General features: G+C 35.9%; 60 protein-coding genes, 1 tRNA gene, 1 other RNA gene and 1 pseudogene (1 of these 63 running past the window's edge). 29 read left to right on the top strand and 34 right to left on the bottom strand.

The window, feature by feature from the left end; genetic code table 11:
* From ACW9JY_RS03815 to rplT, 7 genes are all read left to right on the top strand, one after another.
* Positions 1-352, top strand: the final stretch of a protein-coding gene (locus ACW9JY_RS03815) for a hypothetical protein (protein ID WP_103076194.1). 356 nt of this gene lie to the left of the window's left edge; 352 of the gene's 708 nt are visible here — the last part of the coding sequence; its start codon lies off the left edge, out of view; the stop codon is at positions 350-352.
* A 20-nt stretch (positions 353-372) separates the two neighbouring features.
* Positions 373-1,029, top strand: a complete 657-nt coding sequence (locus ACW9JY_RS03810; protein ID WP_103076195.1) for an N-glycosylase/DNA lyase — start codon at positions 373-375, stop codon at positions 1,027-1,029.
* Between the two features lie 110 nt (positions 1,030-1,139).
* Positions 1,140-1,376, top strand: coding sequence for an FmdB family zinc ribbon protein (locus ACW9JY_RS03805; protein WP_457283446.1), 237 nt, complete (start codon positions 1,140-1,142; stop codon positions 1,374-1,376).
* A 39-nt stretch (positions 1,377-1,415) separates the two neighbouring features.
* A tRNA-Lys gene (locus ACW9JY_RS03800) sits at positions 1,416-1,491 on the top strand.
* A gap of 198 nt (positions 1,492-1,689) precedes the next feature.
* Positions 1,690-2,217, top strand: a complete 528-nt coding sequence (infC, locus tag ACW9JY_RS03795) for a translation initiation factor IF-3 (protein ID WP_103077001.1) — start codon at positions 1,690-1,692, stop codon at positions 2,215-2,217.
* A 40-nt stretch (positions 2,218-2,257) separates the two neighbouring features.
* A complete protein-coding gene (locus tag ACW9JY_RS03790; protein ID WP_211287819.1) occupies positions 2,258-2,455 on the top strand; it encodes a large ribosomal subunit protein bL35 in 198 nt (65 codons plus the stop codon).
* A gap of 39 nt (positions 2,456-2,494) precedes the next feature.
* Positions 2,495-2,860 (top strand): 50S ribosomal protein L20, encoded by a 366-nt coding sequence (gene rplT, locus ACW9JY_RS03785; RefSeq protein WP_103077003.1) that lies wholly within the window; start codon positions 2,495-2,497, stop codon positions 2,858-2,860.
* Between the two features lie 180 nt (positions 2,861-3,040).
* Here rplT and ACW9JY_RS03780 read toward each other — a convergent pair.
* Both ACW9JY_RS03780 and ACW9JY_RS03775 read right to left on the bottom strand, forming a co-directional pair.
* Positions 3,041-3,382, bottom strand: a pseudogene (locus ACW9JY_RS03780) (methyl-accepting chemotaxis protein); the annotation flags it as partial.
* A 567-nt stretch (positions 3,383-3,949) separates the two neighbouring features.
* A complete protein-coding gene (locus tag ACW9JY_RS03775) occupies positions 3,950-4,765 on the bottom strand; it encodes a methyl-accepting chemotaxis protein (protein WP_457283445.1) in 816 nt (271 codons plus the stop codon).
* A gap of 335 nt (positions 4,766-5,100) precedes the next feature.
* Between ACW9JY_RS03775 and cysC the strand changes: the two genes are divergently transcribed.
* The 6 genes from cysC (at position 5,101) to ACW9JY_RS03745 (ending at position 11,865) form a co-directional block, all read left to right on the top strand.
* A complete protein-coding gene (gene cysC / locus ACW9JY_RS03770; RefSeq protein WP_457283444.1) occupies positions 5,101-5,706 on the top strand; it encodes an adenylyl-sulfate kinase in 606 nt (201 codons plus the stop codon).
* A gap of 116 nt (positions 5,707-5,822) precedes the next feature.
* Positions 5,823-6,977: a sulfate adenylyltransferase gene (sat, locus tag ACW9JY_RS03765; RefSeq protein ID WP_457283443.1), complete on the top strand. Its 1,155-nt coding sequence runs from the start codon at positions 5,823-5,825 to the stop codon at positions 6,975-6,977.
* A gap of 69 nt (positions 6,978-7,046) precedes the next feature.
* Positions 7,047-8,777, top strand: a complete 1,731-nt coding sequence (locus ACW9JY_RS03760) for an ABC-ATPase domain-containing protein (RefSeq protein ID WP_457283442.1) — start codon at positions 7,047-7,049, stop codon at positions 8,775-8,777.
* A 360-nt stretch (positions 8,778-9,137) separates the two neighbouring features.
* Positions 9,138-9,407 carry a metal-sensing transcriptional repressor gene (locus tag ACW9JY_RS03755; protein ID WP_457283441.1) on the top strand — a complete coding sequence of 90 codons (270 nt, stop codon included), beginning with the start codon at positions 9,138-9,140 and terminating at the stop codon, positions 9,405-9,407.
* 17 nt (positions 9,408-9,424) lie between these two features.
* Positions 9,425-11,644 carry a heavy metal translocating P-type ATPase gene (locus ACW9JY_RS03750; RefSeq protein ID WP_457283440.1) on the top strand — a complete coding sequence of 740 codons (2,220 nt, stop codon included), beginning with the start codon at positions 9,425-9,427 and terminating at the stop codon, positions 11,642-11,644.
* Between the two features lie 11 nt (positions 11,645-11,655).
* Entirely contained in the window at positions 11,656-11,865 is a 210-nt protein-coding gene (locus ACW9JY_RS03745; RefSeq protein WP_103077009.1) for a heavy-metal-associated domain-containing protein, read from the top strand.
* Between the two features lie 84 nt (positions 11,866-11,949).
* Here ACW9JY_RS03745 and ACW9JY_RS03740 read toward each other — a convergent pair whose 3' ends face one another.
* The 3 genes from ACW9JY_RS03740 to ACW9JY_RS03730 form a co-directional block, all read right to left on the bottom strand.
* Positions 11,950-12,789 carry a carbohydrate ABC transporter permease gene (locus ACW9JY_RS03740; protein ID WP_103077010.1) on the bottom strand — a complete coding sequence of 280 codons (840 nt, stop codon included), beginning with the start codon at positions 12,787-12,789 and terminating at the stop codon, positions 11,950-11,952.
* A 16-nt stretch (positions 12,790-12,805) separates the two neighbouring features.
* Positions 12,806-13,678: a carbohydrate ABC transporter permease gene (locus tag ACW9JY_RS03735; RefSeq protein ID WP_103898380.1), complete on the bottom strand. Its 873-nt coding sequence runs from the start codon at positions 13,676-13,678 to the stop codon at positions 12,806-12,808.
* A gap of 96 nt (positions 13,679-13,774) precedes the next feature.
* On the bottom strand, positions 13,775-15,088 hold the full coding sequence (locus ACW9JY_RS03730) for an ABC transporter substrate-binding protein (RefSeq protein WP_457283439.1): 1,314 nt from the start codon (positions 15,086-15,088) through the stop codon (positions 13,775-13,777).
* Positions 15,089-15,307: 219 nt separating this feature from the next.
* Here ACW9JY_RS03730 and ACW9JY_RS03725 point away from each other — a divergent pair, with 219 nt between their 5' ends.
* Positions 15,308-18,376 carry an alpha-mannosidase gene (locus ACW9JY_RS03725; protein WP_457283438.1) on the top strand — a complete coding sequence of 1,023 codons (3,069 nt, stop codon included), beginning with the start codon at positions 15,308-15,310 and terminating at the stop codon, positions 18,374-18,376.
* Positions 18,377-18,414: 38 nt separating this feature from the next.
* Here the strand turns inward: ACW9JY_RS03725 and ACW9JY_RS03720 are convergent, their stop codons facing one another.
* From ACW9JY_RS03720 to ACW9JY_RS03695, 6 genes are all read right to left on the bottom strand, one after another.
* Positions 18,415-20,151: an NADH-dependent [FeFe] hydrogenase, group A6 gene (locus ACW9JY_RS03720; RefSeq protein ID WP_457283437.1), complete on the bottom strand. Its 1,737-nt coding sequence runs from the start codon at positions 20,149-20,151 to the stop codon at positions 18,415-18,417.
* Between the two features lie 110 nt (positions 20,152-20,261).
* Complete coding sequence (locus ACW9JY_RS03715) at positions 20,262-21,719, bottom strand: NADH-ubiquinone oxidoreductase-F iron-sulfur binding region domain-containing protein (protein ID WP_457283436.1); 1,458 nt, start codon at positions 21,717-21,719, stop codon at positions 20,262-20,264.
* A 13-nt stretch (positions 21,720-21,732) separates the two neighbouring features.
* On the bottom strand, positions 21,733-22,107 hold the full coding sequence (locus tag ACW9JY_RS03710; protein WP_457283435.1) for a (2Fe-2S) ferredoxin domain-containing protein: 375 nt from the start codon (positions 22,105-22,107) through the stop codon (positions 21,733-21,735).
* A gap of 14 nt (positions 22,108-22,121) precedes the next feature.
* On the bottom strand, positions 22,122-22,631 hold the full coding sequence (locus ACW9JY_RS03705) for an NADH-quinone oxidoreductase subunit NuoE family protein (RefSeq protein WP_457283434.1): 510 nt from the start codon (positions 22,629-22,631) through the stop codon (positions 22,122-22,124).
* Positions 22,632-22,947: 316 nt separating this feature from the next.
* Positions 22,948-24,093: a Gfo/Idh/MocA family protein gene (locus ACW9JY_RS03700; RefSeq protein WP_457283433.1), complete on the bottom strand. Its 1,146-nt coding sequence runs from the start codon at positions 24,091-24,093 to the stop codon at positions 22,948-22,950.
* Positions 24,094-24,233: 140 nt separating this feature from the next.
* Complete coding sequence (locus ACW9JY_RS03695) at positions 24,234-25,328, bottom strand: Gfo/Idh/MocA family protein (protein ID WP_457283432.1); 1,095 nt, start codon at positions 25,326-25,328, stop codon at positions 24,234-24,236.
* Between the two features lie 153 nt (positions 25,329-25,481).
* On the opposite strand from ACW9JY_RS03695, the gene ACW9JY_RS03690 reads away from it, so the two are divergent.
* On the top strand, positions 25,482-26,237 hold the full coding sequence (locus ACW9JY_RS03690; protein ID WP_103076347.1) for an SDR family NAD(P)-dependent oxidoreductase: 756 nt from the start codon (positions 25,482-25,484) through the stop codon (positions 26,235-26,237).
* A gap of 266 nt (positions 26,238-26,503) precedes the next feature.
* On the opposite strand, the gene ACW9JY_RS03685 is transcribed toward ACW9JY_RS03690, so the two are convergent.
* Positions 26,504-26,848 carry a thioredoxin family protein gene (locus tag ACW9JY_RS03685; protein ID WP_457283431.1) on the bottom strand — a complete coding sequence of 115 codons (345 nt, stop codon included), beginning with the start codon at positions 26,846-26,848 and terminating at the stop codon, positions 26,504-26,506.
* 197 nt (positions 26,849-27,045) lie between these two features.
* A complete protein-coding gene (locus ACW9JY_RS03680) occupies positions 27,046-28,059 on the bottom strand; it encodes a permease (RefSeq protein WP_457283430.1) in 1,014 nt (337 codons plus the stop codon).
* 296 nt (positions 28,060-28,355) lie between these two features.
* On the opposite strand from ACW9JY_RS03680, the gene ackA reads away from it, so the two are divergent.
* Entirely contained in the window at positions 28,356-29,561 is a 1,206-nt protein-coding gene (gene ackA / locus ACW9JY_RS03675; protein WP_457283429.1) for an acetate kinase, read from the top strand.
* Positions 29,562-29,634: 73 nt separating this feature from the next.
* On the opposite strand, the gene metA is transcribed toward ackA, so the two are convergent.
* Positions 29,635-30,564 carry a homoserine O-acetyltransferase MetA gene (gene metA, locus ACW9JY_RS03670; protein ID WP_103076351.1) on the bottom strand — a complete coding sequence of 310 codons (930 nt, stop codon included), beginning with the start codon at positions 30,562-30,564 and terminating at the stop codon, positions 29,635-29,637.
* Between the two features lie 48 nt (positions 30,565-30,612).
* Positions 30,613-31,902, bottom strand: a complete 1,290-nt coding sequence (locus tag ACW9JY_RS03665; protein WP_457283428.1) for an O-acetylhomoserine aminocarboxypropyltransferase/cysteine synthase family protein — start codon at positions 31,900-31,902, stop codon at positions 30,613-30,615.
* Positions 31,903-32,263: 361 nt separating this feature from the next.
* Between ACW9JY_RS03665 and lspA the strand changes: the two genes are divergently transcribed.
* Genes lspA through ACW9JY_RS03640 form a run of 5 tightly spaced genes read left to right on the top strand, consistent with a single transcriptional unit; the run spans position 32,264 to position 38,192 of the window.
* Positions 32,264-32,707: a signal peptidase II gene (gene lspA / locus ACW9JY_RS03660; protein ID WP_103076353.1), complete on the top strand. Its 444-nt coding sequence runs from the start codon at positions 32,264-32,266 to the stop codon at positions 32,705-32,707.
* On the top strand, positions 32,682-33,641 hold the full coding sequence (locus ACW9JY_RS03655) for an RluA family pseudouridine synthase (RefSeq protein WP_457283427.1): 960 nt from the start codon (positions 32,682-32,684) through the stop codon (positions 33,639-33,641). The genes lspA and ACW9JY_RS03655 overlap by 26 nt, the downstream gene beginning before the upstream one ends.
* A gap of 14 nt (positions 33,642-33,655) precedes the next feature.
* Positions 33,656-36,064 carry a DNA polymerase III subunit alpha gene (gene dnaE / locus ACW9JY_RS03650; RefSeq protein ID WP_457283426.1) on the top strand — a complete coding sequence of 803 codons (2,409 nt, stop codon included), beginning with the start codon at positions 33,656-33,658 and terminating at the stop codon, positions 36,062-36,064.
* A gap of 24 nt (positions 36,065-36,088) precedes the next feature.
* On the top strand, positions 36,089-37,150 hold the full coding sequence (locus ACW9JY_RS03645; protein ID WP_457283425.1) for a glycosyltransferase family 4 protein: 1,062 nt from the start codon (positions 36,089-36,091) through the stop codon (positions 37,148-37,150).
* Positions 37,137-38,192, top strand: a complete 1,056-nt coding sequence (locus ACW9JY_RS03640; RefSeq protein WP_457283424.1) for a lysylphosphatidylglycerol synthase transmembrane domain-containing protein — start codon at positions 37,137-37,139, stop codon at positions 38,190-38,192. Before ACW9JY_RS03645 ends, ACW9JY_RS03640 begins: the two co-directional genes overlap by 14 nt.
* Here ACW9JY_RS03640 and glpX read toward each other — a convergent pair.
* A complete protein-coding gene (gene glpX / locus ACW9JY_RS03635) occupies positions 38,189-39,217 on the bottom strand; it encodes a class II fructose-bisphosphatase (RefSeq protein ID WP_457283423.1) in 1,029 nt (342 codons plus the stop codon). The two genes, ACW9JY_RS03640 and glpX, sit on opposite strands and share 4 nt — an antisense overlap.
* A 389-nt stretch (positions 39,218-39,606) precedes the next feature.
* On the opposite strand from glpX, the gene ACW9JY_RS03630 reads away from it, so the two are divergent.
* From ACW9JY_RS03630 to ACW9JY_RS03620, 3 genes are read left to right on the top strand one after another with little or no spacing between them, the layout of a single operon-like run.
* Positions 39,607-41,025: an aminopeptidase gene (locus ACW9JY_RS03630; RefSeq protein WP_457283422.1), complete on the top strand. Its 1,419-nt coding sequence runs from the start codon at positions 39,607-39,609 to the stop codon at positions 41,023-41,025.
* The gene (locus ACW9JY_RS03625; RefSeq protein ID WP_457283421.1) at positions 41,022-41,585 is read left to right on the top strand and encodes a hypothetical protein; all 564 of its coding nucleotides are present in this window, start codon (positions 41,022-41,024) and stop codon (positions 41,583-41,585) included. The genes ACW9JY_RS03630 and ACW9JY_RS03625 overlap by 4 nt, the downstream gene beginning before the upstream one ends.
* A gap of 22 nt (positions 41,586-41,607) precedes the next feature.
* Positions 41,608-42,294, top strand: a complete 687-nt coding sequence (locus ACW9JY_RS03620) for a hypothetical protein (protein ID WP_457283420.1) — start codon at positions 41,608-41,610, stop codon at positions 42,292-42,294.
* Positions 42,295-42,307: 13 nt separating this feature from the next.
* Here the strand turns inward: ACW9JY_RS03620 and atpC are convergent, their stop codons facing one another.
* From atpC to ACW9JY_RS03570, 10 genes are read right to left on the bottom strand one after another with little or no spacing between them, the layout of a single operon-like run.
* Positions 42,308-42,706 (bottom strand): ATP synthase F1 subunit epsilon, encoded by a 399-nt coding sequence (atpC, locus tag ACW9JY_RS03615; RefSeq protein WP_457283470.1) that lies wholly within the window; start codon positions 42,704-42,706, stop codon positions 42,308-42,310.
* A gap of 25 nt (positions 42,707-42,731) precedes the next feature.
* Positions 42,732-44,135, bottom strand: a complete 1,404-nt coding sequence (atpD, locus tag ACW9JY_RS03610; protein ID WP_457283419.1) for a F0F1 ATP synthase subunit beta — start codon at positions 44,133-44,135, stop codon at positions 42,732-42,734.
* An 11-nt stretch (positions 44,136-44,146) separates the two neighbouring features.
* A complete protein-coding gene (atpG, locus tag ACW9JY_RS03605) occupies positions 44,147-44,974 on the bottom strand; it encodes an ATP synthase F1 subunit gamma (RefSeq protein ID WP_457283418.1) in 828 nt (275 codons plus the stop codon).
* Positions 44,975-44,989: 15 nt separating this feature from the next.
* On the bottom strand, positions 44,990-46,504 hold the full coding sequence (atpA, locus tag ACW9JY_RS03600; RefSeq protein WP_457283417.1) for a F0F1 ATP synthase subunit alpha: 1,515 nt from the start codon (positions 46,502-46,504) through the stop codon (positions 44,990-44,992).
* Positions 46,494-47,066 (bottom strand): ATP synthase F1 subunit delta, encoded by a 573-nt coding sequence (gene atpH, locus ACW9JY_RS03595; RefSeq protein WP_103076366.1) that lies wholly within the window; start codon positions 47,064-47,066, stop codon positions 46,494-46,496. The genes atpA and atpH overlap by 11 nt, the downstream gene beginning before the upstream one ends.
* Positions 47,066-47,557, bottom strand: a complete 492-nt coding sequence (gene atpF, locus ACW9JY_RS03590) for a F0F1 ATP synthase subunit B (protein ID WP_457283416.1) — start codon at positions 47,555-47,557, stop codon at positions 47,066-47,068. Before atpF ends, atpH begins: the two co-directional genes overlap by 1 nt.
* 50 nt (positions 47,558-47,607) lie before the next feature.
* A complete protein-coding gene (locus ACW9JY_RS03585; RefSeq protein ID WP_211286452.1) occupies positions 47,608-47,898 on the bottom strand; it encodes a F0F1 ATP synthase subunit C in 291 nt (96 codons plus the stop codon).
* A 49-nt stretch (positions 47,899-47,947) separates the two neighbouring features.
* Positions 47,948-48,766: a F0F1 ATP synthase subunit A gene (gene atpB, locus ACW9JY_RS03580; RefSeq protein WP_103898443.1), complete on the bottom strand. Its 819-nt coding sequence runs from the start codon at positions 48,764-48,766 to the stop codon at positions 47,948-47,950.
* 30 nt (positions 48,767-48,796) lie between these two features.
* Positions 48,797-49,135: a hypothetical protein gene (locus ACW9JY_RS03575; protein WP_457283415.1), complete on the bottom strand. Its 339-nt coding sequence runs from the start codon at positions 49,133-49,135 to the stop codon at positions 48,797-48,799.
* On the bottom strand, positions 49,071-49,349 hold the full coding sequence (locus ACW9JY_RS03570; RefSeq protein WP_103076370.1) for an AtpZ/AtpI family protein: 279 nt from the start codon (positions 49,347-49,349) through the stop codon (positions 49,071-49,073). Before ACW9JY_RS03570 ends, ACW9JY_RS03575 begins: the two co-directional genes overlap by 65 nt.
* A gap of 202 nt (positions 49,350-49,551) precedes the next feature.
* On the opposite strand from ACW9JY_RS03570, the gene ACW9JY_RS03565 reads away from it, so the two are divergent.
* From ACW9JY_RS03565 to rnpB, 4 genes are all read left to right on the top strand, one after another.
* Positions 49,552-50,880 (top strand): amidohydrolase, encoded by a 1,329-nt coding sequence (locus tag ACW9JY_RS03565; RefSeq protein ID WP_457283414.1) that lies wholly within the window; start codon positions 49,552-49,554, stop codon positions 50,878-50,880.
* Positions 50,789-51,280, top strand: a complete 492-nt coding sequence (locus tag ACW9JY_RS03560; protein ID WP_457283413.1) for a hypothetical protein — start codon at positions 50,789-50,791, stop codon at positions 51,278-51,280. Before ACW9JY_RS03565 ends, ACW9JY_RS03560 begins: the two co-directional genes overlap by 92 nt.
* Positions 51,274-52,200 carry a TIGR01212 family radical SAM protein gene (locus tag ACW9JY_RS03555; RefSeq protein ID WP_457283412.1) on the top strand — a complete coding sequence of 309 codons (927 nt, stop codon included), beginning with the start codon at positions 51,274-51,276 and terminating at the stop codon, positions 52,198-52,200. The genes ACW9JY_RS03560 and ACW9JY_RS03555 overlap by 7 nt, the downstream gene beginning before the upstream one ends.
* An RNA gene (rnpB, locus tag ACW9JY_RS03550) (RNase P RNA component class A) lies at positions 52,199-52,528 on the top strand. The genes ACW9JY_RS03555 and rnpB overlap by 2 nt, the downstream gene beginning before the upstream one ends.
* 38 nt (positions 52,529-52,566) lie before the next feature.
* On the opposite strand, the gene rplQ is transcribed toward rnpB, so the two are convergent.
* From rplQ to map, 8 genes are all read right to left on the bottom strand, one after another.
* Positions 52,567-52,953: a 50S ribosomal protein L17 gene (rplQ, locus tag ACW9JY_RS03545; RefSeq protein ID WP_012208588.1), complete on the bottom strand. Its 387-nt coding sequence runs from the start codon at positions 52,951-52,953 to the stop codon at positions 52,567-52,569.
* A complete protein-coding gene (locus ACW9JY_RS03540; RefSeq protein ID WP_457283469.1) occupies positions 52,943-54,007 on the bottom strand; it encodes a DNA-directed RNA polymerase subunit alpha in 1,065 nt (354 codons plus the stop codon). Before ACW9JY_RS03540 ends, rplQ begins: the two co-directional genes overlap by 11 nt.
* Before the next feature lie 95 nt (positions 54,008-54,102).
* Complete coding sequence (rpsD, locus tag ACW9JY_RS03535; RefSeq protein WP_103076375.1) at positions 54,103-54,738, bottom strand: 30S ribosomal protein S4; 636 nt, start codon at positions 54,736-54,738, stop codon at positions 54,103-54,105.
* A gap of 19 nt (positions 54,739-54,757) precedes the next feature.
* Positions 54,758-55,147 carry a 30S ribosomal protein S11 gene (rpsK, locus tag ACW9JY_RS03530; protein ID WP_103076376.1) on the bottom strand — a complete coding sequence of 130 codons (390 nt, stop codon included), beginning with the start codon at positions 55,145-55,147 and terminating at the stop codon, positions 54,758-54,760.
* Between the two features lie 139 nt (positions 55,148-55,286).
* Positions 55,287-55,652, bottom strand: a complete 366-nt coding sequence (gene rpsM, locus ACW9JY_RS03525) for a 30S ribosomal protein S13 (protein ID WP_103076377.1) — start codon at positions 55,650-55,652, stop codon at positions 55,287-55,289.
* 54 nt (positions 55,653-55,706) lie between these two features.
* Entirely contained in the window at positions 55,707-55,823 is a 117-nt protein-coding gene (rpmJ, locus tag ACW9JY_RS03520; RefSeq protein WP_012208593.1) for a 50S ribosomal protein L36, read from the bottom strand.
* 47 nt (positions 55,824-55,870) lie between these two features.
* Positions 55,871-56,101 (bottom strand): translation initiation factor IF-1, encoded by a 231-nt coding sequence (gene infA / locus ACW9JY_RS03515; RefSeq protein ID WP_103076378.1) that lies wholly within the window; start codon positions 56,099-56,101, stop codon positions 55,871-55,873.
* 380 nt (positions 56,102-56,481) lie between these two features.
* Positions 56,482-57,234 carry a type I methionyl aminopeptidase gene (gene map / locus ACW9JY_RS03510; RefSeq protein ID WP_457283411.1) on the bottom strand — a complete coding sequence of 251 codons (753 nt, stop codon included), beginning with the start codon at positions 57,232-57,234 and terminating at the stop codon, positions 56,482-56,484.
* 162 nt (positions 57,235-57,396) lie between these two features.
* Here map and ACW9JY_RS03505 point away from each other — a divergent pair.
* A partial coding sequence (locus ACW9JY_RS03505; protein ID WP_457283410.1) for a transposase occupies positions 57,397-57,671 on the top strand: 275 nt, incomplete at its 3' end.

The following is a 57,671-nucleotide window of genomic DNA, read 5'->3' as shown; positions in this document are numbered from 1 at the left end:
TATCATTTCTTCAAACGGTGAATGGTTGAATAATCTACCTTTTCCCATTTCTTATATTCCTTGGATAATTTTTGCTATCTTAGGTGTGATCGTTGCGATAATCTTTTCAAAGAATTATCAGTCAATTATCTCAATCATCTCCGTTATATTTGGTAGTTTTATACTCTCTTTTTATACCATCTATTTATTAGAAAAACACACATCTATAATCATAGGTGACAATTCTTTATTAAATGGATGGGAACAGCTAAGCCAGCCGGAGTTTTTTGGAATCTTTATTTCTCTTATCGTTTATATGATCATAGGTTTCTTCTTACTTGTAAGATCTAACAGAAAAAAAGCCAACAATTAAAACTTTCTTGGAGGTAATAGATGAACCATTCTAAAATAACGAATCCTTCAGATCTTTTGGTCAGTAAAATAGAAGATCTAAAGCTCACCATCAAGGATGAAGTTGAAAGGAGATTTGAAGAGTTTAAAGATATTGGGAAAAATGGGGATGAATTGGACTTATTCAGTGAACTATCTTTTTGTGTATTAACGGCAAATTGGAGGGCAAAGGGTGGTATAAAAGCACAGAAATTAATCACAAAAGAAGGTTTCGCCAATTACAACGAAAAGCAATTAATATCAAAATTAAAAGAAGTTGGACATAGATTCCCAAACACCAGATCACGATATATAGTTGAAAATAGATGGATAATTGGAAATTTGAAGAACTTACTTCAAAAAGATATTTCAGAGAGTAGAAGGTTTCTGGTTGAAAATATTAAAGGCATAGGTTGGAAAGAAGCTAGCCATTTTTTAAGAAATGTTGGAAGAGAAGACATCGCTATATTAGATAAGCATATCTTGAGAATTATAAAGGATTATAAGCTTGTGAAAGAAGTTCCTAAACCTTCTTGGACGGAGAAAAAGTATACAAAGCTTGAAAAAGAACTCAGAGTTTTTTCAAAGATGGTTGGAGAACCATTGGGGAAATTAGATCTATATTTATGGTACATGGAAACAGGACAAATAGACAAATAAAAAAACTATTAACATCCATAACATATAAAATTTCACATAAATTTGATATGGTATATAATGATTATTTGTGATTTTTCTTCAATAAAAATAAAAAAGGGGGAAGGATAAAATTGCCTCTATATAGGTATAAATGCAAAAATTGTGGTTATGAGTTCACTGTCTTGCATTCTATGAATGAAACACCCGAAGTTAAATGTGAACTATGCGGTTCGGAAACTGAAAAGGTGATTGGTAACGTGGGAATTTCTTTTAAGGGAGAAGGTTTCTACATTACGGATTCAAGAAAATCCAAATCAAAGTCTTCTTCATCTTCTTCAAGTAAAGAATCAGACCAGATCGCTTCTTGACAAACAAATAGAGTTAAGGTATAATTAAGAAGTGGTATAGGGCCATTAGCTCAGCTGGTAGAGCGACTGACTCTTAATCAGTAGGTCGTGGGTTCGATCCCCGCATGGCCCACCAGAATTTAATATTAGACAATAAATAAAGAGGAAGTCACCCACAGTTAACTTCCCACCCCGGGGAGTAATTAAAAACCGTCAGGGGTACGAATTTTGAAAAAAATAGCTCTTGTTTGAAAAAAGAGAATTTTTTTCTATTTAGGAAATAATGGGTGACAAATGTGTCACCCATTTTTTATCAATTAAATAAGGAAGGTGATTGTATATAAGCGATAAAGTCGCTAAGAATAACGAAATCAGAGCCAGAAAAGTACTGTTAATAGATCAAGATGGAAACAAACTCGGAGAGATGTCAACAAAGGAAGCGTTAAAATTAGCTCAACAATCGGGAGTAGATCTAGTCTTAGTAGCCCCTCAAGCCAAACCTCCCGTTGCTAGAATGATGGATTATGGTAAATATATCTACGAGAAAGAGAAGAAGGAAAAATTAGCGAAGAAAAAACAAAAAAAACAAGTTGTTAAAGAGATGAAATTCAGACTCAGAATCGATGAACATGATTTCAACACCAAATTGAAAAAGATAAGGGAATTTTTAGAAGACGGTCATAAAGTAAGAGTAGTAATTATGTTTTTAGGTAGAGATATACTTTTCAAAGAGAAAGGTAAGGAAATACTTGACAAAGTGGTATCTAAGACATCCGATATAGCAAAGGTTTCCCGAGGGGCGAAATTATTGGGTAAAGATATGGATATTATCTTAGAACCAATCAATGAGGACAAAAAATAAATAATAGTAATCTATATCCTAAAAATCAGGAGGAATCAAGATGCCTAAATTAAAAACAAAAGGTTCAGCAAAAAAAAGGTTTAAAGTCACTAAAACTGGAAAAATTCTCCGACATAGAAACAACGTGGGGCATAATACAGGCTTCAAGAAAAGCAGTCATATGAGAAGACTTAAAAGAGAGGTTGAAGTACCTAAGGAAATTGTGGATAAAGTTAAGAAATCACTTGGATTAAAATGATGATTTGAATTTAACTTAAGATAAAGGAGTGTATAAAATATGAGAATTAAACGATCCGTTGCTTCTCGCAAAAAAAGAAAAAAATATTTGAAAGCAGCCAAAGGATACACAGGAGCGTTGAGTAGACGTTATTCATTGGCAAAACAACAGTATTATAAATCCGGGAAATATTCTTATACAGGTAGAAAAAACAAAAAAAGAGATTACAGAAAACTCTGGATAACACGAATCAATGCTGCTGCAAGATCACAAGGATTGAAGTATAATGAGTTAATTCATGGTTTGAAATTGGCCAACGTCGACATAAATAGAAAAATGCTTTCCGAACTTGCTGTAAACGATCCAGATGGATTCAATGAATACGTGAATATTGCTAAACAATCTTTAGCTGAAAGCGTACAATAACTACAAAAAGGGCGAAGCCACTCGCCCTTATTTTTTATCCACAACCAGTTTTACTTTCCTTTTTAGCCTATCTTCAATTAGTTCAAGAAAATCAAGACTTACCTTCTTGCTACCTATGATTCCTTATAATCGCGCCATTAAAAATATAACAAAGGTCAACTTAGAGCTAGATATCCACCATTACTTTGAACGGACTTCACCCAAGCTGGCCAACCTATTGGCCAGTTGAGAGAGATCTGCTGCCACTCGGCTGAGCCGCTTCGTATCGGCAGCTACCTCCTGTGTGGTAGCGGACTGCTGCTCAATTACTCCGTCGGTTTTTCTTATTCCTTCCACAATTTCCTCCACGGAAACCTCAATATTATGCAAAATTTGCCCAATTTGATCCGCAGATAGACTGGAATTCTCCGCTAGTTTTCTCACCTCTTGAGCGACCACAGTGAATCCTCGTCCATGTTCACCAGCCCGGGCCGCCTCAATCGCGGCGTTCAGCCCCAACAATTTAGTTTGATCTGCCACCATCCGGATAAATCGGAGAATCTTATCCGTTTCTTCTAGGTGTTCCCGTGCCCGACTAGTTGCTACATCTAACATTTTACTTTGCTTAGTAATATCTTCTGCTCCGGACGCCATAACTTGGGTAGCTGCAGACAATTGTTCCACGGTGGTGGCTACTTCCCGGGCAGTAACTGCCAATTCCTTAGCTCCGCTCTGTAACTTCTCTAGCATGGTTTCACGTGCTTTTACCAGTTCCATCATCAATCTGGCTACACGCGCATCGACAATAATTGTTTGCGATTGCTTATGCTCATTAAGAGCTTGCTCCACCCTGGTTTTTCCAGTGACCTCAAATATCAAATCCAGTTGAGGTACGTTCAAAAGGTCTCGGAAATCATTAAATATTGGGACACCATAAGCTTTTGCCAGGGCAATGCCCGGAGCCTCGGGATTAACTTCAGCCAACCCTACCAACCGTACATCCGGAAGACTGTATAGGGCTCGCATAATAGAAGTGCCGCCAAGGCCACCTCCAACAATTCCTATAAAAACTTCAGACATTCTTTTGCCTCCCTTTAACTGTTATAATTTTCACATTATCTCAACCTTCGTATCGGCAGCTACCTCCTGTGTGGTAGCGGACTGCTGCTCAATTACTCCGTCGGTTTTTCTTATTCCTTCCACAATTTCCTCCACGGAAACCTCAATATTATGCAAAATTTGCCCAATTTGATCCGCAGATAGACTGGAATTCTCCGCTAGTTTTCTCACCTCTTGAGCGACCACAGTGAATCCTCGTCCATGTTCACCAGCCCGGGCCGCCTCAATCGCGGCGTTCAGCCCCAACAATTTAGTTTGATCTGCCACCATCCGGATAAATCGGAGAATCTTATCCGTTTCTTCTAGGTGTTCCCGTGCCCGACTAGTTGCTACATCTAACATTTTACTTTGCTTAGTAATATCTTCTGCTCCGGACGCCATAACTTGGGTAGCTGCAGACAATTGTTCCACGGTGGTGGCTACTTCCCGGGCAGTAACTGCCAATTCCTTAGCTCCGCTCTGTAACTTCTCTAGCATGGTTTCACGTGCTTTTACCAGTTCCATCATCAATCTGGCTACACGCGCATCGACAATAATTGTTTGCGATTGCTTATGCTCATTAAGAGCTTGCTCCACCCTGGTTTTTCCAGTGACCTCAAATATCAAATCCAGTTGAGGTACGTTCAAAAGGTCTCGGAAATCATTAAATATTGGGACACCATAAGCTTTTGCCAGGGCAATGCCCGGAGCCTCGGGATTAACTTCAGCCAACCCTACCAACCGTACATCCGGAAGACTGTATAGGGCTCGCATAATAGAAGTGCCGCCAAGGCCACCTCCAACAATTCCTATAAAAACTTCAGACATTCTTTTGCCTCCCTTTAACTGTTATAATTTTCACATTATCTCAACCTTCGTAACTAAAAAGCCCCTGTTAGTTTTATTGTACTATATATTTGCTTAATTATACTATATTTTTTTGAAAGACAGCATATTCGTGCATTTGATCATATTAGGCGTCGTGAAAGAAAACGGTTAGATTATAAAAATAAATACATTCCTGCCAAAACATCATTTTAATGACAATTAATATTGATCCAATGCGTTAACTTGACTGTACCCTCTGATTGGAGTATAATCGTCTTGATAGAGTCCTTTTATTAAGATTTGTATTATAAATAAAGCTTTTGGGAGGTATAAAAGTGGAAAGAAAAAAGAGCGAAAATGTAGTATGGCATGCTGGAAAGGTAAAAAAAGAAGACAGAGAAAGATTTTTAGGGCAAAAGGGAGTAATCCTTTGGTTTACTGGATTATCTGGATCTGGAAAATCAACTATAGCACATGAATTAGAAGAAAGATTGTTGAAAATAGGAAAGTTGTCGTATGTTTTGGATGGAGACAACATTAGACACGGTTTAAATGGTGATTTAGGATTTTCCCCAGAAGATAGGGAAGAAAATATTAGAAGGATAGGAGAGGTTGCAAAGTTATTCTCTGATCTTGGGATAATTACAATGACGGCCTTCATTTCCCCATACAAAAAAGATAGGCAGAGGGTAAGAGAGTTAGTAAAAGATGGAGAATTCATAGAGATATACGTAAAATGTCCACTTGATGAATTGAAAAACAGAGACCCAAAGGGCATGTACGAAAAGGCGATGAAAGGCAAAATAAAAAATTTCACAGGGATTTCAGCTCCATACGAAGAACCAGAGAATCCCGAACTAATCTTGAACACCGATGTAGAAAGCATAGAAGAATCGGTTGAAAAGGTTATTGAATATTTGAGAAACAAAAATATTATCTGAACAAATCGGGTGGGGAGCGGGGCAAAAAGCCAAGACCCTTTTATCCTTATGGGTGGGGAACGGGGTGAAGGGGCGCTAAAACAGTTTTATGAATAAAAACTATGGAGGTCTAAAAAATGATTGAGCCACACGGTGGAAAATTAGTCAACAAAATAGCTACTGAAGAAGAAAAAAAAGAATGGTTAAAAAGATCGAAAGAGTTGAAAAGTATAAGTGTAACTTATTTTGATCTATCTGAGTTAGAAAACATTGCAACTGGGCTATTCAGCCCCTTAGAAGGGTTTATGACAAAAGAAGATTACGATTCTGTTTTAAACAACATGAGGTTATCTAACGGAACGGTATGGTCTATCCCAATAATTCTATCGGTAAAAAAAGAAATTGCAGACGAACTAAAAGTGGGAGAAGATGTATTGATAAAGAATCAAGAAGATTCAAAAGAGTACGCGATACTACATCTTCAAGAAAAGTACGAAAGAAGGAAAGAAGAAGAGGCACTGAAAGTTTACAAAACTCAAGATAAAGCCCACCCTGGGGTTAAGTTTTTATTCGAACAAGGAGAGATAGCATTAGGCGGGGAGATTACCTTACTCAACAGGATAGAGCACGAAAACTTTCAAGAGTTCAGGCTCGATCCAAAAGATACAAGAAAGATATTCTCTGAAAAAGGATGGAAAACAATAGTAGCCTTTCAAACGAGAAATCCCATACACAGGGCACACGAGTATTTGCAGAAAACAGCGCTTGAAATCGTCGATGGTTTGTTCTTAAACCCATTGGTGGGAAAAACAAAAGCTGAAGACATCCCCTCCGATGTGAGGATGAAATCCTACGAAGTTATACTGGACAAGTATTACCCAAAAGAAAGGGTATTTTTAGGGGTGTTTCCTGTTAACATGAGATACGCTGGACCAAAAGAAGCTATATTTCATGCTATATGTAGAAAGAACTATGGATGCACACACTTTATTGTAGGAAGAGACCATGCAGGTGTTGGAAATTACTATGGAACTTACGAAGCTCAAGAGATATTTGACCAGTTTAAACCCGAAGAGATAGGGATAGTGCCACTAAAATTTGAACATGCGTTTTATTGCACCAAGTGTGAAAATATGGCTACGGCAAAAACATGTCCACACGGAAAAGAAGATCATGTGTTCCTTAGTGGGACAAAGGTAAGGGAGATGCTTTCAAAAGGAGAAAAACCACCAAAAGAGTTCACAAGAGCCGAGGTCGCAGAAATACTAATGGAATATTATATGGATAAGTGATTTAGTTAATTATTAGATAAAATATTAGATTGTTGAAAATATACAAGGCGTCTTTTTGGAGGTATGAAGATGCAAAGCAAGGAAGAATTAAAGAATACATTCAAAAATATTAACGGACGAGGATATAAGGCTTATAAACAGATACAGTCAAATTGGTATGATTTTGGCTATTACAAGTTAGGAATACCGTACGTACAAGGAGATCCTTTTGCCAGCCCTTCCAGTATTCTAATTAGAATAGACCAGCAAGTAACAAAATTTCCAGCCTGGTTCTGGGAAAACAAGATAAGACGAATGGCAGTGGCTGATTTTTTAACTAGATTAATTGAGCAAGCCATAAAAAAATATAGCAAAGGTCAAAGGGGATCTGGAAAAAGCGGACTGATCGCCATTGCTAAGACAGGTCAGGAAGTATTGGAAAGAACCTCTGTTGAATTTAATAAAGAGATAATAGAGGCCCGGCTTAGTTTAGGTTTACCCGCCGCTGGTCGTAGAGTACTGGGCAACGAAGCTTATAAAATGTTTTTTGAAGAACTACCTAAAATTATTGATAATACTCTATATTATGATAATATTAACTCTTCATCATTGAAAACACATGTTCAAGTCGTTGAAGATCAAGAGATTTTACGAGGAAAACTAGAGGAACAGGGGTTGGTGGCTTTTATTGCGAATGGGGCAATTTTACCTAGACAAAGTGGAGTCGATGATCACCCTTTAACTGGTAGTAAAGTTGTACCTTTTATGTCACCATCGGAATATGAAGTAACCTTTGATCTTCCCCATCTAGGAAAAATTAAAGGTATGGGGGTTAAAGAGGGAATAACCCTTATTGTGGGGGGTGGATACCACGGAAAATCAACTCTACTTAACGCTTTAGAAAAGGGAGTTTATAATCACATCCCTGGTGATGGGCGGGAATATGTCGTTACCAGAGAAGATGCTGTTAAGATAAGAGCCGAAGATGGCAGAAGAATTGAAAAGGTTGATATTAGTCCCTTTATTAATAATTTACCTCAGGGTGAAACAACAACAGATTTTTGCACCGAGAATGCTAGTGGAAGTACTTCCCAGGCTGCCAATATTATAGAAGCCCTAGAGATAGGTACTAAACTATTATTAATTGATGAAGATACATGTGCTACTAATTTTATGATTAGAGATTCCCGAATGCAAAGGTTGGTTACTAAAGATAAGGAACCTATTACTCCTTTCATTGATAAAGTCAAAAGCTTATATACTGATTATAAAGTCTCTACTGTGATCGTAGTTGGAGGAGCTGGAGATTACTTTGATGTTGCAGATCATGTGATCATGATGGATGAATATAGACCTAAGGATGTAACAAATCTGGCACACAAGATTGCAATAGAGCTTCCTACCCAGCGAAAAAAGGAAAGCTCTGATAAATTTGGTCGAATTTGTCGCAGAGTTCCCGACCCTGATAGTATTAACCCTAAGCGGGGAAATAAATTCAAAGTTAAAGCCTTAAGCAAAGATGTTATTCATTTTGGTAGAAACAATATTGAATTGAGTAACCTTGAGCAGCTTTTAAATAGAGAACAGGCTAAAACAATTGGTTATATCCTTGTCTTTGCTTTACAGAAAGGAATCATAGATGGCCAGAGTTCACTGGGAGATATATTGAATAAAATCTTCAATATTTTAGAAAAAGAAGGACTTAAAATTATCTCTCCTTTTAACTACCCTGATGGTGATTACGTAAAACCAAGACCGTACGAGGTAGGGGCAGCTTTAAACAGGTTGCGAACTCTTAAAGTGAAAAAAGTAGAAATCTAATTAATAGAGGATGAAAAATGACTTAGCTGTTTTCTAGTTAAAATATTGGATTGTTGAAAAATATTAAAGGCGTCTGCATAAGGCGTCTTTTTTATTGGTTTGGGGTTTTATTGTATATTTTGTGAAACAATAATAGGCCATTCCACCAAAGCCATAACTTTGTGGTGTAGTATTTACTTACTTTAGAGTTACTTACTCACAAGTTAGTAACTCATGAGTAAATGATCTAATTTATATTATTTTAATAAGTTTTAAAGATTTTGTGTCCCATAAAAAGAAATAATTAATTTGACCGTAATAAAAATAGATTATAATTTTCATACCCTCCCCTGGTGGGATGGATAAAAAGGAGGCGATTTTATGAAACACGAAAAGGCTCTTAGAAAACTTAAAACAGCACGCGGACAGATTGATGCAGCCATAAAAATGATTGAAGAAGAGAGATACTGTATCGATATATCTAAGCAATTGTTAGCCACAATTTCTCTTTTAAAAAATGCTCATTCTGAAATATTGAAAAAACACATAGAAACATGTGTAAAAGATGCAATGTCTTCTAAAGATCCCGAAGAAATCAATATAAAATTAGAAGAACTTGAAGAGGTTTTCGATTATCTCAAAAAAACGTAGAAAAGGTGGTGCACTATATGAGTGAAGTCAAAGAAAAATCGTTAGAACCATCAAATTCTCAAGAAAAATTTGCCCAAAATAATAAATTATCTTTCAGTGTTCAGGGGATGACCTGCGCTACATGTGTAAAAAATGTAGAAAGGGCACTTAAAAAATTAGATGGGGTAAAATATGTCTCTGTCAATTTAGCCACAGAAAAAGCTGTATTAATATCACAAGAAGCTATTCCAATGAATAAAATCAAAAAGGCTGTATCAGACGTTGGATACAAAGTTTCTGAAGAAATGCCTACCGAGGATTTGATAGAAAAGAGATTCAAAGAATCTCGAAAAGATATGTATATTTCATTAGGTATCACGATTCCTCTTATGATTCTTATGATCTTAAATATGAGCGGGTTGCATATTCCTTTTATGCTATTGATTGAATTAATCGGTGGTGCAGCAACAATCTTCATACCAGGTAGAAAAACTTTAAAGAGCGCTTGGATAGCTTTATCTCATCTTCATACCAATATGGATACATTAGTTTCCCTTGGAGCTATTTCCGCTTGGGCGACTACAGTTTTAGCAATTATTGGTTTAGATATCCTTTCTTTTGGAACTATTGCATCTATGCTTATTACCCTGAATCTGGTAGGTAGATACATTGAAGCAAGGATGAAACATAGTGCTTCAAGAGAAATAAAGCTTCTTCTTTCGATGAAAGTTGACAAAGCGAATGTAATTACTGATGAGGGAGTGGTTGAATTACCCATAGAGACAGTCAAAATAGGTGACTTAATACTGGTGAGGCAAGGAGAAAAAATTCCTTTAGATGGTACTATCGTGGAAGGGCAAGCTTCCATAAACGAATCTATGATAAGCGGTGAACCATTACCTGTATTAAAAGGCGAGAAGGATCCGGTAGTGAGTGGAACAATAGTCGAATCAGGTCTCTTAAAAATAAAAGTAGAAAAAGTCGGACAAGACACATTCTTAAATCAAATGATCAAACTTGTAGAAGAAGCTCAATCCTCTAAAGTACCTATTCAAGCTCTGGCTGACAGAATAACCTTGTATTTTATACCAACAGTTTTTTCTTTAGCTGTCTTAAGCGGCGTACTTTGGTTTTTCCAATATGAAACATTCCAACCTTTTTTGGTTAACGTTTCAAATGTCATTCCTTGGGTCCTTACAGATGCTGGTCCGCTATCTACTGCTATTTTTTCGTTTGTTGCCACTCTTGTTATAGCGTGCCCATGTGCACTCGGCTTAGCAACACCTATGGCCCTTGTAGCCGCAAGTTCTGTATCTGCAAAAAAAGGATTGATCATAAAAAATGGAGAAGCCATTCAAACGGCTAAAGATATAGATACAATTCTCATGGACAAAACCGGAACCTTAACTAAAGGACAACCTTCAGTTATCGAACACAATTTAGATGATGAAACATTTTTAATTATTTCAGAAATAGAGAAAAATTCTACTCACCCCTTGGCTAAGGCGATAGTAGAATACGCATCTGAACATATTAAAAATCAGAACGTAGAAATTGAAGAAATAGAGGAAATAACAGGTGAAGGAATCGTTGGAACATACAAAAACAATGAATACTATATAGGTAAACCACGTGATCCAAAACCCTACCAAGAATTTATGGAAAACGCAGAGACGGTAATAGAGGTAAGTAAAAATGAAAAAATTGTTGGATACATAAGAATCGCAGACGAGATTAAAAGCGATGCTGTAGAAGCTATAAAAAAATTAAAAGAAATGGGAATGGAACCCATAATGGTAACAGGTGACAACGAAAACACCGCCAGAGCAGTTGCTAAAAAGGTTGGAATTGATAAGGCATTTGCAAATATATCACCTAAAAATAAAGTAGAAATAGTCAGAAAATATCAAATAGAAGGGAAAAAGATCGGTATGATAGGCGATGGAATAAACGATGCTGCAGCATTAAAATCATCTGATATGGGTATTGCAATAGGTAACGGGACAGATTTGGCAATAGAATCAGCAGATGTAATTATTAGTCAGGGCGAAATTTCAAAAGTTATAGATGCAATAAAGATATCAGAAATAACCTTTAAAAAAATCAAGCAAAACTTATTCTGGGCTTTCTTCTACAACATTATCGCCATACCTTTGGCAATGATTGGAATCCTTCACCCAGCAATAGCAGAAATTGCCATGTTATTTAGTTCAATAAACGTAATTTACAATTCAAGCAGAATCACAAAAAAACTTTAGGAGGTTGCATAATGAAATACGTATTTGATGTTCCAGATATGTCTTGCGAACATTGCAAGATGAATATAGAAAGGCAATTAAAGTCTTCGGGCATTGTGCAAAATTTCAACGTTGATTTAGAAAACAAAAAAGTAGAAGTTGAAACATTACAAGAACCAGAAAAAATAGAAAACTTATTGGATGAAATAGGTTATCCCCCAAAATTGGTAAGCCCGGAATAATTTATCAAAAAACAGGAGCCCCTGTGGCTCCTGCTTATATTTATATCATTTACATTATTAAAAATAAAAATGGCTTTACTCCATTTATTCCTTCAGCCCACTATTTACCAAACTTTTTACAAACAAATCTTGAAGCAGAAAAAATATTATGAGGGTAGGTAACGCAACCAACAACGTCCCTGCCATTATTACTCCCCAATTGTTACTAGTCTCTCCCGAGATCAACATCTTTACACCAACCTGTACCGTCCTCATATTGTCTTGCATGGTAACTATCAAAGGCCAAAGATACATATTCCATGCATAAACAAAATTGATAATAGCCGCTCCAGCGATTATTGGTCCAGACAAGGGTATAAGCACCTTAAAAAAGTATTGCATAGCTGAAGCGCCATCTATTTTTGCTGCATCCTCTAAAGAACGAGGGATCGTCATAAAATGTTGCCTAAATAGGAAGGTATTGGTTGCAGAGGCGGTAAAAGGTATTATCAGCGCCCAATAGGTGTTAACCCAACCGAGATTTGACATCAGCATAAACAAAGGTAAAATCATAACAGTTTCGGCAGGCAAAAATAAAGTTACAAAGAGTGTGGAAAATAATATGTTCTTTCCTTTAAATCGAAAAGAAGAAAAGGCATAAGCAGCGAATGTTCCTGTTATTAACTTTCCTAATGTTGTAAATGAAGCCACAAGCAACGAATTGAACAACATTCTGCCCATTGGAACAAGTTCTATAGCTGTGATGTAATTTTTAAAATTGATACTTGAAGGAAAAAACTTAGGTGGATAAGAGAAAACCTCCGTAGGTTCCATAAAACTCATAGAAATTGCCAGTATAAAAGGTAAGAACATGAAAAAAGACACAATTATTAACCCTAACTCTACAAAAACATAATTAACTTTTTCTCTAGTCGATTTTCTCATTATTGCTTGACTCCCTTCATTGATAATGAACCCTTTTCTCACCAAATCTAAAATAAAGAAAGGTGATAAATGACATAATTATAAATAGAACAACACTTTCAGCTGCTGCTAAACTCGTTTTTTGGAAAAAGAACGCATCTTGATATAGTTTGTAAATTAAAGTTGTTGTGCTTCCTAAAGGTCCTCCTCTTGTCATAATGTCAATGATCCCAAACGACTCAAACATTCCATTGGTAATGTTCATAATAACTAAGTAAAATGTAATGGGAGAAAGTATAGGAAATTTTATTTTCCACATCCTTTGCCATACGTTTGCCCCATCAATTAAAGAACTCTCTATTATTGATTCCGATATGGACTGTAATCCTGCAAGATAGAAAATAATTGAAAAAGGCAGCATCTTCCAAACACTGGCAACTATAATTGAAATTAAGGCATATGGCACTTGATTTAACCAATTAATACTTTCTCCTGTAATTCTTGACAAAATATAATTCACATGTCCTGCAACCGGGTTCAACATGAAGGTCCACAACGCACCTCCGATAGTAAAGGAAATAACATAAGGAACAAAAATTAAAGTTCTATAAATTTTTACCCCAAAGACCTTATTATCTAGTAATTGTGCAATAAGGTAACCTAAAATAATGACTATTATTACTGTTGTAACTATATATATGAATGTAACCCTTAAAGCATCCCAATATGCCTCATTTTCAAAAAGTTTAATGTAGTTGTCAAAACCCGCGAATATCCTCTTATCGCCAAAAGGTGATATTTTGTAAAAACTCATTAGAAAAGAGTTAATTGCTGGCCAATATATAAAAAGGGCAATAATTATTAGTGTAGGTGCAAGCAAAAGATAAGGTGTGTATTTTCCCCACTTCATATTTTATTTCCTCCTAAAAATCCAAGGAAGAAAAAGTCTTCCTTGGATTAATAACATTTGAAATTATAGAATTATCTTAGAGATGTGATTGATAGATTACTGATAGAATTCGTTATATTCTTGGATTAATTCTGTCACTTGGCTTTCAGCCCAACTCAATGCCTCTTCAGGTGTCATTTGTCCATCAACCATTCTTTCATACGCTATTTCTATAGTTTCTCGGGTTTCAGGGAAGACGCCAATAACTGCTCCAGCTGAGTTGAAATCTCTTTTAGCTAACAATAATTGCAATAAGGAAGTGAAGTAATTGGGGTTCTCAGCATAAAATTCTTCATAGTGCAACCTCTGAATGGCATCTTTTCTTACTGGAAAATATCCTGTACCTTGGTGCCATCTAATTTGTTGATCTTCACGATTGACAAACTTCAAAAATTCCCAGGCAGCTTTGGTTTCTTCGTCCGGATGACCATCTATCAACCATAAGCTCGCTCCTCCAATGACTGGTCCTCCACTGACACTTATATCTGGAACAGGCAAAAAGGCTGTTCCTAACTCGTAGCCATTGCTTTCTAACCCTTCTTGAAAAATCTTTACATCAGATGTTGAAAAGAAATTCATAGCTGCTCTGCCTGAGACGAAATTCTGTCCAGCTGCATCCCAATCTTCCCTAGTAGTGTTCAGAATTAGACCTTCTTTGTTCAATTGATCAAACAGTTCAAATATTTTTAAACCTGCATCACTATCGAAGACAGCCTCTGTTGCTCTGGCGGTTCTTCCGTTATCGTTGTTAACAAGTGGTGCATCAGCGGCAGCCATAAGTTGTTCAATTATCCACGAATGGGTAGGCCAAGTTAATCCGTATTGAACAGTAGTTCCACTTGAGTCTTTCTTTGTTAAAATTCTAGAGTATTCTAACAGCTCTTCGTAGGTTTGAGGAGGTCTATTTGGATCTAAGCCAGCTTCTTCAAAGAGCGTTTTGTTGTAGTACAACAAAGCAGTAGATGAATTGAAAGGCATTGAGTACAACTTTCCATCAACTTTGTAGTAATTTAATATAGGTTCCAACAAAACCCCTACATCATAAGAATCATCTTGATCAAGTAAATCTTGCACTGGAACGATGACACCACTGTCTATCATAAGTCTTGTACCTATTTCGTAAATCTGAACTATGTGTGGTGCGTTCCCAGATTGTACCGCTGCAATAAGCTTATTCAGTGTTTCAGGATAACTTCCTGAATATTGTGCATTTACATTTATATCCGGATAAGCCTCTTCAAAATCACTCACAATATCTTCGATCAAAGCTATCCTGTCTCCACTCATCGCATGCCAAAACTCTATGGTTACAGGAAAAGACAAAACGCTTAACAAAGAAACCATAAATACAAACATAACCAACCTTTTCACAAAACTCACCTCCGATAGATTTTTGAAACTATTTAAAGACTTTACTCAACAACTTTTTGTATCTCAATAGTACTTTATTTTTATTTGTGAAATATAAGGAAGCATAAAGATTTATTAAGCACTAAATACTTTCAAAGTTCTTTTCTTGTTTTTTACTATTTTCTCTTATTAGCTGTGTTATCATTAATTTGATCGCTATCTAGGAGGCCAATATAAAACATGTTAGAAAACATAACCAAGAAAAAGTTAGAAAATGGATTAAGAGAAGTAAAAAAATTTCAAACTCTAAGTATTCTGCAAATTCAGCAAATGGAATACTTTGAAGACAAAGAAAGAAGATTCAAACCAGAATTCAACGATTCAATAGACTGGAAAAAGATAGAAATAGAGGAAAAGTGGGGAGGATACGATAAGGTATTTTGGTTTAGAAAAAATATCGAGCTGCCTGAGAATATTGGCGAAGAAAGGCTTTTTTTGAAGGTTTCTTTAGAAAAAGATGGTGATTTGGACGTTATTCCTGATTATCCTGAATCTTTACTCTTTGTAAATGGTCAATTCGTTCAAGGAATAGACAAATACCATAAAGAGGCTATAATATCTCCAAAGATCGTACAAGGAAATGTATTGAAGATATACTTAAGGTCATGGACTGGCTTGAGAGGGAAATTAAATTATACATTTTCAGGTTTGGAACTTTACAAAATAGAAAAATATTCACAAAAGTACTATTTCCTAGCAAAGAATATTCTTGACACAATCGATCAACTAAGTCAAAATGATATTGTAAAAGTAAAATTGTTCAACATTCTAAATGAGTCTTACAAAAGAATCAATTTTACAAAACCCCGATCCAAAGAATACTATGAATCAATAAAAGACAGTTATAATTTTTTGCAAGAAGAATTGAAAAAACTAAGAAATTTTAAAATGGATTCTCCAAAAGTTGTTTTGACAGGGCATTCTCATATAGATATGGCATGGCTTTGGACTGTTTTACACACAAGAGAAAAAGCACAAAGAACCTTTTCGACAGTTCTCAATCTAATGCAAGAGTATCCAGAATATGCATTTATGCACTCTTCTCCGGCATTGTACAAGTTCCTAAAAAATGATTACCCTGAGTTGTATGAAAAAGTAAAGGAAAAAATTAAAGAAGGCAGATGGGAAGCAACTGGTGGTATGTGGATAGAGTCCGATTCTAATATTTCTCCAGGTGAGTTTTTGATAAGACAGATACTATTCGGGAAAAGGTTTTTTAAAGAAGAGCTTGGAGTTGATTCTAAGGTTGTATGGTTGCCCGATGCATTTGGTTACACATATGCCCTACCTCAAATAATAAAGAAAAGTGGGATGAAATACTTTGCTACAACCAAAATAAGCTGGAATGAAATCAACAAATTTCCTTACGATACTTTTTGGTGGAAAGGCATCGATGGCACTAAAATTTTATCCCATTTTATTACAACACCTGATAAAAACAATTATTATTATACCTACAACGGTATGGTGGAACCCTTCACGATAAAAGGGATATGGGATAATTACAAACAAAAAGATATAAACGATGAATTACTTCTTGTCTTCGGTTGGGGAGATGGGGGCGGAGGCCCAACATATGAAATGTTAGAAAATTATCAAGCAATAAAAGAAATCCCAGGTTTACCCCAAGTGGAGATGGGAAGAGTAGAGGATTATTTTGAAAAATTGGAAGAGAGAATAAGAGATAAAAATGTCCCAGTTTGGGATGATGAGTTGTACTTCGAATTACATCGAGGTACGTATACTTCACAAGCCTTTGTGAAAAGGGAAAACAGAAAATCAGAAGTATTGTACCATAACGCAGAGTTATTAAACTCAATGGCTTTGAAATTATTTAAAGATTTTCAATATCCTAAAAATTCTCTGAATGAAGGATGGGAACTATTATTATTAAACCAATTCCACGATATTTTACCAGGTTCTTCAATAAGAGAGGTCTATGAGGATGCAAGAAGGGATTTTGAAAAGATAAAGGGGATAGCTAACAAAGAGATTGAAAGAGCTATTTCTATGATTTCAAAGGAAATAAAAAGCGAAGAAGACAGTTTGGTATTATTCAACACCACCCCCTTTGAAAGGGACGAGATTGTAGAGTTAGAAAACGGTAAAAAAACGTTGGTTAGAGGAATACCCTCTTTTGGCTATAAAAGTATTAAGGTATCCAATTTGGAGCAGAAGCAAATTGATGAAAAAATGATTGTGAAAGAAAATTACATTGAAAACAGATACTATATAATCGAATTCAACGAAAAAGGGCAGATTAAAAGATTATACGATAAAGAAAATAAAAGGGAAGTATTGGAAGAAGGGAAATTGGGAAACGTGCTACAAACCTTCGAAGATAAACCTTACTTTTTTGATGCATGGGACATTTCTCCTTATTTCAATGAAAAGATGAAAGAGGTTACTGATTTAATCGAAGTAAAAGTAGTTGAAGAGAATCCTTTAAAAGGTGTTTTAAAATTCTCCTGGAGGTTTTATGACTCCATTATTGAACAGAAAGTCATCGTATACAACCACACAAGAAGAATCGATTTCGATACCCATGTTGATTGGAAAGAGAAACAAGTTTTATTAAAAACAGCTTTTCCTGTTAATGTAAGGAGTACAAAAGCCACCTACAACATACAATTTGGAAACATAGAAAGAAGTACAACCAACAACACAAGTTGGGATATAGCAAAATTTGAAGTCCCAACACAGAAGTGGGCGGATCTTTCAGAAGCAAACTATGGAGTTTCCATACTAAACGATTGTAAACATGGGTATGATATAAAAGAAAACGTTATGAGACTCACTCTTCTAAGATCCCCAATCGAACCCGATGAAACCGCTGATAGAACAGAACATGTATTCATTTATTCTCTTCTACCACACGCTGGAACATGGAGAGATTCGCAAGTAATACAAGAAGCCTATAAATTGAATTACCCTGTAATAGTTAAAAAGATAGAAAAAAACGAAGAAGGAAGTTTTCCTGATAATTTCTCTTTTATCAAGGTCAACGATTCTGATGTGGTAATCGAAACCGTAAAAAAAGCAGAAGATGATGACTCTGTACTTGTTAGACTTTTCGAAGATAAAGGCAGTAGAAAAAAGGAAGTGGAAATAGAATTTTTTAGAACTATAAAAAAAGCGGTTGAATGTAATTTAATCGAAGAAGCAGAAAAAGAAACTGCGTTTAAAGATAATAAAATCGTATTCAATATAACCCCTTACGAAATAAAAACCTTTAAAGTGTGGCTTTAATTTAAGCTAAAGGCGGATTTTCTCCGCCTTTAGTTTTTTTAAAGCCATTCTCTTTCCATATAATGCGTATGCAACAATTGATGTGATTTTTCGCTTCCGGGCTTTCCTAAATATTCGTTGTATAGTCTAACAATTGATGGATTTTCATGGGACTTTCGAATTATCTTTGATTTGTCAACAACATTTAATGCCTCGATTCTCTTTTTAATCACGTTGAAATCACCATGATGGTACGGTTGTCCACCGCCTCCTACACAACCCCCTGGACAAGCCATAATTTCGATTAAATGAAATTCTATCTTTCCCGATTGAACGTCTTCCAAGAGTTTTCGTGCATTACCCAGGCCATAAGCAACTCCAACTCTTAATTTTTTACCATTAATTTCAACTTCTGCAACTCTTAGAGAGTCATATCCATGAAGCTGCTCAAATTCTACTTCTTTTAGTTCATTCCCAGTTATCCATTCATAAGCGGTTCTTAAAGCCGCCTCTGCAACTCCTCCTGTTCTACCAAAGATAGCCGCAGCACCGGTGGATTCTCCTAAAGGACTATCGTACTCCCTTTCTGGGACAGCTTTGAAATTAATTCCTGCTTCTTTGATCATTTTTGCCAGTTCTCTGGTAGTCAATACATAATCAACATCTCTGTATTCAGGTGATGCATTTATTTCTTCTCTAGCTGCTTCGTACTTTTTGGCTAAACAGGGCATTATGGATACAACGGTCATCTTTTTGGGATCAATATTATTTTTTTGTGCATAATAACTCTTCGCAATCGCCCCAAACATCTGTTGAGGAGACTTTGCAGAAGAAGGCATCTCGAGCAAGTCAGGGAATTGATGTTCAATAAATTTAACCCACCCTGGACAACAAGAAGTCAGCATGGGTAAAAAACCTCCATTTTCTAACCTTTCTTTGAACTCTGTAGCTTCCTCCATTATGGTTAAATCAGCTCCAAAATTGGTATCAAAGACCTTATCAAAACCCATTAATTTTAATGCACCAACCAACTTCCCGGTAGAGATAGTTCCAGGCTCGTAACCGAATTCTTCTGCTAATGCCACCCTCACCGCAGGAGCGGTTTGAACTACAACGTGCTTCTCTTCATTTTCCAATTCTTTCCATACTTCGCCGATGTAAGATCTTTCAACTAGCGCCCCTGTAGGACAAACCGCCACACATTGACCGCAGAACGTACAGGCCGTTTCTTCTAAAGGCATATCAAAAGAAGGCTTAACGACAGCACCAAAACCTCTATCTATTGCTGAAAGAACCCCAACGGTTTGAAATTCGTTACACATGGTTTCGCATCTTCTGCACATAATACATTTGTTCGGATCCCTGATTATTGCAGCAGATATATCAAGGTCGTAATTAGATGTTTTACCAAAATAAGGATTGTTCACAATGTTTAGTTCAGAGGCGATTTTTTGTAGTTCGCAATCACCATTTTTTGGACATTTTAAACAATCTTGTGGATGATCGGATAACAATAACTGAACAGCGGTTCTTCGAGCTTCTACTGCCATCCTGGAATGTGTTTTTATTTTCATTCCTTCAAATACGGGCGTTGTACAAGCTGGGGCTAAAGTTCTTCTACCTTCTATTTCAACCATACATACTCTACATGAAGAAGGCTTATTTTCGATATTAATATCCTTTAAGTTCATATAACAAAGTGTTGGTATATAACCCCCAAATTTTTGAACAGCCATTAAAACGGTATCTTTTTCGGAAGCTTCAAATTCATGGTCATTTATATATACTTTTGGCATTTATTATTTTTCCCTCCTAACCAAAAATTTTTTCCCTCTTGAAAAAATTTGATTTAGCGCCCCTTCGCTCCGCTCCCCACCCAGAAGGATGAAGGAGTTTTTAGCTATATTTATACTATTCTTATAGCGTTAAACCTGCATGTTGAGTAACAAGACCCGCATTTTATACACTTTTCTTGATCTATTGTATGAGGTTTTCTTAATTCACCTTGTATCGCTTCAGTAGGACATACCCTTGCACAGGCCGTACAACCTGTACAATTTTCTGGAATTATTTCGTACCTTATTAAATTTTTACATACGCCAGCTCGACAGTTTCTATCCAATATATGTTCTTTATATTCATCCGCAAAATACCTATAAGTAGAGAGGATCGGATTTGGGGCAGTTTGTCCTAAACCACATAAAGAGCCATTTTTTACGACATTAGCCAAAGTTAACATATGATCGAGATCTTCCAATTGAGCATTCCCAGAAGTTATTTTTTCCAAAATCTCTAAAAGTCTTACGTTTCCCACACGGCATGTAGTACACTTACCACAGGATTCATCAACTGTAAATTGAAGATAGAATTTTGCAACATCTACCATACAAGTATCTTCATCCATTACAATCATTCCACCAGAACCCATCATCGAGCCTAGTGTTTGAAGGCTGTCGTAGTCTATAGGGGTATCGAGGTATTCTTCGGGAATGCACCCTCCCGAAGGACCTCCCGTTTGAACAGCTTTGAACTTTTTATCCCCCTTGATCCCTCCACCTATATCAAAGATTATCTCTCTTAAAGTTGTCCCCATTGGAACCTCAACGAGACCAACCTTTTTAACGTCTCCAGCAAGTGCAAACACTTTTGTTCCTGGAGAATTTTCTGTTCCGTATTGTTTGAACCAATCGGCTCCATTGAGTATTATAGGTGCTATATTTGCAAGTGTTTCAACGTTGTTTATCACGGTCGGCTTTTTCCATAAACCGCTATTGGCAGGAAAAGGCGGTTTGTTGGTTGGCTCACCACGAAGACCTTCTATCGAATGAATCAAAGCGGTCTCTTCACCACAGACAAAAGCCCCGGCTCCCAGTCTGATCTCTATATCAAAAGAAAAATCACTCTCTAAAATATTCTCTCCTAGCAATCCATAATTTTTAGCTTGTGAAATAGCAACTTTTAACCTAGCAACAGCCAAAGGATACTCTGCTCTTATGTAAATAATCCCTTTTTGAGCACCAATTGCATACCCAGCTATAGCCATACCTTCTAACACAGAGTGGGGATCTCCCTCTAATACTGATCTATCCATAAATGCCCCAGGATCTCCTTCATCAGCATTACATATTACGTATTTTTCGTCTCCTTTAGCTTGCATAGCGAATTTCCATTTCAAACCGGTTGGAAACCCACCACCACCTCTACCTCTCAAATTTGAATCTAAAACTGTTTGAACTACTTCTTCTCTTTTTGAGTTAAGCGCTTTTGCTAGGGCTAAATAACCGTTATTTTTTAAATAATCTTCAATGTTTTCAGGATCAATATTTCCAGCGTTTCTTAAAACGATTCTCACTTGTTCAGGCATCGTTTTACCTCCCTCAAATTGCTTTTTTGTGGGTTTCCTCTATCAACAATTCTTCTGCGATTTTTCCTTCCACTAAATGAGTTTTTACAAGATCTTTTACTCTCGATTTCGTAACGTTACCATACAATACTGGTTCTTTGCCAGGTTCATTAACTTCTACTGTTGGCTCAGCATAGCAGTACCCTAAACATCCTGTCTTAATAACTTCAATATTTTCTAATTTTTCTTCTTCTACCTCTTTTAGAAGCTCTTCATAAGTTTCATCAGCTCCTGCTGAGATACCACAAGTCCCCAAAGCAACTTTTAATACAATTTTATTCTTATTTTCTTTTTCTTTGAGTTCATTTATCAACGATTCTAATTGCTCTAAACTATTTAATTTAGGCATGGAAAAACCTCCTATTAACTATTTTTCTCTTTGGCTCTATACTCTCTAATTATTTTTCTTACATCGTTTCTTTTAAGTCTCCCATGTACTTTTTCCCCTATTTTTACCACCGGTGCCAAACCACAAGCACCTAAACACCTAACCGGATGAATGGAAAATAATCCATCCTCGGTTACCTCTTCTTCCTCAACATTTAAAATCTTTTTGAATTCGTCTAAGATTTCATTTGCTCCTCCCACGTAACAAGCTGTTCCTAAGCACACGCTTATAGGATACTTACCTTTAGGTTTTGTGGAGAAAAAATTATAGAAAGTCACAACACCATAAACTTGAGAAGAAGGGATCTTCAGTTTTTTGGCCACTAATTTTTGTACTTCATTTGGGATATATCCTAAATTTTCTTGAACTTTATGCAAAACTTCAATCAGAAAACTTCTTCTTTCTTCTTCGGTTTTGTTCGTCAAATCGAGTGAATTAAGATAAGTTTCGATGTCCTTTAATTTGTTCTCAAGAAGTCCATCCATTCATTTCTTCCTCCTCGTATAATTAGGTTTTATTACACATATAGCGTCCCTTTTGCCCCGCTCCCCACCCAGAAGGATGAAGAAACTTTACCCCTTTCACCCCACTGCCCACCCTTCTATGGAAGGGACCTTCGGTCCCTTAAATCCTGTAGCCTACGCATAAAGAAGGGGAAAGTTTCTGACCACACACATAAGGAAACAAGTTAAAAAATTCACTAATAATATACCTGATTAATTATACCATTTTTTATCTTTTGGTAATTTAATAAAATTTAAACCGCTTTTTACTTTTTTCAGAAATCGAAACAAAATAATCTTAAAATTCTACCCAACTAAAGCCTTTTTCTGAACTTTCTACACACCTTTCTATAAACCGCATTCCCTCCACTCCGTCTTCTACAGTGGGGAAATCTAAGTCTCTTTGTTCTAAAAGTTCTCCTTTTTTCTTTTTTGTAATTGCGCTTATAAACTTATCGTATACCCTTGCAAATGCTTCAACGTAACCTTCCTGATGCCCACCAGGAGTCACATAATCGTTTTTAATAAAATCATCAACCTCTTCGCTTCCCCTTGATAAAGTTATAAAAGGGTGGTTAACTTTTGAGATCTTTAAATAATTTGCGTGCTCTTGTGACCATTCTATAGATCCTTTTGTTCCATATATACCGATATCTAAAGTATTTTCATGGCCCATAGCAATTTGAGATGTCCAGTATATGCCTTCTGCCCCATTATCATAATTTATTAGTATAGATGCATTATCGTCTAGCCTATCTGGCTCAACAAACTTGTCCATTCTGGCATTTAAGGACTTTATCTTCAACCCTGTTAAAAAAGAAACTACGCTTTCCACATGTACCCCTATATCAGCGACACAGTTGGATACACCCGAAACTTTTGGATCCGATCTCCACTCGTGGCGAGAATTTTTACCGGCAAAGGGAACCTTTGCCATCCACTCACTTAGGTATCGAGCATTGATAAATCTAATCTCGCCTATTTCCCCTCTTTTAATTAACTCTCTGGCGTATCTTAACATTGAATAACCTGTAAAGGTGTAAGCAACCGCAAAAAGTAGATTGTTTTTTCTTGCCAACTGTTTTAGCTCTTCAGCTTCTTTTAGAGTTATGGTTAACGGCTTTTCACACATCACATTTATTCCAGATTCTAAAAATTTTTTTGCGACTTCATAATGTGAACTGTTGGGTGTGACAATGGATACAAAATCTATTTTGTCGGCCCTTTTAGACTCCTCCTCAGCCATTTCTTCATAATTTTTATACAATCTTTTCTCATCTATTTTTAACTCTTTGCCTGTTGCCAAAGTGTTTTTGAAGTTTCTTGAAAAACTTCCACAGACTAATTCTGCCTTCCCGTGCAGATTTATAGCTTTTCTGTGGACTATACCTATTTGAGAGTCTTTACTTCCTCCTACCATTCCATAAGTCAGTCTTTTGAACATATTTTACCCCTCCTCTTAGTTGAAATTTTTACTTTCTTTAGCATCTCTAACCTTTCTTTAGCGCCCTTTCACCCCGCTCCCCACCCATAAGGATAAAGGAATATGGGTTTGCCCCGAAGTGCACCCTATCGAGTTTGGTTTTAAAACTTTACCCAAACGCTCCCATTTTTTGAACTTTCTACACATTTTTCAATAAAACTCATCCCTCTTAATCCCGCATTTACACTTTGAAAATGGGCATTATCGTTGGTTATAATTTCACCGTTCTTCTTATTTATTAAATCGGTGATAAACATGGAATAAGTATTTTTGAAACCTATGTTCGTTCCAGGAATTTCATTCACATTTTGAACTATCTCTTCTTTTTGGTCTTCACGCAAAATCGTTAATTTGTTTGCTTGATTAAAACTCCATTTCAATGTAGCTTCTGAACCAAACACAGAAACACTAAAATTGTTGTTCTCTCCAACAGCAATTTGAGACATAAAAAGTAATCCCTTACTTTTATCTTTGAAATTTATCATCACAGTGGAATTATCTTCCAATTTTCTTGATTCACCGAAAGTATCAAGGCGTGCACACAAACTATCGATCTCTTTTCCAGTAAGATATGAAACCATGTTTTCCACATGACTGCCTATGTCGGCTGTAGTATTAGCCAAACCACTTTGGTTTGGATCCAACCTCCATTGGGCTTGTTTGTTTTCATCTTCGATCTTTTTTGCAAGCCATCCTTGAATATATTGTACATTAACGAATCTTATTTCACCTAACTCACCTTTTTCTATTTTGTTCCTCGCTAACGAGACCATCGGATATCCCACGTATGAATACGTTACACACACCAAAAGATCGTTATCATCTGCTAACTGTTTTAGCTCCTGGGCTTCTTTTACTGTTGTTGTCAGTGGTTTATCGCAGACAACATTTATACCTTTTTCTAAGAAGGCTTTAGCTATTTCATAATGGGAAGCATTCGGAGTAGCAATAACGACAAAATCAATTTTATTTTTCTTTTTGCTCTCCTCTTCGACCATTTCCAAGTAATTTTCATACAATCTATCTTTCTTTATGCCCCATTTTTTGCCTGTTTTTAATGTTTTTTTATAATCCCTTGAAAAACAGCCACTAACTATGCTTGCCCTTCCATCTGATAATATTGCATTTCTATGTGCCTCACCTATCATAGAATCTATGGATCCACCAACCATTCCGTAGGTTATTTTTTTTGACATAATACACCTCCATAAAAAGATTTCTTTTTAATATTTTAACATAAATGCTTTTTCTTTTAAAAAAATATGGTATAATTTAGATACGATTAATTTAGTCGTTTTTATTTATCGTTAATTGTGAAAATATTCACAGTAAAAGGAGGGATTCATATTATGGCAGGAAGATTGGAAGGGAAAGTTGCTATTATTACAGGAGCCGCAAGAGGAATGGGAAGAGCTGAAGCTGAACTCTTTGCAAAAGAAGGGGCAAAGGTTGTTGTTGCAGATATTTTAGAGAACGAAGCAAAAGAGGTAGCAGATAAAATCAACAAAGATGGATTTGAAGCAATGGCTGTAAAACTTGATGTTACAAAAGCTGATGAATGGAAAAAAGTTGTTGAACAGGTAACAGAGAAATGGGGTAAGGTAGATGTTTTAGTAAACAATGCCGGTATTTTAAGCATGAATGGAGTAGAAAACGCCTCAGAAGAAGAATGGGATCGTGTAATGAACATAAACGCAAAGAGCCAATTTTTAGGTATAAAGTACGTGTTACCCGCAATGAAGAAAGTAACAAAGGGTTCTATAATCAATATTTCTTCTATTTATGGACTCATAGGTAGTGGAGCTGCTGTGGCGTACCATGCTTCAAAAGGTGCTTCAAGATTGTTAACAAAAACAGTTGCTGCTGAACTTGCTAAATACAACATTAGAGTAAATTCTATACATCCTGGTGTAATAAGAACACCGATGACTGACGAACTGTTAAAAGATGAACAATCCGCTAAAGAACTCCTTGGAACTACCGTATTGGGTAGACCTGCTGAACCTGAAGAAGTTGCCAATGGAGCATTATTCTTGGCTTCCGATGAATCCTCGTTCATGACAGGTTCTGAATTGGTTATTGATGGAGGATATACTGCATTATAATTATGAACCGTAGTATAAAAACATCCGCGTGAAGCGGATGTTTTTTATGTGCGCCCAGCATAGATGCACATATATAGGTTTGCTCACAGCAGACCTTTTATATCTTCGGGTGGAAAACTGAACCGGAGCTTGGGGTTGTCTTTCAAAAGCTTAAAAATTTATTCAGTATTCAAAAACTGCTAAATAACATGTGCTACGACGGGTTCTTTGTGCAACAACCTGCTAACGAAATCTGTGACACGGCTTGCCAATTTCATTCATCTTTTTCATGACCTAACTTTTTGAAGAATCTCCACTATCTCTTCTGTTTTTAAAACTTTACCATAAGAAACCACTTTCCCCTCCACAACGAGAGCAGGGGTTGCCATAACACCATAAGCCGCAATTTCCGAAAAATCTGTTACATGGTCAATCGTCGTATCCATACCAAGCTTCTGGAGAGCCCCTTTTGTTGCCGCTTCAAGTTGATTGCATTTCGGACATCCGCTTCCAAGTATTTTAACGCTAGCACTCCCAGTTTTAGCATGTTGTGGCTTTGCCATGCCTCCTGTATCATGGTTTTCTCCGTAGCAGGATGTTGTTTCTTTCTTTTTCTTTTCAAATAGTGACATTTTTATTACACTCCTTTTTATTCATTTTTTGTTGTTTAATTGATAACAACTATTTGGAATCTTTTCCAACATATAATTGGATTATAGACACAATTGAACCTTGTGTGGTACAACACCTTGTGATGTAAATGCCACACTCCATACAGATCGTATAATCAATAGCTGGACACTAAGTTTTTTACTTATATTTTTTTCTACTATACGATCAATCCTTGAATAGCGTTAAAAAAATAACCTACAATAATGATACCCATGGTGCAGATTGCGATAAATAGTGCCAAGAGCTCCGTTTTGACAGCTTTGCGCAACATAATCATAGATGGTATAGACAGCGTTGTGACCGCCATCATAAACGAAAGAACGGTGCCGAGATCAGCACCTTTAGATAATAGAGCTTCTGCAATTGGGATGACACCAAAGATGTCAGCATACATCGGTATACCGACAAGTGTGGCTAAAACGACTCCAAACGGATTTTTACTACCGAGCACGGCGTTAATCCATTCCCCGGGAATCCAGTTGTGAATAATGGCGCCAATGCCTACACCGATCAGAATATATGGAAACACCTTTTTAAAGGTGGACAGTATTTGGTCCTTAGAGTAAACCAGTCTATCCTTTCTCGTCAGGTTGGGTGCTTCTATATCTACATTTCCAGCCATTATAATAAAGCTTTCAACGTACTTTCCCATTCGTAACTTTTCTATAACCGTACCACCTACTACCGCGATAATCAATCCGAGTATTACATACACGACCGCGACTTTTGCTCCGAAAATACTCATAAGCAGAAGCAGTGAACCTAGGTCGACCATGGGGGAAGAGATAAGAAACGAGAAAGTTACCCCCACAGGAAGCCCTGCAGATGTAAATCCGATAAACAAAGGAATGGATGAACAAGAACAAAAAGGCGTTACCGTGCCTAGTAAAGCCGCGACGGAGTTAGCGCCAACACCTTGGAATCGACCTAATATTTTCTTACTCCGTTCTGGTGGAAAAAAGCTTTGAATGTAACTGATAAAGAAAATCAGTAAACACAGCAGTATGATTATCTTAATGACATCATATAGGAAAAACTCGATGCTACCACCTATGCGGGTAGATGTATCTACTCCTAGACCTGAAAGGATATTTTCAATCAAGGTATTAAGCCATTTCATGCCAAGAAACTGATATTGAATAAATTCCCAAATCTCTTTTAATATTTGCATTCTAGGAAAACCTCACATATAATAATAACACATCAAAAATATTTGATGTGTTATTATTATATGAGTAAAATCAAAATTTGTCAATATGTTGTGATTATAATCTTCAACTAGGACTTATAGCACAGGTGTTACACACTGTCCAGAAAGAGAATGTTTTTTATATGTTAGATCATAATTAGCTGCTATCAAAATAAATTATTGCAATTTATTATTCTTGAATGCATTTTATTTGAAATTTTTCCTATATTGTTGTATAATTTAACGGTTAAAAAATCGTTTGCGCGAGGAGGAAAAACATGAAGGTTTTAGTGATCAACTCAGGTAGTTCTTCAATTAAATATCAACTTCTTGAAATGGATACAGAAAAAGTTTTAGCCAAAGGATTAGTCGAAAGAATAGGTATAGAAGGATCAAGAATCATCCACAGAAAAAACGAAGAAAAATATGTTATAGAGAAGGTTATAAAAAATCATGAAGAAGGATTAAAAGAAGTTTTAGATCTCTTAACTTCTGAAGATTACAAGGTCATTTCGTCTCTAAACGAAATAGATGCGGTTGGACACAGAGTGGTGCACGGGGGCGAACGATTTTCTTCTTCTGTTATTATTGATAAGGAGTCTTTGGATGCAATTGAAATGATGTCATTTTTGGCACCTTTGCACAATCCAGCAAATGTCATGGGAATAAAGGCGGCGATGGAGCTTCTACCCAATGTTCCACAAATTGCGGTATTTGATACTTCTTTCCACCAAACTATGCCAAAGATTTCTTTCTTGTATGCAATTCCTTATGAGTACTACGAAAAATACAAGATACGGCGTTATGGGTTCCACGGCACAAGCCATAAATATGTTTCAAGAAGGGCGGCTGAGATATTGGGAAAAGATATAAAAACTCTTAAAATCATAACCTCACACATTGGAAACGGGGCATCCATTGCCGCTGTAAAAAATGGTGAATCTTTCGACACTTCAATGGGATTCACTCCTTTAGAGGGTTTAGTTATGGGAACAAGAAGTGGGGATATAGATCCTGCCATCGTTTCATTTTTGGCTCAAGAAGAGGGATTAACAGCAAAAGAAGTAGTAGAAATATTGAACAATAAAAGTGGAGTCTATGGAATAACGAAAGGTTTCTCAAGTGATATGAGGGATATTGAAGATAAAGCATTAGAAGGAGACAAAGTTTGTCGGCTTGCACTTGATATTTATGAGTATAGGATAGCCAAGTATATTGGAGCTTATGCGGCAGCGATGAACGGGGTAGATGTTATCGTGTTTACCGCTGGTGTAGGAGAGAATTCTCCAGTAACAAGGGAAGAAATATGTGAAAAGTATTTAACTTATCTTGGTGTAAAGATAGATAAAGAGAAAAATAATTTTAAAGGCTTAGAAAGGGTCATAAGTACTCCTGATTCTAAGGTTGAGGTGCTGGTAGTTCCTACAAACGAAGAGCTTATGATAGCAAGAGAAACAAAAGAATTGGTTTCAACCAAAAATTAAATTCTAAAATATTGTATAAAGTTAATGAAACTGTAGAGCAACTAATAGGTTAGCTCTACAGTTTTTTTGATTCTTAAAAAATTGCTTCGTCAATATTATCAAGGTTGTATGGGGTTTGTTGATAAACATAGTAATTTAACCAATTGTTGAATAAAATATAAGCATGACTTCGCCATCTTACTACGGGACGTTTTTCTGGATCATCATGTGGGAAGTAGTTCACAGGGATATCAATGTCCATACCTTTTTCTAAATCACGATAGTATTCTTTTTTTAAAACCTCTGGATCGTATTCCGGGTGTCCTGTAACAAAAACTTGCCTACCATCTTTTCTTTCAACTAAATAAACACCAGCTTTTTTAGATTCAGCTAGGATTATTAGTTCTTTTATAGGTTCAATATCTTCCCTTTTAATCTGGGTATGTCTAGAATGAGGAACCCAAAACGTATCATCAAAACCTCTAACCAATGGCGAGTCTTCACAACTTACCGAATGCTCGAATACACCGAATATCTTCTTTGATACATGATATTTGTTTATACCATAATGATAGTACAACCCCGCTTGAGCACCCCAACAAATATGAAGAGTAGAGAACACATTTTTCTTTGACCATTCCATCACTTCTTTCAGCTCTTCCCAATAATCCACTTGTTCAAAATCAAGAGTTTCAACGGGGGCCCCTGTAATGATTAATCCATCAAACTTTCTGTGATTTATCTGATCAAAAGATTTATAAAAGGTGTCTAAGTACTCTTGCGATACGTTTTTGTGGCTATGTGATACCATCTTTAAAAGCACTACATTTACTTGCAAAGGGGTGTTTCCTAACAAGCGCAATAATTGAGTTTCGGCAACTATCTTGTTCGGCATTAGATTCAAAATAACAATCTCTAAAGGTCTTATATCTTGATGTATCGCCCTCTCTTCAGTCATTAGAAATATGTTTTCTTTTCTCAATACATCTGCAGCAGGTAAGTTTTCAGGTATTTTTATAGGCACTTTTAACACTCCTTTCGTTCTGTCCCGGATGAACTTAAAAAATGGTTATTAATTATTAGTCGCTTTAGTTAGAGCTGAATCAATATCCTCAATCAAATCATCTATGTCTTCTATCCCAACGGATAGTCTAATCATATCAGGACTTACCCCAGAAGCCAACTGTTCTTCTTCACTTAACTGCCCATGCGTAGTACTAGCCGGATGAACGGCGAGTGATCGAACATCCCCAACATTAGCAACATGGGAAAATATTCTTAACCCTTCAATAAATCTTTTCCCTGCTTCTACTCCACCTTTTACTCCAAAGGAAAGCATGCCTCCAAAACCATGTTTTAGATATTTAACTGCATTTTTATGAGTTTTATGATTTTTCAATCCCGGATAATTTACCCAGCTCACCCTCGAATCCTCGGATAGAAATTCTGCAATTTTCATTGCGTTAGAACAATGTCTTTCCATTCTCAAACTCAATGTTTCAATGCCTTGCAATATTAAAAAAGAATTGAAAGGACTTATTGAAGCACCTAGATCTCTTAACCATTGGGAACGAGCTTTCGAGATATAGGCAGAGTTGCCAAATCTTTTATAAAAGCTTATCCCATGAAAAGCAGGGTCTTCTTCAGTTAACATACCGAATTTACCATTGTTCCAGTCGAAATTTCCACTATCAACGATAATTCCACCAATTGAATTACCGTGCCCGTTCAAATATTTGGTTAAAGAGTGAACAACGATATCAGCACCAAATTCGAAAGGTTTGCACAGGTAAGGTGTGGCGAAGGTGTTATCTACGATCAAAGGAATACCATTCTCATGAGCTATCTTAGAAATCCGCTCAAAATCAGGTACAGAAAGTTCGGGATTCCCGATAGTTTCCACATAAACCGCCTTTGTCCGATTATTTATATTATTTTTCAAGCTATCCATATCGTCAATATCAAAGAAGTTGGGCTTTATTCCAAATTTACTCAAAGAATTTTTAAATAATGTGAAAGTTCCACCATACAAAGAGCTTGCTGTAAGTATTTCATCTCCTTCTTCCATAATGTTTAACACCGCAATCGCTTCTGCAGCTTGCCCCGAGGAAGTGGCTAAAGCACCTACACCACCTTCCAAAGCAGCAACTCTTTTCTCCAACACATCGGTCGTTGGGTTCATTATACGTGTATATATATTCCCGGATTCTTCCATGTTGAAAAGCCTAAGGGCATGAGCTGAGTCTTCAAAGGTATAAGATGAAGTCTGGTAAATTGGTACTACGTTAGCCCCGGTGGTCGGCTCTTTTTCAAAACCCGCATGAATCATTAAAGTATCAAAGTTATGATTTCTTTCTTCCATGTTTTTCCTCCTCATTTGTTTAAAATTATAGTGATTTGAGAAACTCTAAAACTTGTGTTAGCGCCCCTTTGCCCCGCTCCCCACCCAGAAGGATGAAAGAGTTTCAACACCTTTGCCCCGTTCTGCCCACCCTTCTAAGGAAGGGGCCTGTACCCCATGAGACCAGGGTTCCCAACCATTATGGGCGGGACCTGCGGCCCCAAGTCCAGCAGGAGTGAAGGCTCCACCCCTATATGTTTGAAGTAAGGCTTCTGTCAACAGCCAGATTAATGAGATTTTTAACGGTAAAGTGACAATTTTTACCTCTAAAGTGTTATAATCAATAACGGTTATGATCAAGGAAAAAGAAAGGGCTGAGTAAATGAATTGGGTTATACCTATTATTATCTTTTTTGACCAATTAACTAAAAAACTTTCAGAAACGTTTCTTCTAGAGAATACCATTAAAATTGGATTTTTTCAATTGACTTATGTTGAAAACACAGGCATCGCCTTTGGACTTTTTAAAGGCATGGCTTTGTTTCATGGAATCTTCTCTACACTAATAGTAATTTTTCTTTTTATCTTAAAAGAAAAATATAAGTTTTTTAATACTTCATTTGACTTGGGTATCACTTTTATCATAGGAGGAGCTTTAGGTAATATCTTTGATAGAATCAGGTTAGGATACGTTGTAGATATGATATATTGGCCAAATTTTTCTATATTCAACGTAGCTGATATATTCGTGACTTTTGGTGGCGTGATTTTATTATACCATTTTTTTAAAAGGAGCAAATATGGAAAAAAGAATGTACAAAGTTGAAAAAGAAGATGAACAAAAAAGGCTCGACGTATACATCGTCGAAAAAATGCCTATTGAAATTTCTAGGAATCTCATCCAAAACGCCATAACTAAAGGACAAATTACCGTCAACGGATCTCAAAAGAAACCTCATTACAAAGTTAAACAAGGCGACGAAATTCAAATAGATTTTCATGAAGTGGTAGAAGAAACCAAAGAAGAGGAAATCTTACCAGAAAATATACCATTGAATATACTGTATGAAGATGAGGAATTAATCGTCATTAACAAACCTGCTGGTTTGATAGTACATCCAACATCGAGTATTAAAACTGGTACTTTGGTTAACGCCCTAATGTACCATGTAAAGGATCTTGACAAAAAGATGCAAGATCCTAATAGATTAGGAATTGTTCATAGATTGGACAAAGAAACCTCTGGTGTGTTGGTCGTAGCAAAAAATGCTTTTTCACACCACTTACTTTCAAAAGAATTCAAAGAAAGAAAGACAATGAAATACTATTTAGCCCTAATTGAAGGAACACTGAAAGAAAAAGAAGGAGAAATAAACTTACCTTTGGGAAGACATCCTATTTTAAGGCACAAAAGGGCTGTTGTGTACAACGGAAGAGAAGCGTTAACTGAATACAAAGTGTTAAAAGAATTTGGAGATCTTGCCACGTTGGTTTGGATAAGGCTTAAAACAGGAAGAACCCATCAAATCAGAGTGCATTTCAAATACATCGGTAATCCAGTAATCGGGGATTCTTTGTATGGAAAAAATAAAATAGTAAAGAATCTTCAAATACCTGTAGACAGACAAATGCTCCATGCATTGAAATTAGCTTTTTACCACCCAAAAAGTAACGAATGGATGGAATTTTTGGCTCCCTTACCTGATGATTTTAAAAATCTGTTGATCACTCTAACAAACCTAAAAGGGCGAAATTCTTGACGGAGGACCTGCTAGTGAAGATCTTAGGACCCGTGGTAACTTCAAAAAGTATTGGTAAATCCTATCTTCAGCTAAGGGACCTTTTCCCCATAGCAAAAAGGTATGGGTTCAATTGCATAGTCCTATCAGAACCGCACCCAAGATCATGGGTGAGTTTTATCGCTCATGCCCAAAAGTACAGAATTAAGCCAATAATCCTGTATGAAACGGTAGACGGCAAGTACTTATTGCAAACAAACAATGATATTAGATCAGCTATAATGCACTACAACGGATTAGGAAACAACCTAAGATTGAAAAAAATCGAAACGGATCTTCCCTACGTGAAGTATCCAACTGGCGTTTTAAAAGATATATTTAAAGATGAAGAATCTCTTTGTATCAAAGACGGTTTAAAATATCAAAATGAACTATCTATTTTCTCAAATATAGCAACTTATTACAATATAGGAAACTATAGATTTGATGAATACAAAGTCACTGACTATAATTTAACAGATATTGTTTCACAAAAAGATCTAACCTTAGAAGAAAAAAGACGATTATCCTACGAGTTGGAAATAATAAAAAAGCTAGGGGTAAAAAATTATATTTTAACGGTAAAAAAAGTCGTTGACACCGCTAAAAAAAATGGCATCTCTGTTGGACCCGGAAGAGGCTCCGCAGTGGGTTCCTTTTTAGTTTATAAATTGGGAATAACTAAGGTGAATCCTATTGAATACGATCTCCTGTTCGAAAGATTTCTAAACGAATACAGGCATGAATTACCCGATATAGACCTGGATATCGATGCGGAAAAAAGAGTTGATCTAATACAGGCTTTGCAAAAAGAAGTGGGAGAATATAAGATCTCTCAAATCAGAACTTATTCTACTATGAAAATCAAATCCGCTTTAAAAAAGACAGAAGAACTACTTGGATACAATTTAGAAGCTAAAATAAACGCTCCAATAAGAAGTAAAGAGAACATCGATAAATTCAAATCTTTATCAAAAAAAGATAAAACCTTTTTTTATGTCGCTTACTATCTTGAAGGAATAGAAGTGGCAGAGTCTGTTCATGCAGCGGGTTTGATAATTTCCCAAAATGACCTTAGAACCTTTTCTCCCATTGAAAAAAAGGAAATATCCATAATAGAATGGGAAATGTCTGATTTAAAATATTTAGGAGTGGAAAAGTTCGACATTTTAGCTTTGGACACGTTGACCTTCTTAAAAAAATTACAGATAGAAGAAAAGTACCGGGAACTTAGCGATTCAAAAACTTTCCATTACCTATCCAAAGGTTTGACAAAAGGCATCTTCCAATTGGACTCAAAATTAGGGCAAAAATTAGCCCAAAGAATAAAACCTAAAAATTTTGAAGAGCTAATCTTACTCTTAGCCATCAACAGACCCGGACCCCTTGAATCCGGGATGATAGATCAATACGTTAATGAAGACTCACCAGAATATTTGAAAAAAATCTTCCCCGAGACAAAGGGCGTCTTAGTTTACCAAGAACAGATAATGAAAATTGCTCAAATCTTAGGAGGATTTTCTCCACAAGAATCAGATTTGTTGAGAAAGGCAGTATCTAAAAAAGAAAAAGACAAAATCACAACCTTCAAAACCAAATTTATTACCAACGCCTCAAAAAAGATAGGCGAAAAAGAAGCAACCTTATTGTTTTCTCAGATAGAAAACTTTGCTCAGTATGCCTTTAATAAATCTCATGCGGTAGCTTATGCTCACATCACATACTGGTTATCAGAAAAAAAATTCAAAGATCCTTCACATTTCTTCTTAGAATATGTTAAAATAAAAGGCATTGATATTGATATAATAAATGAAGCATCGCTTTTAGGAGTAAAAATAAAGTTACCAGACATTAGATATCCATTTGGTTTGGCTAGTAAAACAGATCTAATACTGCCTTTGTATATAATTAAAGGAATAGGTAAAAATATTTCTCAAATATTTGAAGAAGCGAAATTCTCAAGCTTAGAAGATTTTTTTAATTTCATAATTAACAAAAATATCAATAGAAATATTGTGGAATTAATAATCAAATCCGGCGCATTAGATTATTTCAACAACAACCGTAAAAATCTACTAAGAGAAACCACTCAACGGATGAAAGGAAAAGTTCAACAGTTAGAAGATATAAAAAGTACGTTATTTGGAGAGAGAGAACAAAAATCAACTAAAAAGGTTGAAACAACCTTACAAGACTACGCGCAATACGAAATAGAATGTATAGGATTTCCATTGAGTTTAATGTCCCAAAAAGGGCTATCTAATACGTTGATAGATAAATATCTAAATAGACAAAAGGTATACCTTGATGGTTATGTCTACAGAGATTTTATAGTAGATAACTCTGCTATGATCTATTCAAGAGTTTATAACAAAAACTTGAAAAGACTTATAAAACACATTTAAATTCCAATTTTGAGAAGGGAAAAAATGAAAATCAATATTTTATCAATAGCTGAGAAATACCCTGGTCAAGGGGTATATTCTGCTACCTTAGATCACAAATACATTTTAAAAAAATATAGTGATTACACGATATATGAGAACAAAATTTTAGGGAATTATGATGTTTTACATATCCATACTCTCAACATAAAAAGCTTCTTATCGTTGCTAAAGAATAAGAAAAAATCTTTTTGTGTGATTTCCGCTCACATAGTTCCTAATTCATTGAAAGGAAGTATAAAATTCAATAAACTATGGTTACCTTTTTTCAATAGATATTTAAAATATTTCTATAACTCTTCTGACTGCATTTTAGCCGTTAGTGAAGAGACCAAAAATGAACTGATTAAGGATCTCCAGATAAATCCAAATAAAATTGTGGTCTTCAGAAACTTTGTCATAAAAGAATTATTTTTCACAAAGCCGGAGGAAAAATACAACAAAAAATCTTATTTAAGAAAAAAACACGGGTATAATGATGATGATTTCATAATTTTGGGTGCCGGACAAATACAACCCAGAAAAGGTATAATAGATTTTGTGGAAACCGCTAAACGATTACAGAACACGAAGTTCATTTGGACCGGTGGAATGCCTTTTAAACAGTTCACCGAGGGTTATGAAGAAATGAACAGGTTGATAAAATGGGCTCCTAACAACGTGAATTTTATTGGAACCATAAACAGAGAAAAAATGATCGATTATTATTCTTTATCCGACATTTTCTTCTCTCCTTCCTTTCATGAAACCTTTGGCTTGGTTGTAATTGAAGCAGCTGGAAGTGGTTTACCTTTAGTTCTTAGAGATTTACCAGTTTACAAACAAATATTTTCTCCTAACTATTTATCTGGTAATTCAGTGGAAGATTTTGTTGAGATAATCAAAAAACTTAATATTAACAAAGAGTTGTACGCTGAATACGAGAAAAAATCTTACCAATTATTTGAAAATTATAGTGATGAAAAGGCCTTTATAAAATTAAAAAATATCTATGAAGAAGGTATAAAGCAAAAAATCCATACAGGAGGAAAAAATGTCCGAAGATAAAGGCAAGGAAAATGAAAGCACACTTAGTAGAAAAAAAATAATCATTAATCTAATCGTAGTTTTAATTATTGGTTTAGTCATCAACATTGTGATCTCATTTTTTGCAGATTTCCAAGAAACCTTCGATACTCTTAAAACTGTCAATCTATTTTTTATTGTGAAGGTATTCGTAGTTTTCTCTATGGCTTATTTGATAGATTTAATTAGATTGTACATAGTAACCTTAAGTTTCCACAAAAAAATAAAGTTTAAGGATGCCATTTATAATACCATTTCATACTATTTTATGTCAAATATCACCCCAATGGCTAGTGGTGGTCAACCGTATCAAATATACCACCTTACAAAATTAGGAATAGAATCCACTTTGGCTACAAATATAGTGTTGTCAAGACTTGTAGAAAATTTACTGTTTTCTTCTGCCGTTATCTTAATTTTCATAAGAAGAGTAATGAGTATTTTAGGCAGAATAGGGACTGGAAAATATATACTTATCATTGGTATTATAGCCGCTTTAGGGTTCTCTGCTTTGTTAATAATACTATTTTTAAACCCAAAATTGATATATAAGTTGTTTAACTTTTTACTAAAGATATTTCCATTAAAAAACAAATCGAAATTCGAACAAAGATTACAAAAGTTAGAAAATTGGTTAGAAGAGCTAAAGTTAAGTATTAAAACACTATGGGTCGAAAAGGCACACATAGTTACGTTTGACTTTATACTGGGAGGTTTCATCGTTTTTTTTCATTCCCTTGGTTTGTATTTTGCTCTAACATCAATTACATCAAGAAGCTACAGCATTCTTGAAATATTCATACTTTTTATAATAATGAATTTTGTTATCTATTATATACCTACCCCTGGTTCCACAGGTGGGGTAGAGACATTATATGGTATTGTCCTTGCCAGTTTTATGCCTGGAAGATTCGTTTCTACAACTATACTGTTGTGGAGATTCGCAACTTATTATTTACAAATAGCCTTTGAAGGGGTAATCTTACTTATGACAAGGACAAAAGAAAAAGGATTTTCAACTTAATTAATATACTCGTTTCTCAAATTGATTAATTTTTTATCCTCTTCTAAAGATTTTAGCCTTATAGTTTTATTTTTCAAATTGTGCATAGACTCGATTTTTCTTATAGTAGCACTTTTACTTCTCATCGTAAGTGTATGAGTGTAAGCAAAACCTTTTACAAATTTAACCCCTTTTAAAAGATCTCCATCGGTTATACCCGTTGCAGAAAATATTACATCTTCTCCACCAACTATTTCATCGGTATAAAAGATTTTTTCAAGGTCCCAACCTTCTTCCTTGATCGATTGTTCTTCAATTCTATCCCTTGTCCATAATTTCATTTGAATTTCTCCACCTAACGTTTTTAAAGCAGCAGCCGAGAGTATCCCTTCAAGAGTCCCTCCAATACCAACATAGATATCCACCCCACTATCGGGAACGGCGGTGGCTATGGCAGCTGTGATATCCCCATCACTTATCAATTTTATTCTTGAACCAGCTTCTTTAATCTCTTCTATAATCTCTTCATGCCTTTGCCTATTCAAAATAACAAAAGTTAGTTCCGTAGGTGCAATTCCCAAAACCTCACTTGCAATTTTTATATTCTCTTTCATAGGTTTTCTCAAATCCAATTTACCTTTTAATTCACGACCTACAGCAAGCTTATAAGAATAAAAAGTCGGCAGTAATTTAATACCTCCCGACACCGTGGCAGCAACGCAACTTATGGCATTAGGCAGACCAAAAGCAGCCAATTTCACTCCGTCTATAGCATCAACAGCTAAATCCATTTCATTAGTGTCATCTTGCCAACTACCTACTTTTTCACCAACGTACAACATATTTGAATTTTCTTTATCGTATTTACTCATTACTATATTCCCTTTAAAGTCTATGTAGTCAAACATACCTCTCATAGCATCGATGGAACTATGCTTAATCATTTCCAGATTACCACAACCCAAGTATAAACTACTCATCAAAGCAGATGCTTCTGTAACCCTTACAAAATCCATAGTCAACTCTGGATAAATCTTCTTTTCCATAAAAGTCCCTCCTCACAAAAATTTTTAATTGTCTTTAGGAACTCTAAAACTATATATAGCGCCCTTCCCCCGCTCCCCACCCCATAAGGAAGTGAAATCAGTGTTTTACCCCGCAGCCCACCAAAAAATAAAGAAGTCTTTGCCCCTTCCCCCGTAAACCTTATCTTCCTTAAGCATATCTATTATAATATTTTTATACAGTTTAAACAAATAATAAAATTGAAGAAAACTAAAGTTTAAACATCGTAATCAACTCTATTGACGAATATTTCTTCCTAATCATATATAAACGGATTATTTGAGTATACATAAACCAAGACTTCATAAAAAATTATTTAACTATGCTTATTTTCAAAAAAATATGGTAAAATTTTATTGGAGGTGATCTAATGGACCTAACAGAGTTGGAAAAAAGTTTAACTTTTCAAAAGAAAAGTGTATGGAGCAAAAGAAACAGGGAAGATATCGATAGGTATTCTTCGCAGTACAAGGATTTTATCAACTTTTCTAAAACTGAAAGAAAGGCCGCTTCATACTCAGTGGAGCTCCTTGAAAAAAACGGTTTCAAACCTCTTTCTTATTATGTGAACTCTGGAAAGATAGAGAAAGGGGATAAAGTTTACTTTGTAAACAGAGACAAAGCGATATTTGCTTTGAAGTACAACAATCCTTTGAAGGATGGTATCAACATAGTTGGTGCACACATAGATTCGCCAAGGTTTGATTTAAAGCCCGAACCAATAGTGGAAGATGAGAGTATTGCGATGGCAAAGACCCATTATTATGGTGGAGTGAAGAAGTATCACTGGTTCAACATACCGCTTGAATTACATGGCGTAGTAATAAAAAACGACGGTAGTAAAATAGAAGTTTCCATAGGACAAGACGAAAACGATCCAGTATTTGTAATATCAGATTTACTGCCTCATTTGGATAGAGATTTAGCTAATAAAAAGGTTTCGGAAGCATTTGAAGCTGAAAAGATGAATTTGTTAGTTGGTACTACTGCAATCTCCTACGATGAAACCGATAAAATTAAAAATCCGGTTAAGTTAAATATCTTGAAAATCTTGAACGATAAATATGGAATCGTTGAAGAAGATTTAGTCAGTGCTGAATTGGAAATCGTTCCTGCACTTCCTGCCAGAGATGTAGGCCTAGATAAAAGCCTTTTAGCTTCCTACGGACACGACGATAGGGTCTGTGCCTACACAGGATTAACCGCTTTAATTGATGCTCAGACCTCTGTAAAGAACCCGGCAGTTTTACTAGTCGATAAAGAAGAAATAGGTAGCGATGGAAATACAGGTGCAAAAAATCATTTCTGGATCTACGTTTTGAAGAAAATTGCCGCTTTAGCAAAAGAAGAAGAACTACTTCAAAATATAGAAGAAATCCTTACAAATTCCACTTTGCTTTCAGCTGATGTGTCAGCTGCTGTTGATCCAAATTACAAAGAAGCTCACGATTTATCCAATGCTCCAAAATTGGGTTACGGTATAACTCTAATGAAATACACAGGTTCAGGGGGCAAAGGAAGAACAAACGATGCAAATGCTGAATTAGTAGGAAAAATTAGAAATCTTTTCAATAAAGAAGGCATATCTTGGCAAATAGGAGAATTGGGAAAAGTGGATAGAGGCGGAGGAGGAACCATAGCCCTTTTCTTTTCCGAGAAAGGTTTAGACGTTTTGGATGCTGGCGTTCCGCTTTTGGGGATGCACTCTCCGTATGAGGTAGCATCAAAAGCGGATATATACGAGACTTATTTGGCATATAAAACTTTTTACGAAAAATTTGGAAAATGAGAATTTTTGTGGGAAACTCAGCAAATGCGATGGAATTTTTTGATTTTGATTTAATACTATCAACCTCAGGTTGGTCTTTAAACGACCAATCTGAGGTTATTGCTATCAATAACAAAGAGTATGTAGAATGTTATATAAACAGGAACAAAACATATTTAAACAAAGATAATAGGTTCATAACGGAAAAAGATATTTTATTATCTTTCGGGTTTACCAACGATGCTCTAAATTTTGAATTTTATTTCTTGAATCTTTTGTACCAAGTGGATTTAATCGTTCTATCGTTGAACTTTTCTGAAAGTTTAGAAAGAAAAGTACTTCTACATATACAGTCAAATTTGAGAAGTGTAAAAATCCCGGCGATAATTATCAACACAGCGAAAAACGAAACTACGGTATCCTACATCGTCCCCAATTACAAAAACGAATTCGTGATCAAAAACGCTATTTATTTCACGCTTGATTTTAAAAAGAGTAAAAATTATATACATTCTTTTGGGAAGTATTTATCAGATTTGAAAGAAACGATTCACACCTATGATGTCAAGGTGCTGAGATAGAATGAGGACGCGCGATCTGTTCTTGAAGTTACATTATAACTTTCTCAAAAAAGAATTGTTTGAGTCTTTAAAAACGATCAATGAAGAACCAAAAAGTTATAACAAGAACAGTTTAGGTATATACATAATAAAAAAATTATCTTCAAAAAACACAATAAAACAGCTTGCTGATGGTATCAACCAAGGCTTTTATATCTTTTTTTTCTCCTCTAACAAAAATATCCCCTACCGCAAATTACACTTAATTTCTGAAATTGTCAATATATACGGAATTCATTTGATTCTATTTTTAAAAAACGATATTCTCAAACTCTTCAACAATCAAGTTATCTTCATAAACCAGGAAAAAAGTTTAACTCATAGATTATTCTCAATAAACTCTTATAAAATCTCTTTTATCCTTCCCGAAGAAATGAGAAATCCAGCTGTTATAACCACTTTGAAGATTCAAGAAGTCGACCTAGTATTCAGTAAAAGTTCTGTAGTTGGTAACAATCAAGACTTAGCTAATAATTTGCTTGCGTACGTTCTAACAGATCAAAAAATATTTTCCCCTTCTATTCTAGAGGAAGATAAAACCTCGTTGAAAGAAAGGGGAAAAATATGGCTCAACTTAAGTTATTTAAAGACTATCAAAGATAATTATTTAGAAAAAAATTACAACGATTTACAAAGGATAAAAACTAAAATAGACCTCATTCAAAGATAGATTAACAATCCTTTTATTTTCTTTTTGACATATTGACCCTTAAAAGATTCTTTTCAATTCTAGTTTGTAATTTGATTTTTTTAAACTGATCTTCCGTTGCTTTAATCTGTTCTTGGGCACTTTCCATAGCTTTCCTCGCAGCTTCAATATCTATATCTTCGGATCTTTCAGCAGCGGTGGTAACAATAGTCATTTCTTCACCGGTCATCTCCAAAATACCTCCATGGATCGCAAAACTATCAACTGAGTTATCTGCTTTTTTTATCGATACCGGGGCAATCCTCAAAGATGTCACGATCGGCAACCGTTGAGTTAAGGTTCCCATAGATCCCTCTTTTGTTTTAAATTCTACATACTGAACATCTTCTTCATATTTTACCCCTTCTGGGGTAACAACTTTGAATTTAAATATCTATACCACCTGCCTTACAAACACTTCATACATTCATTTTTTTTGCTTTTTCTACGGCTTCTTCTATCGTACCCACCATATAAAAGGCGCTTTCAGGTAAATCATCGTGCTTCCCCTCAAGTATTTCTTTAAAACCTTTGATAGTATCTTCTACATTAACATACTTACCAGAATAATTTGTGAACCTTTCTGCAACAAAGAAAGGCTGAGTTAAGAACCTTTGGATTCTTCTGGCTCTATTCACTACCTGTCTATCTTCCTCGGACAATTCTTCTATACCCAAAATCGCTATTATATCTTGTAAATCTTCATACCTTTGCAAAACTTCTTTGACTTCTCTTGCAACGGTGTAATGTTCTTGTCCAACTACGTTGGGATCCAACATCTTCGATGTGGAATCTAATGGATCAACCGCAGGATAAAGTCCCAACTCTGACTGTTTTCTTGAAAGGTTTATATTTGCATCCAAATGGGCAAAAGTAGTAGCAGGTGCGGGATCCGTGAAATCGTCTGCAGGAACATAAATAGCCTGAACAGAGGTAATAGAACCATCTTTTGTGGAGGTTATTCTCTCTTGCAACTGCCCCATATCCGATGCCAACGTTGGCTGGTATCCCACAGCAGAGGGCATTCTTCCCAGTAAAGCCGACACCTCTGATCCTGCTTGAACAAACCTGAATATATTATCTATGAAAAGTAAGACATCTTTTTTTTGCTTATCCCTAAAATATTCTGAGATTGTCAACGCGGTTAGAGGGACCCTGAACCTCGCTCCAGGGGGTTCATTCATCTGACCGAACACCAACGCCGTGCTATCAATGACCCCTGTCTCTTGCATTTCCAACCAAAGATCATTACCTTCCCTGGTCCTTTCGCCTACACCTGCAAATACAGAGATCCCTTTATGCTCTTTAGCAATATTCCTTATAAGTTCCATAACAAGAACCGTCTTACCAACACCTGCTCCCCCAAAGAATCCTATTTTCCCACCTCTCGGGAACGGAGCCAAAAGATCTATACTTTTAATACCTGTCTCTAAAATCTCAACAGATGTATCTTGTTCATTTAACGATGGAGGATCCCTGTGAATTGGCCAATACTCTTCCCCTTCAACCTCTCCTTTTTCATCGATAGGTTTACCTAAAAGGTTGAACATTCTTCCTAATGTCGTCTCCCCCACGGGAACTTTTATGGACTCTTGTGTGTTAATAACTTCTTGCCCTCTTCTTATACCATCGGTAGAATCCATCGCAACACATCTAGCTGTATCGTCTCCGATTAATTGCTCAACTTCAAGAATCAACTCTTCTCCTGAGTATTCGTTCTTTACTTTTAAAGCATCGTAAACGTTAGGTAGTTGGCCTTCAGGGAATTTCACATCAACGACAGGTCCAATAACAGATATTATTTTACCTTTTTGATCTTGCATCGAATTACCTCCTATTGCATATTCGCCCCATTAACAATCTCTATCAACTCTTGGGTAATAGAGGCTTGTCTTTGCTTGTTGTAATCAAGGTTCAACTCTTCTATTAAATCATGTGCGTTATCCGTGGCGTTTTTCATTGCGTTTTGTCGGGCATGAAGTTCACTCAACTTGGTTTCAAATAAAAATAGATACATTTTAGAGAGAAGATACTGATATGCAGCATCCTCAAATACTTTCTCTTCCTCAGGTTCATATTCGTATCTGGCATCTATTTCAAATTTGTCTTTTGTTATTGGAAGCAGGTCGTAAGTTTTAGGTAACTGTATCAAGGCATTTTTTAACTTTCCATACACAACCTTCACTTTGCTAATGCCTTTATTTTCCATAATTTGGAAAATAATGTCCAGCAAATACTCTGCATGGTCAACCTTTGGAATATCGAATAAATTTATCTCTTTTTCCAAGACTGTTTCACTCTTTAAACCTGAATAGCCCTTTGCACCCAAAACAAAGTATCCTTTAAAATCTTCCAGCTTAGATTTCACCCTTAAAGCTTCTTTAACTAGATCAGATGGAAAAGAGCCCGCTAATCCCATGTCTGGGGCGATCACAAAAATTAAAGAACCTTCACCATTTTGAGTGTATAAGCTTTCTTCAACAAAGGGAACTTTTTTCAGAATCCTTTCTGCGTAGTTAGAATAATCTTTTACACCTTTCCATCGCTTCTGTATCTTGTTGAGCCTGGCTGTGGCAACCATCTGCATGGCTCTTGTTATTTGCATAGTAGATTCTGTAGAGGCGATCCTTCTTTTAATGGCTCTTAAATTACCACGACTCATTTAAAATCACCCCAATCATCTAAACACATTCAAAAATTTTGAGATTGCTTCATTCAGTTCTTTCTTTATCTCATCCGTTATGTCTTTGCTCTCTTTTATCTTATTTAAAGTATCAATATAATTTTCTTTAAGATAGGCTAAAAATTGTTTTTCAAAATCACCTATTCTATCGGTAGGGATCTGATCCAAATAGCCTTCATTGGCAGCGTAAATAACGGCAACTTGTTCTTCTATCTCCATCGGTGAATACTGTGGTTGCTTCATCAATTCAGTGAGTTTTTCACCTTTTGTTAGCTGTTTCTTTGTTGCCTCATCAAGATCCGCAGCAAACTGAGTGAAGGATTCCAACTCTCTGTACTGTGCTAAGTCTAATTTTAAAGATCCAGCTACTCTTTTCATCGCCTTGGTCTGAGCATCTCCACCAACCCTTGAAACAGATAAACCTATGTTAACAGCAGGTCTTATCCCCGCGTTAAACAACCCTGTTTCTAAATAGATCTGACCATCCGTTATTGAAATAACGTTGGTTGGAATATATGCAGAAATATCGTTCGCCTGCGTCTCGATTATTGGCAAAGCTGTCAAAGAACCATTTCCATAATTTTCGTTCAACCTAGACGCCCTTTCCAACAATCTCGAATGCAAATAAAAAATATCTCCAGGATAAGCTTCCCTTCCAGGCGGCCTTCTAAGCAGTAGCGATATTTCTCTGTAAGCAGCGGCGTGTTTTGTTAGATCGTCGTATATTACCAATGCATCTTTACCGTTAAACATAAAATATTCTCCAATTGCCGCACCAGCGTATGGAGCTATATACTGTAAAGATGCAGGATCAGAAGCATCTGCTGCCACCACTACAGTGTAGTCCATTGCACCGTACTTTTCTAAATTATCGATAGTTCTTGCCAAACCTGATGACTTTTGTCCAATCGAAACATAAATACAAAAAACATTTTTCCCCTTCTGATTTATTATCGTATCGATAGCTATAGCGGTTTTACCAGTTTGTCTATCTCCGATTATAAGCTCTCTTTGACCTCTTCCTATAGGAATCAAGGCATCCAAGACTTTCAATCCAGTTTGAAGAGGCGTATCAACAGGTTTTCTTGTTACAACCCCCATCGCCTTTCTTTCGATAGGATAAAAATCATTAGTGCTTATTTCACCCTTTCCATCCAATGGCATACCTAAAGGATTAACCACTCTACCTAGCATATTTTCTCCAACAGGTACTTCTATTATTCTGTTGGTTCTAACTAATTTGTCCCCTTCTTTTATTCCTTTGTAATCTCCCAAGGTAATTATACCAACATTATCTTCTTCTAAATTCATAGCTATACCGTAGATCTTTTCACCTTCAGATGTTTCTATTTCAACCAATTCGTTGGTCATAACATCCTTCAAACCGTAAGCCCTAACGATTCCATCGCTTACCTGCATTACCCAACCTATTTCTTTTATCTCTCCACTTTCATAACTTTTAATACGCTCTTCTATTACTTTTGTCAACTCATCTGGATTAACTCTCAAATATTTCACCTCCACCAACTGGTGCATAGGCAGATTGAATGTTCTCTAAAAATCCTTTTACGGAGTAATCAAAAAACTTATCTCCTATGTATAACTGTAATCCACCTATAAGATCTTCGTTGAATTGTGTTATTAACTTTATTTTTCTTCCTGTTTTATTATGAATAGCTTGTTTAATCTGATTTATAATTGTATTAGTTACTTTATTGGGAAGTACAAGTCTCACTTCCACAACTTTTTCTCTTTCTAAACTCTCTTGATACAAAATATGAGACATAAAAGGAATTAAATTTTGACGCCCTTTATCCACTAAAACTTCTAAAAATTGAACAAAAATAGTATCATCAAATTCTGAGACGTCTTTCAATTTTGTAACTATATATTTTGGAGGAATCAACGGACTATAAGCCATATCCCTAAGAGTTTCACTGCTTTCAAGAGCTTTTTTTAACCTTTGAAACGCTTCTACGTATTCATCTAATCTTGAAATTTCACCCTTTTCTTCTAAAGTACCCAAAATGGCTTGGGCATACTTTGAAGCCAAAAAATAAGAAGCTTTCATTATAATTCACCTTTGTCTTTCAGATTGTTTATAGCCCTTCTTATCAACTCTTCATTCTTCTTTTTATCGATCTGCTCCTTTAATATCATAGAGGAAATGGTAACAGCTAGAGAAACTATTCTCGATTGCAGTTCTCTTGCTGCACTTTCTTTAATCTCTTCAGCCTCTTTTTCTGCCTTTTCTAAAATAAATTTCCTCTGCTCTTGAGCCTCTTGTTGAGCAGCCTTGATTATAGATTTAGCTTGTTCATCAGCTTCAGTTAAAATTTCACGTCTTTTATCATCCACTTCAGCTAGTTGCTTATCCAACTCTTCTTTCTTTGATTGGGCTTCTAACCTTAATTTTTCAGCCTCGTTCAAATTCTTCTCTACTTCTTTTTTTCTTTTATCTGTGATATCAAAATACGGTTTGTACAACAACCTGTACATAAGAAACATGAAAGCCAAAAAACCTACTAAATTGACTATGGAAGTTAAGTTAAAAGATATCATACAATCACCTCTTTGGGGGAAAAACTAATAAAGATCAACAAAATAAACACTCATGGAAGAACAAACAACAAGATCAAGGCAACAACCAAAGAATAAAGACCGGTTGACTCTGTAACCGCCATTGCCAATAACATCCTCGTTGTTAAATTTCCGCTCATCTCTGGTTGCCTTGCCATAGCATCCATTGCGTGTGCACCAACGTTACCTTCTCCAACACCAGGACCTATAGCTCCTATTCCCATTGCAACTCCTGCTCCCAATAACTTTCCTAAATAATATAAGCCCCATCCAATGGAACCACCTTCAGTAATTAAATTTTGAAGCATAGTAGATAAATCCATCTTTTTCTCCTCCTTAAACTAGTTTTTTCTGATTTGATAAGTTTTGTTTTTATTCCAATAAAGAACCAATATACGCAATAGTTAACAAAGAAAAAACAAAGGCCTGAATGAGCCCAATAAACCAACCAAAAAAGCCCCATAAGAACACAGGTAAAACGAAATATTTCAACATGTAACTAATAATCAACACTAATATTCCCCCACCCATGACGTTACCAAATAACCTTAGAGAATGGGAGATTGGTTTAGCCAATTCACTGATTATGTTGATAGGAAACAACAATGGATTTGGTTCAAAAAAAGATTTTAGCCATTTGAGTACACCTTTAGCCCTTGCCGCAAAAAAGTGGCTGACAACTAAAACCATCAAGGCATACGTTAGATTCACATTTAAATCGGAGGTAGGTGTGTACCAGGTATCCGTGAATAACTGAACATTCAACCCATTTTCAACTGGTACAACGTTTATTCCAGGCATCCCACCAAGTACATTTGAAACACCTATATACAGAAAAAAACTCATAGCTATTACAAAAGTTTGTTTCCTATACTTAGGATTGGGAACGGAATCTTCCACCATTTCCCAAAAATAGTCAAAAAATGTTTCTACAGCAGCCTGAAACCTTCCAGGGATCCTCTCAAAATGTATGCTCCTGGCAACTAAAATCAACAGAAACATAACAGCAAAAGACATGATCAAAGTCATTGGGTTCAATTGACCAAAGAACCCGCCATCACCAAAATAAACAATCCATCTATCTCCAACACCCTCTAAACTCATATCGAAAACAAAAAAGTTAATTAATCCCAAAACTACATAAGCTACAAAAAGAAAGATGGTAAATTTCTTTAATCTATCGTTCGTCAAAAGAACACCTCCTCCAACTACTAATCAAAATTATTTATAGGATAAAAATGGAACAATCTTCAAATTTATTAAACCGACAAAAGCCAACAAAAGGGCATATGCTGAATTAAAGGCAGCGATTCCCAATATCACACCATACAAAAGGTATCTCATAAAAAAACCAGGTAAGATCTTTCTTGGCTTTGAACCAACCGTCATTTTTTTAATCTCTTCTGCAAGTGAATAAAAACCTATAACTGCACCAATTCCTCCCCATAAAACCCAAAGAGCTTCTAAAGAAAAGAATAAAGAAAGAACTAAGGCCTCAATCAGAACTATCGCTATTGTTTTCATTTCTATCTCTTTCAGCTTTTTTTTCAGCTCTTTCATGTTTCTCTACCTCTTTCAAAAGCTCCCTTATACCCGAATATAATCCGGAAATTATCCCTAAAAACATCAACAAAACCATCCATATCTGCTGGTCGGTAAACCTGTATATTAAATATCCTATCAAAAGACCAACAAATATATTTGACAGAACTATTACAGCAAAATAAATGATCATGTTCAAATAACCCAGTGAACGTAGATCGTGCTTTTTCAAAATAAAACCTCCAAAAAAACAACCACAAACAATTATACTATTTATTTGCCAAAATTTCAATTATTTTTAAAATATGGAGTGGGAAGGGGTCTCCTAATTTTTGAAAATATAAAACGGTATTTTTCCTTTCTTTTAAAAATCAACTCACAAACGATATTTTATAGTATAATATTCAGTGAAAACAACCAAAGGAGTTGTGGATATGTCTAAAAAACTTTTGAAGAATGCGTATGTTCTAATAAGTGCTGATGATGATGTAGAAAAATTTGATATATTAATAGACGGTGATGAGATCGAAGACTTACTTGCCCCAAGTGATTCAACCGAGGTGAATTTGGGAGATGTGGACGAGTACGATCTAACTGGTAAGCTGATCGTCCCTGGATTTATTAACACCCATAGCCATTCAGTTATGTCTTATTTTAGAGGTATTGCCGATGATTTATCACTTAACGATTGGTTGTTCAAAGAGATGCTGCCAAGAGAGGATTTTTTGGAAAGTGAAATGGCTTACTACGGTGCTTTAGTTTCTATGTTGGAAATGATTTCCAACGGAATAACAACTTTTGTTGATATGTATATGTTTACGAACGAGATAGCCAAAGCTGCATACGATTTAGGACTTCGTGCATATATATCAAGAGGGCTATCTTTCGATACAGATGAGGGTTGGAATAGAAGGATAAAAGAAAATATCGAAACGTATGAAAAATACAATGGATTAGATAACAGAATTTATATAGGCTTTGGGCCTCATGCCCCTTACACCGTTCCTATGGATAAATTGAAAGAAGTAGCAGAAATTGCAAAAAAGTACAACACTCACATTCAGATTCATTTGTTAGAATCAGAAAATGAAAGAAATCAGTACAATCTTTTAGATGTTGAAAATACTGGTTTGTTCGATCTTCCTACGATAGCGGCGCACTGTGTCCATGTGGATGAAAAAGATATAGAAGTTCTTTCAAGGAAAGAAGTGAATGTAGCTTATAACCCGATTAGTAATATGAAGTTGGGCAACGGGATAGCCCCCATAGTGGATATGCTCGATAAGAATATAAACATAACCTTTGGAACGGATGGTTGTGCTAGCAACAATTCTTTGAACTTTTTCAACGAGATTAAGTTTGGAGGTATATTGCAAAAATACAAGTATGGGCCTGACAGATTTTCAGTCGAACAAATTTTGAGGATGAGCTGGGAAAACGGTGGTTTTGCCTTAGAAACAAACATAGGAAGGTTAGAGCCTGAGTTCAAAGCAGATTTGGTCGTTTTAGATATGGATTCTTTTGAGTTTTTCCCTAATGACTTATCAAGGTTAAAGTCTCATATAGTTTATTCTGCAAACCCTAAGAACGTTTTTGCAACGATGGTAGCCGGCAAATTTTTATACTACAATGGAGAATTTTTAACTTTAAAAGAAGAAAAGGAGCAAATATATGAGAAATTCCATAAATTTTATCAAAGAATCGAAGATAAGTACAATAATAGTGATCTTTCTGATAGCCATAACGACGATAGGGATATCTAAACCCATCGATGATTACATAGAGTTTTCTCCTAAAGGGTATGAGGAGATAAGTAGGATAGTTACCAGAAATGGGACGATAATAAATACAACGGTCCCAGACACTGGCGAACATTTGGAGATGAACTTCAAAAAGAATGGTGGTTTGTACGAAGTTCACGTTGTTCATTTCGATAATTCGTTCACTTTGTTGAATTTTTGGTATACCTTTGTGAGTGATTATTCTGATGGCTTAGCCGCTAGTTTTTCGGCTATTCCTTTTATATATGGTGAGTACAACGATGAGTATATGAAGATGCAAATCAGTGCGTGGTATAGGGGAGTAAATAACCTATTTTTTGTTGTTTATGGCCCAAAAAAAAGCGTGATAAACGACTTGAAGCTTCAATTGAATCGATGGTGATTTTGTTGGATTTGTATAATAGGTTGAGTGAGTATTTTAAGAATAGATACGGTGAAAGGGTGCAAAGGTTACCAATCAACGCTGGATTCACTTGCCCAAATAAAACAGGCGAGAGAGGTAAGGGTGGTTGCATTTATTGCGATTTAACAGGTAGCGGTTTTGCAGCTTTTAAGCCTAAGATAAGTATTGAAGAACAGGTTAAGGAAATGATTAATAGATACGAGAAAAAAGCTAATAAATTTCTCGCCTATTTTCAGGCAAACACTAATACTTACGCCCCTGTTGATGAATTGAAAGAAAAGTATGAAAGTAGTTTAATAGACGATAGAATAGTCGGTTTGGATGTATCAACCCGACCGGATTGTGTCCCAGATGAGGTAATAACGCTTTTAAATACTTTTAAAGATAGAGTTGATGTTTACGTTGAGCTCGGTGTTGAGAGTATTAATCCCAATACGTTAAAGTATATGAACAGAGGGCATTCTTTAGCAGAAGTTATAGATTCTGTAAATAGGTTAAAAAAAGCTGGATTAGAGGTTATCCTGCATTATATAATAGATTTTCCTTGTGATACACTAGAAGATGTGAAAGAGATGGCTAAGGTTAGTTCCGCCTTGAAGGTTGACGGTGTAAAATTGCATTCTTTGTATATCGTGGAGAATACAAAACTCGCCGATTTGTATAGAAGTGGGGAATTTGTACCTTTGACGTTGGATGATTTTGTAGAAAGGGCAATTACTTTCTTGGAATACTTGGATCCAAAGATTGTGATCCATAGGCTTGTTGCCGATCCTCCAAAAACCGGAACGTTACATGGAAATTGGGGAATTTCTAAAATAAAGATTTTAAACTTAATTGAAAATACGATGAGAAAGAGAGGTTCCTATCAGGGGAAAAATTTTAACTATTTGAATAATTGAAGTAGGACGGTTGATCGCGAGTAGGCATACTTGGCCTATTTTGAGGAAAGTCCGGACTCTAAGGGCAAGATACTGGTTAACAACCAGAGGGAGTGATCCCTGAATAGGGCCATAGAAAAGAAGACCGCCGAAAGGCAAGGGTGGAACGGTGAGGTAAGAGCTCACCAGTGTCAGAGCGATCTGGCAGCTTGGTAACCTCTATCTTGAGCAAGGTCAAGCAAGAAGGCCAGAGGTGGCCCGCCGAGAGACTTGAGTGTCCGCCTTCTGGGTAGACCGCGTAGATTAATGGTCAACTTGACAGAATCCGGCTTATAGTCCTACTGATATATTAAACAATGACGCCCGTTCTGGGCGTCATTGTTTAAGTTATTCTTCTTTCGGAAGTAATTGGAGTATAGATAATTCTGAAGCGTCACCTTTTCTATAACCGATTTTTAATATTCTTGTGTAACCACCGTTTCTATTTTCGTATCGGGGTGCGATCTCATGTACTATTTTGTAGACTAGTTTTCTGTCGTTGAAGTGTTTGTTTATATCCCTGTTTAAAGCTACTCTCCTTTCTGGGAGATCAGTCGAATTAGCTTCCTTGGCTTTGGTGATTATTCTTTCAACAAGGGGCCTTACGGCTTTTGCTTTTGCGGTAGTAGTGATTATACTTTCAGATTCAAATACACTTCTAGCCAAATTATTCAACAACGCTTTTCTATGGGAAGCATATCTATTTAATTTTTTAGTTTTGACTCTATGCCTCATCGAAGGTGTTCCCCCTTTCTTCTTGGTGTAATTTTTCGTAATCTATATCAAATTTCTCACTTAGCTCTTTTTTTATCTCGTCTAAAGATTTTCTTCCAAAGTTTTTGATTTTAAGAAGGTCAGCAGGTCTTCTTTTTAATAGTTCTCCAATGGTGTCTATTTTTTCTCTTTTTAAACAGTTTTTAGCTCTTTTCGTTAAATCCAAAGAATCAATCTGAGTTTCTACTAAATCTTTTGGCAACCCAAAAATATTTTCTTCCGTTTCTTTCTCTTCTTCTTCCTCTCTTTCAACTGAAACTTCCATTTGTTCTATAGCACCCTCTTCTCCTTCTTTTTCCCAAAGTTTGGAAATGAAATCAAAATGTTCCATTAAAATTTTTGTTGCTTCTTTTAATGCTTCGGTGGGTGTTATGTTTTTTTTCGTCCAAATTTCAAGTATTAGCTTATCGTAGTCAGTTCTTCTTCCCACACGGATATTTTCGGTTAAATAGTTAACTTTAAGAACGGGACTGAACACTCCATCGATGAATATGTATTCGATGTCACTTTGAAATGTCAATTCTTGGGCAGGAATGAAACCTTTCCCTGCTTGAGCGTACAATTCAAAGTCTACTTCCATATCTTTATTTACATGGGCTATAACAAAATTTGGGTTGGCTATTTCTACTCCTGCAGGAGTTTTTATGTCCCCACTTTTTATGACTTGACCTGCTTTGTATTTCTTCCTCAAGCTTAATAAAATTGGGTAATCTATCTCGTTGAGACTTTCAATGTCGTCAACCTTTAATTGAACCTTTTTTAAGTTTAAAGTTATTTCAATGATGTCTTCTTTTATACCCTCTATTGTGTCGTATTCATGTAATTTTCCTGGGATACGTAACCCGGTTATAGCCAAAGATGGAATGGATGATAACAACACCCTTCTTAAAGCATTACCTAAAGTTATAGCATATCCTTTTTCCAGAGGAAACAATTCGTATTTTGAGTAGTTATATTCATCTTGCTCTTCCTTTTCAACTATCCTAAATTTTTCAGGTTTTATTAATATCTCCATATTTTCTCTGATCCTTATTGGGGAATCAGAGCACACCTCCTTTCCTGCCCCTTATGAGCGAGGTGATATTTTGTGTTTCAAATAAATAATACTTTTTACTTAGAGTAAAGCTCTATGATGTTAATTAAAGGTACAGGAACATCCATTTCATCAATATTTGGTAGCCTTTCAAAAGTTCCCCTATAATTTTCAATTTCCACGTTTACCCAATTGGGAATATTTCTATATCCTTCTTGCACTAATTCTAATCCTTCTCGTACTTGTTGTATGTTGCGACTCTTTTCTTTAACTTCTATTACATCCCCTACTTTAACTCTGTAAGATGGAATATTCACTTTTTTTCCGTTAACTAATATATGTCCATGAGTTACTATTTGCCTTGCCGTTCTTCTGTTTGGTGCGAAACCCATTTGATACACTACGGAATCTAGCCTTCTTTCTAAGAGTTGCATCAAAACTTCTCCAGTTTCTCCGCTTGGGGATCTTTCAGCTTCTTCAAAAGTGTTTCTGAATTGTTTCTCCATTAAGCCGTACATTCTTTTTAAGGCTTGTTTTGATCTTAATTGCATAGCGTATTGAGTCAATTTTTGTTTTTGTCTTCCGTGTTGTCCCGGAATGTAATTTCTTTTTCTAAGGGCTGATTTCTCAGTGTAGCTTCTTTTCCCTTTTAAATAAAGGTTTATTCCTTCGCGTCGAGATAATTTTTCTAGTGGTCCTATGTACCTCGCCATTAATTCTTTCCCTCCTTAATTAGAATCTTTTCTTTTTTGGCCTACAACCGTTGTGAGGTATAGGGGTGACATCTTTTATACTTTCTACATTTAGACCTGCAGCCTGTAAAGCCCTAATAGCGGATTCTCTTCCAGAACCTGGCCCTTTAACATATACATCGACCCTTTTTACCCCCAGATTTAGAGCTTCTTTTGCAACTTTATCTGAGGCCATTTGAGCTGAGAATGGAGTCCCTTTTTTGGCTCCTTTAAATCCAACATTTCCGCCACTAGACCATATTATTGGCCTACCTTCAGTATCTGTTAATGTAACGATTGTGTTGTTGAAGGTTGAATGAATGTGTACAGCTGCTTTTTCGGGAGCAGCTTTCTTTTTTTTGGTTCTTTGCTTTACTCCTTTTTTTGCCATTTATTTAAAAGCCTCCTTAAAAACTTGATTTTATGTGTTAGCGCCCCTTCGCCCCGCTGCCCACCCATGTGGAAGGGGGACCTGCGGTCCCTTAAACCCCACAACTTAGCCTTAAGGATGATGAGAAGCTCAGTTAGCTTTATCTTTTTTTGATCTTGGTTAGTCTTGGTCCCTTTCTGGTTCTTGCGTTGGAGTGGGTTTTCTGACCTCTTACAGGTAACCCCGCTTTATGTCTTTTCCCCCTGTAACTACCAATGTCTATCAAACGTCTGATATTTTTATTAACCTCTTGCCTTAGTTCACCTTCAACTTTATAATTTTCGTTTATGTAGTGAGTTAACTTTGAAATTTCATCGTCTGTTAGTTCTTTTGCTCTTTTGTTAGGGTCTATTTCTAAGTTATTTAATATATCAAGTGCTGTTTTTCTACCTATTCCATAAATATATGTTAATCCTACAAATAACGCTTTATTATCTGGTACTTCAACACCTAAAATACGCGCCATCCTTTTGTCCTCCTCATAAAGAAATTCTTATTATGTTATTATCCTTTTATGTTATTATCCTTGTCTTTGTTTGTGCTTTGGATTTTTTGAACATACAACCCAAACTTTTCCGCCTCTTTTTACTATTTTACAGTGCTCACATCGTTTTTTTACAGAAGCCCTGACCTTCATAATTTATTTCCTCCTTTTTGATTCTTGCCCTCTGTATAGATCTATTTTTAATTCTTGTTGACTTTTTCTCTTTTCACTATTCTTCCTTTGCTTAAATCGTAAACGGAGACTTCCACAGTAACTCGGTCTCCTGGAAGTATTTTTATAAAATTCTTTCTCATTCGCCCAGAAATGTGGGCTAATATTTCATGCCCATTATCTAATTTAACTTTAAAAGTAGCGTTAGGTAAAGCTTCAATGATATATCCTTGCATAACAACGACGTCTTTTTTAGCCAATACAATCCCTCCTTTTTCAGGGATTTTTACTGTCATTAGAAACCGTAACTGTAAAGTACGATTTAGCGCCCTTCCCCCGCTCCCCACCCATGTGGAAGGGGGACCTGCGGTCCCTTAGACCCCTCAACTTACTCATAAGGATAAAAGAATCTTTATCCCTTTTTGAAGACGGGATCCCACCCTTAGGAAAAGGGGATGGAGGGCTTCGCCCTGTAACCTTTTTAAAACCAGATACTTAATTTTGGATAATGATTTTTAGAACTTTTTATGTAAGCTGCGCTTAGTCTTTATTTGCGCCCCTTCGCCCCGCAGCCCACCCACAAGGATAAAAGGGATAAAGTAAGGATTCTCCCTGTTGACCACAAAAATAAACCCTTAAATCATAGTTGTGTTAGTATTTCTGGGCCATTTTCTGTCACGGCGATTGTGTGTTCAAAATGTGCAGCTTTTGATCTATCCCTGGTTACCGCGGTCCAACCGTCTTCTAAAATATCTACTTCGTAACTGCCCATAGATACCATCGGTTCTATTGCGAGGGTCATGTTTTTTCTTATTTTTGGACCTCTACCCCGTCTTCCATAATTTGGAATTTGAGGATCTTCATGTAATTTCCTTCCTACGCCGTGACCTACGTATTCCCTTATTACAGAAAAACCTTTACTTTCAATGTAAGTTTGAACTTCGTGTCCAATGTCACCAATGGTATTACCAACAACAGCTTTTTTTATACCCATGTACAAAGATTCTTTGGTCGCTTCAACCAATTCTTTTTCCCTTTCAGAAACTTGTCCTATTATGTAGGTTCTGGCGGAATCTGCTATGTACCCTTTGTAGGTTAAACCACAATCTACGGATACAACATCGCCATTTTTTAAAACTTTACTTCTCAATGGGAATCCATGAACAACTTCTTCATTTACAGAAAAGTTGATCGCATATTTGTAACCATTATATCCTTTGAAGGTGGGTATAGCATCTTCCTTTTCCATGTATTCTAAAACATATTTTTCAATACTTTCTCCGTTAACGCCTTCTTTTACTATTTCTGGAAGTAAAGCGTCAAGAAGACGGGCAAGCTTTTTTCCAGCCCGTCTCATCATTTCTATTTCTTGATCAGTCTTAATTATTATCATTATTTATTAAAACTCCTTAGTATATTAAACAATACTGTCTTTAGAAACTCTAAAACACGTATTGTAACTAACTTTTAATACCTTCAATATTGTACTTTTACCTCCTCACTGTATAATTTATTTGATACCATATCTTTATTATCTTGTAAGGAGGTCATTCAATTGTCATTATACGGTAACTCTTCTCAACTCTACTTCGATTTCGTCTACTCTGATTATATGAAAGAACATTCTGAATTTAAGTACCTTCTCGATTTAATCGATATGATCGATTGGTCCGTTGTCCCAGATTTCAGTAATAAGATAGGCAGAACAGGGTACTCCCGTCGGGCTTTACTTAAAGCTATCTTCGTTCAGAAGGTTAAGGGGTTTACAGTAAGGGAGTTGATTCACTTCCTTAAGAGTAACCCTTCCTTCGCTAAATGCATCGGTTTCGA

It is taken from the genome of Petrotoga sp. DB-2, from assembly GCF_054051725.1.
This window is presented reverse-complemented; position numbering and strand designations above follow the sequence as displayed.

Coding starts and splice junctions, on each gene's coding strand:
- ACW9JY_RS03810 (WP_103076195.1), top strand. CDS start 373: ATGAACCATTCTAAAATAACGAATCCTTCAGATCTTTTGGTCAGTAAA.
- ACW9JY_RS03790 (WP_211287819.1), top strand. CDS start 2,258: ATGCCTAAATTAAAAACAAAAGGTTCAGCAAAAAAAAGGTTTAAAGTC.
- rplT (WP_103077003.1), top strand. CDS start 2,495: ATGAGAATTAAACGATCCGTTGCTTCTCGCAAAAAAAGAAAAAAATAT.
- ACW9JY_RS03775 (WP_457283445.1), bottom strand. CDS start 4,765: ATGTCTGAAGTTTTTATAGGAATTGTTGGAGGTGGCCTTGGCGGCACT.
- sat (WP_457283443.1), top strand. CDS start 5,823: ATGATTGAGCCACACGGTGGAAAATTAGTCAACAAAATAGCTACTGAA.
- ACW9JY_RS03760 (WP_457283442.1), top strand. CDS start 7,047: ATGCAAAGCAAGGAAGAATTAAAGAATACATTCAAAAATATTAACGGA.
- ACW9JY_RS03755 (WP_457283441.1), top strand. CDS start 9,138: ATGAAACACGAAAAGGCTCTTAGAAAACTTAAAACAGCACGCGGACAG.
- ACW9JY_RS03750 (WP_457283440.1), top strand. CDS start 9,425: ATGAGTGAAGTCAAAGAAAAATCGTTAGAACCATCAAATTCTCAAGAA.
- ACW9JY_RS03745 (WP_103077009.1), top strand. CDS start 11,656: ATGAAATACGTATTTGATGTTCCAGATATGTCTTGCGAACATTGCAAG.
- ACW9JY_RS03740 (WP_103077010.1), bottom strand. CDS start 12,789: ATGAGAAAATCGACTAGAGAAAAAGTTAATTATGTTTTTGTAGAGTTA.
- ACW9JY_RS03735 (WP_103898380.1), bottom strand. CDS start 13,678: ATGAAGTGGGGAAAATACACACCTTATCTTTTGCTTGCACCTACACTA.
- ACW9JY_RS03725 (WP_457283438.1), top strand. CDS start 15,308: ATGTTAGAAAACATAACCAAGAAAAAGTTAGAAAATGGATTAAGAGAA.
- ACW9JY_RS03720 (WP_457283437.1), bottom strand. CDS start 20,151: ATGCCAAAAGTATATATAAATGACCATGAATTTGAAGCTTCCGAAAAA.
- ACW9JY_RS03715 (WP_457283436.1), bottom strand. CDS start 21,719: ATGCCTGAACAAGTGAGAATCGTTTTAAGAAACGCTGGAAATATTGAT.
- ACW9JY_RS03710 (WP_457283435.1), bottom strand. CDS start 22,107: ATGCCTAAATTAAATAGTTTAGAGCAATTAGAATCGTTGATAAATGAA.
- ACW9JY_RS03705 (WP_457283434.1), bottom strand. CDS start 22,631: ATGGATGGACTTCTTGAGAACAAATTAAAGGACATCGAAACTTATCTT.
- ACW9JY_RS03700 (WP_457283433.1), bottom strand. CDS start 24,093: ATGTTCAAAAGACTGACTTATGGAATGGTAGGAGGAAGTAAAGACTCT.
- ACW9JY_RS03695 (WP_457283432.1), bottom strand. CDS start 25,328: ATGTCAAAAAAAATAACCTACGGAATGGTTGGTGGATCCATAGATTCT.
- ACW9JY_RS03690 (WP_103076347.1), top strand. CDS start 25,482: ATGGCAGGAAGATTGGAAGGGAAAGTTGCTATTATTACAGGAGCCGCA.
- ACW9JY_RS03685 (WP_457283431.1), bottom strand. CDS start 26,848: ATGTCACTATTTGAAAAGAAAAAGAAAGAAACAACATCCTGCTACGGA.
- ACW9JY_RS03680 (WP_457283430.1), bottom strand. CDS start 28,059: ATGCAAATATTAAAAGAGATTTGGGAATTTATTCAATATCAGTTTCTT.
- ackA (WP_457283429.1), top strand. CDS start 28,356: ATGAAGGTTTTAGTGATCAACTCAGGTAGTTCTTCAATTAAATATCAA.
- ACW9JY_RS03665 (WP_457283428.1), bottom strand. CDS start 31,902: ATGGAAGAAAGAAATCATAACTTTGATACTTTAATGATTCATGCGGGT.
- lspA (WP_103076353.1), top strand. CDS start 32,264: ATGAATTGGGTTATACCTATTATTATCTTTTTTGACCAATTAACTAAA.
- ACW9JY_RS03655 (WP_457283427.1), top strand. CDS start 32,682: ATGGAAAAAAGAATGTACAAAGTTGAAAAAGAAGATGAACAAAAAAGG.
- ACW9JY_RS03645 (WP_457283425.1), top strand. CDS start 36,089: ATGAAAATCAATATTTTATCAATAGCTGAGAAATACCCTGGTCAAGGG.
- ACW9JY_RS03640 (WP_457283424.1), top strand. CDS start 37,137: ATGTCCGAAGATAAAGGCAAGGAAAATGAAAGCACACTTAGTAGAAAA.
- glpX (WP_457283423.1), bottom strand. CDS start 39,217: ATGGAAAAGAAGATTTATCCAGAGTTGACTATGGATTTTGTAAGGGTT.
- ACW9JY_RS03630 (WP_457283422.1), top strand. CDS start 39,607: ATGGACCTAACAGAGTTGGAAAAAAGTTTAACTTTTCAAAAGAAAAGT.
- ACW9JY_RS03625 (WP_457283421.1), top strand. CDS start 41,022: ATGAGAATTTTTGTGGGAAACTCAGCAAATGCGATGGAATTTTTTGAT.
- atpD (WP_457283419.1), bottom strand. CDS start 44,135: ATGCAAGATCAAAAAGGTAAAATAATATCTGTTATTGGACCTGTCGTT.
- atpG (WP_457283418.1), bottom strand. CDS start 44,974: ATGAGTCGTGGTAATTTAAGAGCCATTAAAAGAAGGATCGCCTCTACA.
- atpH (WP_103076366.1), bottom strand. CDS start 47,066: ATGAAAGCTTCTTATTTTTTGGCTTCAAAGTATGCCCAAGCCATTTTG.
- atpF (WP_457283416.1), bottom strand. CDS start 47,557: ATGATATCTTTTAACTTAACTTCCATAGTCAATTTAGTAGGTTTTTTG.
- ACW9JY_RS03585 (WP_211286452.1), bottom strand. CDS start 47,898: ATGGATTTATCTACTATGCTTCAAAATTTAATTACTGAAGGTGGTTCC.
- ACW9JY_RS03575 (WP_457283415.1), bottom strand. CDS start 49,135: ATGAAAGAGCTGAAAAAAAAGCTGAAAGAGATAGAAATGAAAACAATA.
- ACW9JY_RS03565 (WP_457283414.1), top strand. CDS start 49,552: ATGTCTAAAAAACTTTTGAAGAATGCGTATGTTCTAATAAGTGCTGAT.
- ACW9JY_RS03560 (WP_457283413.1), top strand. CDS start 50,789: ATGAGAAATTCCATAAATTTTATCAAAGAATCGAAGATAAGTACAATA.
- ACW9JY_RS03555 (WP_457283412.1), top strand. CDS start 51,274: ATGGTGATTTTGTTGGATTTGTATAATAGGTTGAGTGAGTATTTTAAG.
- rplQ (WP_012208588.1), bottom strand. CDS start 52,953: ATGAGGCATAGAGTCAAAACTAAAAAATTAAATAGATATGCTTCCCAT.
- ACW9JY_RS03540 (WP_457283469.1), bottom strand. CDS start 54,007: ATGGAGATATTAATAAAACCTGAAAAATTTAGGATAGTTGAAAAGGAA.
- rpsD (WP_103076375.1), bottom strand. CDS start 54,738: ATGGCGAGGTACATAGGACCACTAGAAAAATTATCTCGACGCGAAGGA.
- rpsK (WP_103076376.1), bottom strand. CDS start 55,147: ATGGCAAAAAAAGGAGTAAAGCAAAGAACCAAAAAAAAGAAAGCTGCT.
- rpsM (WP_103076377.1), bottom strand. CDS start 55,652: ATGGCGCGTATTTTAGGTGTTGAAGTACCAGATAATAAAGCGTTATTT.
- rpmJ (WP_012208593.1), bottom strand. CDS start 55,823: ATGAAGGTCAGGGCTTCTGTAAAAAAACGATGTGAGCACTGTAAAATA.
- map (WP_457283411.1), bottom strand. CDS start 57,234: ATGATAATAATTAAGACTGATCAAGAAATAGAAATGATGAGACGGGCT.